We start from the raw sequence: 57,671 nt of genomic DNA on the forward strand, positions 1-57,671 counted from the left end.
GCGGCAGGCCGCCCCAGCACGGGTTGGCGTCGACGTCTTCATAGGCGATGCCCAGGCCGAGGGTGGTGTCGGGGCTCAGGTCGAAGTCGAGCGCGCCGTAATACACCTGGTCCTTGCGACTGGCGTCGTCGATGAAGTAACGCCGGCTCTGCTCGGCCACCACCGCGCGGCCACGCAGGGTGCCGGACTGGTTGAGCGGGCCGCCGGTGTCGACCTGGCCACGGTAGTTGTCCCAGCTGCCGCCGGACAAGGTGACTTCGGTCTGCGGCGTGCTCTGGCCGCGCTTGCGCACGAAGTTCACCCCGCCGGCGGTGCCGCCCGCACCTTTCATCATCCCGGCGGCGCCACGGAGGATTTCCACCCGGTCGTAATAGGCCATGTCGCCGCTGAAGCTGTCGGCCTGGACATACTGGTTGCCCATGTCCAGCGGCACGCCGTCGTACTGATACTGGCCCGACATGCGAAAGCCGCGGGAGTAGAAATACTTGCCGCCCATGGTCGAGTCGTAGACGGTGATGCCCGGAGTCTTTTCCATGACCTGGTCGATGCTGTGCAGGTTCTGGTCGTCGAGCATCTTGCGGGTCATCACCGTCACCGATTGCGGGGTCTCGCGCAGCGAGTGCTGGCCCTTGCCGATGGTCACCGCCCCGGTGGTGTAGGAGCCGCTGCCCTCGGTGGTTGCCCCCAGCAATTGGCCGTCGATGTTGGTGGCGCCCAGTTCCAGCGCCGAGCCGAGCACCGGCACCGCGCGCAGCACATAGCTGCCGTTGGCCTGGGGCTCGGCGCGCAGGCCGCTGCCGCGCAGAATCCGCGCAAAACCTTCGTCGACCCCGAACTGGCCCTTGAGCCCGGGCGATTGCCGACCCTGGGTTTGCTGCGCATCAAAGGAAATCGCCGCCCCGGCGGCGCTGGAAAAACGGGTCAGCACATCCACCAGGCTGCCGGCGCCGATGTCGTAGGCGCGGACCTGGCTCTGCTGCGCCGCGGCCCCTGTGGCCGGGTCGGCATTCGCCGAACAGGCGCTGCCCATGGTGGTTGCCAGCAAAGCGACTTTCACTGCGTTCGCCAGACGACCTGGCGCGTTCACCCGAGACATGCTCCCTCCCCCAAAACAGTCAATAACAACTCACTGAGGGATGAGCCGAACGGTGCGCTCGAAAAGTGCAGGCGCCGCAGAATTTTTTATCCAAGGCGCCTATTCAGCGCGAATCGGCCCGGGCGACCTGGACCCAGAAACGGCTGTAGCGGGTCACGCGCAAGGCAAACCCACTCTCCAGCGCCGCCAGGGCGAGGTCGGTATCGTCGATGGGAAAGACCCCGGAGACTTTCAGGTCGCCGATGGCCGGGTCCCAACGCAGCACCCCGGGGCGATAGCGCGACAGGTCGTTGAGCAGCGCCGCCAACGGCCGGTCGATGGCGATGATGCTGCCCTGCTGCCAGGCGCCCACCGAGACATCGTTGCCCCGTGGCGTGCCCAGGCTGCGCTCGTCGAACGCCAGCCGCTTGCCGGCCTCGACCCGCATCGCCGGACTGCCGCCCGGCACACTAACCTCCACCGCCTTTTCCAGCACCGCCACCTCGCCGCCCCCGGGCTGGCTGCGCACGATAAAACGCGTGCCCAGCGCCAGCACCTCGGCGTGGCGGGTGACCACCTTGAAGGGCCGCTGCAATGGATCAGGCGCGGTGCTCACCAGGATCTCGCCCCACAGCAGCTCCAGCACCCGCTGGCGCCCATCGAAGCGCAGGTTGACCGAGGTGTCGGTGTTGAGCAGCAGGCTGCTGCCGTCCGCCAGGCGCAATTCGCGGCGCTCGCCCACCCGAGTGCGGTAGTCGCACATCAGGTTCTGCGCGGCCTGGCTGCGCCAGCCCAGCCAGCCCAGGGAACCGGCGCAGGTCAGCAGCAAGGCGCTGCGCAGCACCTGGCGGCGGGAACTATTGCCGGCCTGGCTCAAGGTCGGCGCCGCCAGGGCGCCCGGCACGCTGGCCATCTGCTCGGCCACCGCGGCCATTCTCTGCCAGGCCTGGCGATTCAGTGGATCGGCCGCCAGCCAGCTGTCCCAGGCGGCCCGGTCGGCGTCGGTTGCGGTGCCGGAATGCAGGCGGGCATACCAGCGCGCGGCGACGCCGATGGCTTTCATTTCTTCGGCGGGCAGGCTCATGGGAGTTGCAACTGGATCTGCATCAGACAGCAATGCTCCATGGCCTTGGCCATGTGGTTGTTCACCGTGCGCACGCTGACGCCCAGCTGCTCGGCGATTTGCGGGTAGGTCAGGCCACTGAACTGCGACAGGATAAAGGTCTGCTTGACCCGCGGCCCCAACCCTTGCAGCAGACGGTCGATCTCCATCAGCGCCTGGAACAGGATCGCCTGTTCCTCCGGCGACGGCTGCAGGGCCTCGGGCATGGCGGCCAGCACGTCGAGGTAGGCCTGCTCCAGCGAACGCCGACGAAACAGGTCGATCAGCAGGCCCTTGGCAATCATCGACAGGTACGAGCGCGGCTCACAGATGTCCAGCGCGGAGCGGGCCTTGATCACCCGGACGAAGGTGTCCTGGGCCAGGTCCGCGGCATCGAAGGCGTTGCCCAGGCGCTTGCGCAGCCAGCCCTGGAGCCAACCGTGATGGTCACAATACAGATCGTTGACAGCACTGCGTAAGGACAAGTCGTTGGCGGGCATGACGATGGAATAATTCGCGACTGATAATGACTCGCATTGTCATGTACACCATCGCGGCTTGCAACAAATACCTGTGGCCGCGGCTCCAGGCGCGTTGGAGCGACAACCCTCCCCTTCGACCTTGGGGCTGGCTGTCCTTGATCGCGACGCGGAACCGCCCTGACGGCTAACCCGTGCAATCGCTCGCCTAGGCAAAAAACCGGTTCGCCGGACGTGGCAGCCCAAGGTTTTCGCGCAAGGTGGCGCCCTCGTATTCGTGACGGAAAATCCCCCGCCCCTGCAATTCGGGAACGACCTTGGCGACGAAGTCGTCGAGGCCGCCCGGCAGCCAGGAAAACATGATGTTGAAACCGTCGCTGCCGCGCGTCTCCAGCCATTGCTGCATGTCGTCGGCGATGCTCCGGGCGGTGCCGACAAACGACAGGCCGGCGTATCCACCAAGGCGCTGGGCCAGTTGGCGGACCGTCAGCGGTTCGCGATCGGCCAGGGCCAATACGCGCTCGCGGGCGCTCTGGCTGGCATTGGTCTCGGGAATCGGCGGCAGGAAAGCGTCCGGATCGAATTGCGTTGCGTCCGTGCCCAGGGCGATGGACAGCGAGGCAATCGCGCTCTCGTAGTGCACCAGGCTGTCGAGGTGCGCGCGGATCCGCCGCGCCTCCTCGAGGGTGTCGCCGACCACCACAAAGGCCCCGGGCAGGATCTTCAGGTGTTCGGGGTCGCGGCCGACGGCGAGCATGCGCCGCTTGATATCGGCATAGAACGCCCGGCCCTCCTCCAGCGTGCCGGGGGCGACAAAAATCACCTCCGCCGTTTCCGCGGCCAGCTGGCGCCCGGGCTCCGACGCGCCGGCCTGCACAATCACCGGCCAGCCCTGCACCGGGCGCGCGATGTGCAGCGGTCCGCGCACGCTCAGGTGGCGGCCGGCATGGTCGAGGCGGTGCAGCTTGTCCGGGTCGAAATACACCCCGCTGTCGGCATCGCGCACGAAAGCATCGTCCGCCCAGCTGTCCCAGAGCCCGGTGACCACCTCATAGAACTCCCGCGCCCGGGCATAACGCTGGTCGTGGGCAAAGGCCTGCTCCAGGCCGAAGTTCAGCGCGGCGTCGGGGTTGGCGGTGGTGACGATGTTCCAGCCGGCGCGACCGTTGCTCAAATGATCGAGGGAGGCAAAGCGCCGGGCGATATGAAACGGCTCGTCATAGGTGGTCGAGGCCGTCGCCACCAGGCCGATGCGTTCGGTCGCCTGGCTGAGGGCGGACAACAGGGTGAAGGGTTCGAACGAGGTGGCGGTATGGCTGCGCTTCAAGGCGTCAATGGGCATGTTGAGCAAGGCCAGGTGATCGGCCATGAAAAACGCATCGAAGCGCGCCCGCTCCAGGGTCTGGGCGAAACGCTTGAGGTGGGCGAAGTTGAAGTTGGCGTCGCGATAGGCGCCCGGGTAGCGCCAGGCGCCGGTGTGGATGCTGACCGGACGCATGAAGGCGCCCAGCTTGAGTTGGCGTTGCGCAGGCATGGCAAGCTCCTTGTGACGGCTCCTGGGTCAAGCGGCCCCGCAGCATCGACCGGGCGAACTTGGCCTGTCCAATAATCAAAGGTGCTGGCTTATGCCGTTATAGCGCAGCGCGCTGTCCGGCCCTGGACAGCCCCGCCGCCGCGGACGCCTGGAGGGCGGCAAGCATTCGCGGCGGGTTGAGGATGGCTCGGCACGCAGGAACCGCAATCGGCAGCCCAGCCTTCAAAGGTAGCTGAGGACGAAGGTCAGCGTGCCGTCGGCCTTGCCACTGGAAACCTGATTGGCAACCTGGATGTACCGGGCCGCCAGCTTCAACGAATTGATCCCGCCGCTGGCCAGCCCCATCATCTGCGGCTGCCCCAGGAGCATTGGCGTGTGGTTTGCCGTGGAAGCATTGAGTACCTGGATGCCGACCCCTGTCGCCGACTGCGCCGAAGAGGCCAACCTGATGGTCCCCGGGTAGCCACCGACCTGATAGGTATTATCCAGGGTCAGGTTGACCCTGGCTCCCGCATCGCAGCGCAGGTTGATGGAGAAGTTCTTTTCCTGCGTCATGCTGCCCGGGCCGCGAAAGCTGTTCGCATCCACCCTGCCCATCTTCACCAGGATGCTGTTCTCCATCACGAAGCAGGACGACACCGCCACATTGACCAGGGGAAAAGTGAAGGTGTTGAGCTTCTTGTCATACAGGCCACCCAGGACAGAGTCAGGGCTGCTCATCACGGAGAAGTCTGGAAATCGAAAACTCCCCCCCGCCACATCCCCCAGCTTGATCAACTCGAAGGTGTGTTGGAGCGAGTAATATTTGTCCCCTCCCAGATAGGGAAAGGCGACGCCAGTCATGGGACTGGTGCTGTTGAGATCGGTACTGCTGAACGCATAGTTTCCCAGGGGCGACGACAGGTTCCACCTCAATCCGATCCCACTGTTGCTCGTCCTGAATGCCCCACGACTGACCCCAACCGCCGCATTGGAAGACGACTTGAAGTATTGGGCATAGCTCCCGGTTGGAAAGAAGCGGTTATTACATCGAATAGGGGTCTTGACCTCCACGGACGCCAGTACGCCGCCAACCGGGACGTCCCGTTGCACAACCAGCGAGCTGGAAAAAGGAACACTGATAACAGCGGAACCTAAAGGAAGGCAGACATCGGAAAGGGCGGCGACCGAGTACGGGGAGAACATGCTGCCGGCCGCCGTAAGCCCTACAGTCCAGGCACTGAGCCCACGAATGCGGAACAAGAAATACTCCTCAGGAATTGAACGACTTGTGCGGCAACGCTACATAGAAGCTTCGACAGTCGATATAAGATATTTCCTAAAAATCAGCTTCATTCTCCATGATCAATTAGTGAATCTTGCACATGGAAATAATGAAGTCTCCGCGCGACCGCCGGGGTCAGCAATCTGCCCGGAACTGCTGAGGCTATCGCCGAAGACTATAAAGCTGGAACAGGGAGAGGAAGTTGCGATCGCTTGAGCGCGGACCCAGGACCAAGACTGCTGGCAAACGATAGGAACAACGCCTTTTTGATCATGGGCAAGTCCATTTCTTTGTTGTTTTAGAGAACGAAACGACAGCACCGAAACTTTCGCGTTTCCAACTATGGTTATGAGCCACATCGCCTGAAGGGGGCAGTCCCTCGATGCGGCGGATCTTGTCAGTGCCCATTACTGGGCCCTTTGCATCTCATTTTTCTTTTTCGGCTGGATGACCATGTCGGTCCGAGGGCGCGACTCGGTGATCTTGCTACCGGTGGCGCGACCAACACTGGCAATCTGCTTGACGGTGTCATAGACAATTTTCTCACCCAAGGTGGTATTGCCTGCGCTGATTACTTTGGCTCTGTCGATCAGAATGATGCGATTCTGCTGGGTCAGATATTGAATGGTCACGGCATATGCCTGGACCGGTTCAGGGTCTGTAGCTTTTTGCAATTGTTCGAAATAGGCCAGGTTGCCCACGGAGGTAACGACATCGACCTCGTTGTGGCTGCCCTTTTTCATGGTGACAGTCACAGTGTCGCCGGTGATCTTCATCGAACCCTGGGTAATGATGACGTTGCCGGTATAAGTAGCAAAACCTTGCCTGTTATCAATTTGACTGCGGTCGGCCTGAACTCGAATGAGTTGCTCACTGTCGTTCGGCAGCCCCCAGGCGTTCATGCTTCCCAGTGCCATGCCCAAGCCAAGCAAAACAGGAAAAGATTTAACGAACTTCATGCCATCCACTCAATCACCCCTTGAAAGCGCCACTGATTCGAGCTGCCACAATGCACGATCTTGGTCTTGCAAAAAACGTGGGAATGGAGATTCAGATTGTTCTGAAGAACGCTGGACAGCAACAGCTAGCAACCGACGCCTGCTTCTATACCGAATGGGCCGAAAGCGACTTGAACAAGGCGGCGGGCGCTCACTGAGGCAAAGGCCCACCGAGCTGGGCCCGATTTTCCCCTGCCCCCCTCCGGTCACCACAACGTCGGGCTGGAGTGACCTTTTTTTGCTGACCGAATGAACCTCGCGGGAGAACCTTCAGCGACACTTCGTAAATAACGAACCATGGGTGAGGAATAATCGATTTTTCTTCACCGCGATCTCCCCACTAGCATGAACCGTGGCTTCAGCACACGCCCGGACCGGGAGAACGGCATGCAGTCCCTGCACATCGGCGAACCCTGGATGTGGTTCGCCTTCATCATCTTCGTTCTGGCCATGCTGGCCCTGGACCTGTTTGTCCTCGGCGGGCGCAAGGCCCATCGCGTATCGGTACGCGAAGCGTCGTGCTGGGTGATTGCCTGGTCCACGCTGGCGCTGGCCTTCGCGGGATTGCTCTGGTGGTATCTGCAGGGCGAGTTCGGGCCTGAGATCGCCCAACGCAAGACCCTGGAATTCCTTACCGGCTATCTGATCGAGCAGTCGCTGTCGATCGACAACATGTTCATCTTCGTGATGATCTTCGGCTACTTTGCCGTGCCCCCGGAGTTGCAGCGCCGGGTGTTGCTGTACGGTGTGCTCGGGGCGATCGCGATGCGCGGGGCGATGATTTTCGCCGGCGTGTGGCTGGTGTCGCAGTTCGCGTGGCTGCTGTATGCGTTCGGTGTGTTCCTGATCATCACCGGGATCAAGATGCTGCTGTTCGCCCATCGGCAGCCCGACCTCGCCAGGAACCCCCTGTTGCGCTGGATACAGGACCATCTGCGGATCACCAGCGGCTTTCATGACGAGCGTTTTTTCGTCAAGCAGGACGGTCGGCGCTGGGCCACGCCGATGTTCCTGGTGCTGGTGCTGATCGAGGCCAGCGACCTGATGTTCGCGGTCGACAGCATCCCGGCGATCTTCGCCATCACCACCGACCCGTTCATTGTGTTCACCTCGAACATCTTCGCGATCATGGGCCTGCGTGCCCTGTACTTCCTGCTGGCCGACATGGCCGAGCGCTTCCACCTGCTCAAGTACGGCCTGGCGATCGTGCTGGTGTTCATCGGCAGCAAGATGACGCTGATGCCCTGGCTGCACATGCCGGTGGAATGGTCGCTGGCCACTGTCGGCGGGATCATTCTGGCTTCGGTGCTGCTGAGCCTGATCACCAGTCGCAACAAGTCGCCTGACGAGGACCGGATGCACATCCTCTAGAAAGCGCCTGAGCGGCGAACGACGTATTGGACCCGGGCGCCCCGCCTGCTAACGTCAGCGCTAGCGACTCCGTAGCCCCCCACCACTGACGCTGGACACCGACATGCCCACTGCCGAATCCACCCTGCTGCACAGCTGGCAGCACAACGCCCAGGCCTGGATCGACGCCATTCGCGGCGGCGCCATTCAAAGCCGCGTCGAGGTCACCGACCAGGCGATCCTGCTGGCGGTGCTGGGCCGTCAGCCCGAGCGCGTGCTCGACCTGGGGTGCGGCGAAGGCTGGCTGTTGCGCGCCCTGGCGCAACGGGGCATCGAGGCGGTCGGGGTGGATGGCGATGCGGCCCTGGTGGAGGCGGCGCGGGCGGCGGGCTCGGCAACGGTGCATGTGGCCAGCTATGCAGCACTGGCGGAAGCGCAAGTAGACATCGGCCGCGACTACGAGCTGATCTGCGCCAACTTCGCCCTGCTGCACCAGGACATCATCCCGCTGCTGGCCGCCATGCACGCCCTGCTCGCCCCGGGCGGCGCGCTGGCGATCCAGACCCTGCATCCCTGGAGTGCCGCGGCCGGCGACTACCAGGATGGCTGGCGCGAAGAGACCTTCGCCGGCTTCAAGGGTCAGTGGCAACCCATGCCCTGGTACTTCCGCACCCTGTCCAGCTGGCTCAACGCCCTGGACATGGCCGGCTTCCAGCTCGCCAGCCTGCAGGAACCGCAACACCCACAAAGCCCGGTGCCACAGTCATTGCTGTTGGTGGCCGAGCGGCGCGGGTAAGCGCTATCCGGCTGACTGACACGACGTAGCGGTTACAGGCCAGCAGTCAGAGTCGCGAGTGCGGTAAAGGGCCACAACCCTTATCTAGATCGGGAGAACGAACCGGCGCTCGGCTCCCGCCTTGCTGTCTTCTGCGGGCTGCTCCGGCAAGAACCCGCAGCGTTCCACGACCTTGGTCGAGCCGAGATTTTCCGGGTAGACATAAGCCACCAGCTGCGTCAGTTGCCAGCGCGTCCGCGCTTGCTCGATCAGTTGCCGCAGCGCCTGTGTCGCAAGCCCCTGGCCGCAGGCGCTCTGGGCAATCCGATAGCCGACTTCGGCGGAGCGCTGCGCGGTATCGATGTTTTTCAGGTTGGCGCGACCGATGATGTTTGCGCTGCAGTCCTCGATCACCAAGGGGTGCCAGGTGCCGGCCGCGAAAGCGGCCAGATAGCCCTCGATATGCTCGGCGACGCCCTGCAACGAATAAAAGGCCGGGGCACGCGCCTCGATATGGGATTCGAACCACTCACGGTTCAGGGTTTCGAAGGCCAGCAGCGCTTGCGTATCGGTACGGCTTAGCTCGCGCATTTTGAATGGCGGCATACACACCTCTGCTTTTCTCGGGCCGGAAGCGAACTGTATCGGTATGTCGGTGTTTAGGCGGTGGCCGTTGAGCGACAGAACTGTCGTCCATGATCCTATGCCAAATGCCACAGTCAGCCAACTGAACGCACGGCGCGTCGGCATCAAGAAGAGCCTTCATGATCGGCAGGCCGCTACCCATGCCGTCGGTGGCGACAGGCAGAAACCGGCCAGCAATATGCACTCAGGACTTACGCTCTTACCCTGAGCCCCGCCGCTGCCCCAAAAGGCACTCAACTTAGGCATAACGATGCCGGAAAGAGCAGCATCAACAGCCATCCCGCCACAAAAAGCCCCAGCCCGAACGTCAGATGCGCAGTGACGCTTCTGCGCCTTGCCACGTTCGGTGCCGCTGTTTTCGAAGCGGCAACGCCGAAACCGAACGCGGGCTGCAGGATGAAGAAAGGCGCAATCACACTGACCAACCCCATCACCAGCGCAGGCGCCAGCGTGGGGTTGCAGATCCAGACAAGCCCTTTCGCACCGATCAGCATCATCGCGAAGACAATACCCGTGACGTAATGGAACACCCACCCCATCAGGCGTTCATTCCTGACAGGAGCCGCCGTCATGATCGGGGAATGACGAAACCGCCCCTGGAACATGTGGCCCAGCCAACGACCGACCAGGCCATAGTCAAGCGACGCCAGGCCAAACACTCGTGCTTGAATAAAAGCCGATACGTCCATGATCAGCGTGGCCCCCATTCCAACAAACAGAATGCGCAGTGCTGTCTCGGCTGTTCCCATGGTATTGCTCCTTGCCTTGAACCTGTTTTGGCGGTTTGATCCGAGCAGTCTGCAGGTTCAAGTCGACTTGAGGTCAAGCATGAAAGAGCTGGATATTGGTGAAGTGGCACGGCGTTCCGGCCTACCGGCTTCAACGCTGCGCTACTACGAAGAGAAAGGTCTTATCAGTTCGATAGGTCGTCGTGGCCTGAGTCGCGTGTTTCGTGCCGATGTACTCCAGCGATTGTCCTTGATCGCGCTCGGGCAGTCGGCAGAGTTTTCACTGGACGATCTCGTCGCCATGCTGGACGCGGAGGGTCAGCCTGAGATTGATCGCCAGCGGCTTAACGACAAGGCTGACGAACTGGACCGTACCATCGAGCGACTCAGCGCCATACGCGACGAGCTTCGTCGAGTCGCGTCCTGCCCCGCTGCTCGTCACATTGAATGCTCAAAGTTTCAGAAAATGCTCAATGCCGTCAGGACGGGGGATATCCAGAGAAAAACCAGAAAAGGCGACCTGCGCAGACGAAAAAAGCCTTAGTCACGGTCGCGCACCTTTTTCAATTCAAGCGCCCCTTAAACCCTAATACTCTTACTCCCCCCTCCTACCTCCCCCCCGCAACTGCGCAATATCCCGCCTGGGCGCTGCGCCGAACAGGCGGCTGTATTCGCGGCTGAACTGCGAGGGGCTTTCGTAGCCGACCTTGAAGGCGGCGCTGGAGACGTCCAGGTGTTCGTTCATCATCAGGCGCCTGGCTTCGGTCAGGCGTAGCCATTTCTGGTATTGCAACGGGCTCATGGCGGTGAGTTGGCGGAAGTGGTGGTGAAAGGTCGGCGTGCTCATCTGCACCCGGGCGGCGAGTTCGTCGACCCGCAGTTGCGCGGTGTAATTCAGTTTCAGCCAGTCGATGGCCCTGGCGATGCGGTGGCCCTGGCCGTCGACGGAGGCAATCTGCCGCAGCCGCGCCGACTGGTCGCTCAGCAGCAAGCGGTAGTGGATCTCGCGCTGGATCAGCGGCGCCAGCACCGGGATGGCTTCGGGCTCGTCCAGCAACTCCAGCAGGCGCACGAACGAGGCCAACATGGCCGGGGTCGCGGTGCCGATGCCCACGCCCTTGCCTGTGCCTCGATCGCGAGGTTGCAGCAGCCCACCCTGGGCGGCCAGCTCCGCCAGCATGCGCGGGTCGAGCTTGAAGCCCAGCCCGAGGCAGGGTTGCTCCAGGCTGGCCGTCGTCACCTGCGAATTGGCCGGCAGGTCCAGTGAGGTCACGAGGAAGCGCGAAGGGTCGTACGGGTAGGCTTCGCCGCCGACCCACAGCTGTTTCGCTCCCTGGGCGACGAGAACGATGCTCGGCTCTGCCATGCACACGGCGGGCGGCGAAGGGATCTCGCGGCGAAACAAACCCAGACCGGGGATTGCTGTCGGGCAGTCCCCCGAGTGTTTGATCCAGGCGCCAATGAGACGCGTGAGGGTTTCCTGGGGCGCCTGGGCGCGGGTGTCGTGTGGGCGTGTCATGTCGGTATGGACCCTCCTTGCCAGACGTTAACCCGGCCCCGGTGCCGCTCCTACCGAAAAAACCAAAGTCCAGAGAATCAGGCAAGAATTCCAGCGAAATGCACTACTGGCCGCCTGCACCTGCCCGGGAAAATGGCCATCCAACGTAACGCAGGATGGAGTGTGCAATGTTAGTCAACGCCTATGGCGCCCATGCGGGCGACCAACTTCTGGAACCACTGCAGATCACCCGCCGCGCCCCCGGCGCCCATGACGTGCAGATCGACATCGCCTTCTGCGGCATCTGCCACTCGGACCTGCACCAGGTGCGCGCCGAGTGGCAAGGCACGCAGTTTCCCTGCGTGCCCGGCCACGAGATCGTCGGCCGGGTCGCGGCGGTCGGCGCCCATGTGCACGGCTTCCGCCCGGGCGACCTGGTGGGCATCGGCTGCATCGTCGACAGCTGCAAGCACTGCGCCGACTGCGAGGACGGCCTGGAGAACTACTGCGACGGCCTGATCGGCACCTACAACTTCCCGACGCCGGACGCCCCGGGCTGGACCCTGGGCGGCTACTCGCAACAGATCGTGGTCCACGAACGCTACGTGCTGCGCATCCGCCACCCCGAGGAGCAATTGGCCGCCGTTGCGCCGCTGCTGTGCGCGGGCATCACCACCTATTCGCCGCTGCGCCACTGGAAGGTCGGCCCTGGCAAGAAAGTCGGCGTGGTCGGCATCGGTGGCCTGGGCCACATGGGCATCAAGCTGGCCCATGCCCTGGGCGCGCACGTGGTGGCATTCACCACCTCTGACTCCAAGCGCGAGGCCGCTCGCCAGCTGGGCGCCGACGAAGTGGTGGTGTCGCGCAATGCCGAGGAAATGGCCGCCCACGCCAAGAGCTTCGACCTGATCCTCAACACCGTGGCCGCGCCCCACGATCTCGACGCCTTCCTGGTGCTGCTCAAGCGCGACGGCGGCATGACCCTGGTGGGCGCCCCGGCGACTCCGCATGCCTCGCCCAATGTGTTCAACCTGATCATGAAACGCCGGACCCTCGCCGGCTCGATGATCGGCGGCATTGCCGAGACCCAGGAGATGCTCGATTTCTGTGCCGAGCACGGCATCGTCGCCGACATCGAGCTGGTGCGCGCGGACCAGATCAATGAATCCTACGAACGCATGCTCAAGGGCGACGTCAAGTACCGCTTCGTCATCGACAACGCCACCCTGTCGGGCTGAGCGCGGCAAGCGCCTGATCCCGCTCATGCAGAACAACCTCTGGTAGTCCGTTGGGTGCCCGGCTTGGGCACCCTTCGCTTCGCGGCACCGAATCCGGTGTCGCGTTTTCCTTCTGCCGCGACCGGAGCCGCTCCAGCACCGGGCCGGCCCCGATCGCCATTCACGCGCCTGCCCGGTCTTCCACCGGCGGCGTGCACCCATTTATGCATCGAAGCGTCCGCAAGACCCGGCCGGCAACGCCCGGCGGTCAGCACGGACGCTTCCAGCCACACAGGAAACCTGTCGCCATGACCGCTACTTCTCACGCCGAATCGCCCGACCCCCGACACACCTGGGGCGCCGTGCTGGCGGTACTGGCCGCCCGCGCCGCCACGCGCAAGCCTTTCATGGCAGCGAACATGGCGGCGTGAGCGGTGGTGGGCGCGACAGCACAGGGCCGGGTGTCAGCGCGCGCTGTCGATAATCTGGCCGCCGTCAGGCGCTGAATAAGGCTTTCCACCAGAAAGACATCTGTAAAAAATACGGACTGCCCGTACTTCCTCCAGACGAAATGGTCGCCATCGCGATTGCCACTCTGGGCAAGTCACCTATTTATGGCGCACGCATTTCGCTGCCGGAGGGGGGAATATCAGTTGGTTTATTCACTGCGGAGAACATTCGAACGCTGATGATTTTTATCAAGCGGTTCACACTGAACATCTCAGTGAAATGCTGCCACAGGTGATGAATTACCTTTGCCTGCCCGCTGGCGCCAAGTTCATCATCGACAACCAAGGCTACGAAGATGTCTGGATGGAAGGCTGACAAGCGTTTGCCCTCGATTCAGGCTGATTGACACGACAAGGACGTATGGAAAATGAAAGTAAAGGTATTGCTCATCGCTTCGCTAGGCGTTCTATCGCTCACTCAAACATCACTGTCCTTCGCGGATAACAATGGGAAAAACCTCTATTCGCAGCGATGTGCCGTGTGCCACGGAGCAGATATCAAAGGAAGCGGACCACTGGCCAATAAAAGCAACCCTCCAACACCTGACCTTACAACACCCACTTTCAAGAAACGGCTCAACGATTATCCGGGCGTTATCGTGTCATCGATAATACTTCGCCCAAATGGCGACTTGATTCCAAGAACCTTGCGAGAGAATGGCGTAAAGATACCGCCGCACGCCTGGAGCATTAAGGACCTGCGCGATTTGAATCAATACATGAACGGTGTGATTTCAAAAAATCGATGACTCAGCGAAAAGCTGATGAAATATGAGATGGGCGACATGCCCCCCTCATTTGGCTGCCGGGTAAATCGCCCGCGATCATTTCACCAGGCGCTTTTCCTTCGACGGCCGATAGCCGAAATACGAGCTGTAGCACTTGCTGAAATGGCTCGGCGAGACGAAGCCGCAGGCCACCAGCACCTCGACCTGGGACAGTTCGGTGTGCTGCAGCAATCGACGCGCTTCGGTGATGCGCAATTCCAGGTAGTAGCGCTGCGGGGTGGTGCCCAGTTGCTCCTTGAACAAGCGCTCGATCTGCCGCCGGGAACGCCCGGCATACTCCGCCAGCTGGTCCATTTGCAGCGGTTCCTCGAGGTTGGCGTCCATCAGGTTGACCACCTCACGCAAGGGCGCGCTCAACGACACATGCATCGTCGGCTTGATGCGCCGGTAGCGGGATTCCTCGAACGACAGGATGTCCTCGATGCCCTCGACCAGCGCCTTGCCGTGCAGCCCCTTGATCCATTCCAGGGCCATATGGAAGGCGCCGGCGGGACTGGACGCCGTGAGCCGGTCGCGGTCCACCACAAAGGCCTCGCTGGTGACATGGGTGACCTTGGAAATCTCCGCCAGCGCGGGACGATGCTCCGGGTGGATCGCACAACGGTAGCCTTCAAGCAGCCCCGCAACGCCGAGGAACCAGGCCCCGTTCCACAACCCGGCCAGGGTGATGCCCAGCTCGGCGGCGGTTTTCAGCAGGCTGCTCAGCCGGGGATCGGCCTTGAGCTCCGTGCGATAGCCGCCGCAGATCACCAGCAGGTCGAGGTCCTTGAGCGCCACCGGGGTCAGGCGCGCATCGGGGCGGATCACCAGCCCGAGGTCGCTGGTGACCTCGCCGTCCTGCAAGCCGAAGGTCGTTGAGGAGAACAAGGCGGGACGCAGCAGGTTGGCAGTGACGATGGTATCCAGGGCCTGGGTGAAGGCCGGCAACGAGAAGTGCTCGAGCAGCAGGAAGCCCGCCCGCACATGGGCCGCGGGCGCCACCCGCGCCTCTTCCAGGTAACGCAGGTTCTTGCCCTTCATGCCGCCACTGAAATCCCGTCGCTCAACCGCCATACACCCTCGCCTGTCTTACCCGACCCTATGCGGTTTCAGTGTAAATCACCGGAGAAACCCGGCACTGCCCACACCAAGAAACCTGCCCGGACGCCAGCGCCAACGCCGCCGCCGTGGCCTGCCGTGTCAACCTCGCAGGCGTTACCGGGCGACGGGATTCTACTGCCCCGCAGGCCCACAGGGACAGAAAATATCGGCCAGGACGCAGCCTGGAAAAACGGCCGCCAAGCCTCGAGTTTGAGCCTTGCGTGCCGGCTAAAAAGCAGCCGATCTGCCAGGCGCCCCAGGGCCGTTTTTTTTTCGTTTCTGCGCCGCTTTTGCATTTCTGTGCGACAGATCCCACTTCGGGGGCTCCCGTACCCTTCCCTTGTGGTGTTAGGTTGGGAGGTCAGATATTTCCTAACAATCTGCAAGGAACGCCTCCCGCAATGGATTTCTCCCTCAAGCAACTGGCCGCGGCCACCCTGGTGCTGGCCAGCCTGTCAGCCTTCACCACCGCCGCCCACGCCAACACCACCCCGCAGCAGAACGCGGCGATTCTCAAGAGCTTCGCCGATGCCTCGGTCACGGATTTCCGCCAGTTCCTCGGCACCTTGAGCAAAAATGAGGCGGCCAAGAGCGAGGTGGTCAAAGAAGCCAACCTCGGCCCGGCCATCAATGCCTTCCTCGACAACAAGGCGCTTTCCGCCGAGCAGCAGAACGAGATCCATCGCCTGCTGGGCCTGTATGCGCGGGTGAAGTACGGCAAGGCCGCCACTGAGACCCTGCGCGAGCTGGTGGCGATCCCCACCGTGCACGTCGATGGCGTGCCGCAGCACGAGAACCCCGAGTTCCTCAAGATCGCCGACAAAATCAAGGACCTGGCCCAGGCCTTCGACCTGAACTTTCGCAACATCGACAACCGCGTCTACGAGATCTCCCTGCAAGGCAGCGGCAAAGAAGTGGTGGGCATCCACGCCCATGCCGACGTGGTGCCGGTGACGCCGGAGAACTGGGTGCTGCAGGACGGCACCAAGCTCGACCCGTTCAAGGTCACCCTGGTCGGCGACCGCATGTACGGCCGCGGCACCGAGGACGACAAGAACGGCATAGTCGTGGCCCTGTACGCCATGAAGATCATCAAGGAAGAGAAGCTGCCCCTGGCGCGCAACTTCACGCTGTTGGTGGACACCACCGAGGAAACCAGCGGCGACGCGATTCCCTACTACTTCGAACGCAACCCGACGCCCAACTACAACCTGGCGCTGGACGGCGGCTACCCGGTGGTGATCGCCGAGAAAGGCTACGGCACCGTCATGGCCAGCTTCCCGCGGCGTGCCGCCGAGGGCAAAGGCGCGGAGATCGTCTCGATGACCGGCGGCCTGGCCACCAACCAGATCCCGGGCGCCTCGGTCGCCACCCTGGTGACCGACCAACCCGCGGAACTGGCGGCCAGCCTGCAGAAGGCCGGCAGCGAATACGCCAAGGCCCACGGCGGCGACTTCAGCGTGGCCGCCAAGGTCGCAGGCAAGGACGTCAAGCTGACGGTCACCGGCGTGTCCGCCCACTCCTCCGAGCCCGAGTCCGGGGTCAACCCGGTGGCGCGCATGCTCGACTTCATCAACGGCCTCGACGGCAAGGTCGCGCTCAAGCACAACCCGATCACCGACGCGGCGCGTTATGCCGCCGACAACTGGGGCCTGGACTACCTGGGCAACACGCTGGGGGTCGGTTTCGCCGATGACTTCATGGGCCCGCTGACCACCTCCCTGACCTATGTCGGCCAGGACGAAAAAGCCTTCAAGCTGGCGGTCAACCTGCGCGTGTCCAAGGGCAAGACCCCGGAGGTGTTGAAAAAGGAAATTGCCGACAAGCTGGCCGCCTGGAGCAAGCAGAACCAGGTCGCGGTGAACTTCGACTATTCGATCGCCGAGCCGATGTACCGCAACCCCGAGGGTGAATGGGTCAAGGCGCTGCTGGCGGTGGCCAGCGAAAACCTCGGCATGAAGCACGAGTTCGGCACCTCCGCCGGCGCCACCTCGGTGCATGAACTGCCCAACGGCGTGCAATTCGGCCTGGCCCGTCCCGAGGTCAAGTACACCGGCCACAACGACAACGAGTTCAAGACCGTCGAGCAGTTCCAGCTGGACCTGCAGATCGTCACCGAGATGTTCGGTCGCATCGGCCAGTTGCCGACACTCTGAGCCCTTGCGGACCCGCCGCCCTGGCGGGTCCACTCGTGCTGATCGGGTCGCGCCGCCATGGGCGACCTTCGCACGCCCTCCCCCGACCTGATCCATCCGGCGTTGGCGCAGCGCGCGCCCTGACAACCGCGCGCCGCCCCGGCCACGACACCGGTCATCGCGCCGCCATGGCGAGGTTCTTGTTAAGGCAAAAGAGCCGATCTATACCTCAACAGGCTATTTGCAACGGCGCAAACAACCCGGGCTTCGCCGCCTGCATGGCAAGCCAGGTATTCAACCAACCGGACAACTGGACAGTGGCATCACCAAGGAGCGGTCATGAGCGGAAAACTATTAGTCAAATGGGTCAACAGAACCGACCGGCACCCCAAGGGTGTCTGCGAGGCGGCCGTGATGAAGTGGCTGGCGGCGATCGACAACAACGGCCTGGTCCAGGCCATGAAGCTGACACCACAGCAATGCGACGACCTGCAGGATCAGGTGGAAGACGGCGAGACGTTCGTTTTTCTGCTGCCTCCCCTGCTGCTTCCCACCTCGAGCTTCTCCCCCTTCAACCCGGTGCCGACCACCGTGGATTCGCTGAAGGCCCTGAAGGCCGGGAACTTCCTCTTCGTTTCCGCCCAGGGCCAGAGTGTGACCGCCGGCGGGCATGCGATGGGCATCTACAAGAACACCACCAACCTGTTCTTCTTCGACCCCGAGTTCGGGATCTATGCCTATGACTTCAACAGCCAGGCGGACCTGGCTGAAGTCGTCAAGCGAACCCAGGGCTATGGGGAGGCGGCCTATTGCCCAGGCACCTTTACCCCACCGCCAAAACCTTGAGCCGAGGCTTCGAGCGTCCTGCGGCAAGGCTGTTTGGCTGCAGGGTCAGGTCTTGGGCATAAAAAAGGCCACTCTAGCGAGTGGCTTTTTTGTGCCCCCTGAGGCAGCAAATGGGTAGCCTACCTGGACCTGCGGCAAACGCATCGCATCTGGGAAATAAAGGAGAGCCCCTTGAAATTAAAGTTCAGCCACGTCGATGTGCTCGTCAAAGACCTCGAGCAAGCCTGTGGGTATTACGCCCGGGTCTTCAGCGCAAGGATTTCAAAGACCCTGGATTGGCAGCGCGACGGTCTGCAGGTGCGTTATGCGATCGTCAGGTTTGGCACGGAACGCCTGATGCTGGTGCAACCCTTTGCCGGCAATCTCAAGGCGCTGATGGACGCCAACGGCGAAGGCACGATCTACCGTCACTGCTATAGCACTCCGGACATCGAGGCCGCCTACGACGAGTTGCTGGCCGCGGGGGTGCAGCCGGAAGACGAGAACGGCACCCCCCTGTCGCGCGACAACCTCCAGTCCCCCAGCGGCACACGCATCCTCTGGCTACCGAAACGCTTCGGGCATTTCTCCATCGAGCTGCTTGAAGAGGCGGAGCTGGAGGCCTTCATCGAGGAAGCATTCGCCGAGGACAGGTAAGGCGACAGGCGCCAGCGCTCTCGCGTTTCTCCTGCCGTATAGGCTGAAACTCCCAGGCCGCCTGGGAGTATCGGCCAATGCGCAACCTCCTGCGCATCCCCATAGTTGTGACATCTGCCAGCAGAGGGGCCCAAGTGCGGCCCCAACGACTGGAACTGCCTAGGAGCATGTCATGACCACACCCCAATCCCCCACCACCGACCTGACCGCTGATACCTCTCCCGATCTGTACCCCGTCTTCCCCAGCGACGACACACTGACCCTCACCGCCCTGACGGATGGTGCTCCGCTCGTGGGAGCGACCGGCACCAACGTTGCCCTGGACGAAACCAGCGGGTTGCAGAACGCCACGGCCACGGCCAGCCCAACGGGGGATGCCGACGACAATGACATCCTGCTGACCTCCCTGCCCTCGACCTTCGCCACCCGCTTGACCGCCCTCGGGGCCGGTACCGCAACGGACGCGGCCTTGAGTGGCTACACCGGTGCCGTGGGCGACACCGGCAGCAATGCCTTCACCCTCAACCTGGCGCCCGGCGCGATCAATGTCGATATCAGCTTCACCGACAGCCTGGGCGCGGCGCTCAATGGCCTGGACAGCGGGCTGGATACCCTCGATGGCATCGACATCCTGCTGTATACCGATACCAACAACAACATCCTGCTGGGCCGGGCCGGAGGCCCTGCCGGCGCGATCGTGTTCGCCGCCTATATCGAGGAAACCGGGTCGCCGCTGTCGGGCGGCAAGATCTGGACCGTGGAATACCAGCCGCTCAAGCATCCGGACGCCAACAACCCGGACGATGCCCTCAACCTGCTGAACAAGGTGTTTATCGGCGCCAGCCAGGACCTGACGTTCAACCTGGCCAATGCGCCGTCCGGGCAGAACCTGTTCCTGATGTTCACCAAGGCCAGCCCGACGGTGGTCAACGACGGCGGCGTATTGCGGATCAGCGACCCGACGATCATCGCCACCGGCAAGGACCCCGCCGACCAGTCATCGGGCGTCAACATCAGCACCGGCGATACCATCAACACCAGCCAGGCCGGTGGCCCGACCACCTTCGGCACCAACAGCCAGATGATCACGGAACAGGAAGGCATCCGTTTTACCTTCGTCACCGGCGCCCGGCAGGACATGACCATTCCCAACCTGGATCAGAACGAAGCCGATGTCGAAGCCAACATCGACTTCACCGCGATGTTTAATGCCAAGGCGGCCAATTTCGATATCGTGCAGCTGCAAAGCGGCAAGAGTGCGGTAGTCAAGATCAGTGCCTTCAACACCGCGGTTGAAAGTGGCGCGAGTTTCGTCAATGGCTATGCGAACGATACGTCGGTGGCCATTACCAATGTTCGTGTGATCAACAACGCCACGGGACAAGTGATCGAAAACTCGGACGGCTCGGTGAATGACACGAGCATCCTCATCAGCTTTGCCAGCGGCGTGGCCACCGTCACCGGCATCAAGGCCGGCTACAAGATCGAATACACCACCACCTCGGACCACAACCGCGTACTGATCGAGAACGGCGCCGCCCTGGACGCCAAGGGCAATACCCACGCCGACTTCGATATCGGTGGCTTCACCCTGCGCCAAGCCTCCACCACGACCGCCGAAATCGGCTCGCATATGCTCTTCGAGGACGATGGTCCGGCAGCGGCCGGAACCGCCGTGGCGGGCACCGTCGACGAGGACGGCCTGGCCAGCGGTGTGGCCGGCGGTGTCGGTGACGTGGCCGGCGAGGCCACCGTGGCCAGCGGCAGCGTCGCCGGGATCTTCCAGCCCGGCGTCGATGTGCCACTGAGCTATTCCTTATCCACCGACACCAGCGGCCTGCCGGCCCTGACGTCCGGCGGGGTGGCGCTGGTCTACAGCGTGGTCGGCAATACCCTGACCGCCAAGGCCGGCGCCGTCGATGTGTTCACCTTCAGCCTCAGCACGGCAGGCGCCTACAGCTTTACCCTGCTCAAGCCGCTGGATCACGCCGCCGGCAACGACGAGAACGACATCACGATCAACCTGGGCTCGTTGTTGCGGGCCACCGACAAGGACGGCGATACGGTCACCGCGGCGGCCGAGAAACTGGTGATCACCGTCGATGACGATACCCCCACAGCGACCGGGACCGCCGTGACCGGCACCGTCGACGAGGACGGCCTGGCCAATGGCATCGCCGGCGGGGTCGGGGATGTGGCGGGGCAGGCCACCAATGCCAGCGGCAGCGTCACCGGTATCTTCCAGTCCGGGGCCGACGTGCCGCTGAGTTATACCCTGTTGAGCGATACCAGCGGTCTGCCAGCCCTGACGTCTGGCGGAGTGGCGCTGGTGTATAGCGTTGCCGGGGACACCCTCACCGCCAAGGCCGGCGCCGTCGATGTGTTCACCTTCAGCCTCAGCGCCGCCGGTGCCTACAGCTTCACCCTGCTCAAGCCTCTGGATCACGCGGCCGGCAATAACGAGAACGACATCACGATCAACCTGGGCTCGTTGTTGCGGGCCACCGACAAGGACGGTGACGCGGTAACGGCCGCGGCCGAGAAGCTGGTGATCATCGTCGATGACGATACGCCCACCGCAACCGGGACCGCCGTGACCGGCACCGTCGACGAGGACGGCCTGGCCAATGGCATCGCCGGTGGTGTCGGGGATGTGGCGGGTCAGGCCACCAATGCCAGCGGCAGCGTCACCGGTATCTTCCAGTCCGGGGCCGACGTGCCACTGACCTATTCCCTGTCGAGTAATACCAGCGGCCTGCCGGCCCTGACTTCCGGCGCAGTGGCATTGGTCTATAGCGTCGTCGGCGACACCCTGACCGCCAAGGCCGGCGCCGTCGATGTATTCACCTTCAGCCTCAGCACAGCGGGTGCCTACAGCTTCACCCTGCTCAAGCCGCTGGATCACCCCGCAGGCAATAACGAAAACGACATCACCCTCAACCTCGGCACGCTGTTGCAAGCCACGGATAAAGATGGCGACACGGTGACGGCCGCGGCCGAGAAGCTGGTGATTACCGTCGATGACGACACACCCACAGCGACCGGGACCGCCGCGGCCGGCACCGTCGACGAGGACGGCCTGGCCAATGGCATCGCCGGTGGGGTCGGGGATGTGGCGGGTCAGGCAACTGTCGCCAGCGGCAGCGTGAGCGGGATCTTCCAGTCGGGGGCCGACGTGCCGCTGAGCTATTCCCTGTCGAGCAACACCAGCGGCTTGCCAGCCCTGAGCTCCGGCGGGGTGGCACTGACCTACAGCGTCCTGGGCAATACCCTGACCGCCAAGGCCGGCGTGACGGATGTGTTCACCCTCAGCCTGACGGTAGCGGGTGCCTACACCTTCACCCTGCTCAAGCCTCTGGATCACGCGGCCGGCAATGACGAGAACGACCTTACCCTCAACCTCGGCACACTATTACAGGCCACCGACAAGGATGGCGACACAGTGACCGCCGCGGCCGACAAACTGGTGATCACCGTCGATGACGACACCCCGACCCTGGCCTTCGGCAACCTGATCGGCACGGGTACCGACCATGCGCAACAAGGTTACTGGAGCATCGGATCCGGTGCCGACGGACTAGGGGCGGCCGGCCTGGATATTTCCCTGGTGAACGGCCAGTTCACCCTGGTCCGGCCGGACGATACGACCACCACCGGCACCGGTACGCTGGTCGAGCAGTCGCCTTCGCCGGATGGCAATGGCGCCTACCAGTTCGCCGGCACCCTGACCGGTGACTTCGACAACAACGCGGCCACGGCCAACACCACCGTCCACTACACCCTGACCGCCAACGCCAACGGCACCTATGCCCTGGACCTGCAGGAAGGCTTCCGCTCGACCGTGATCCTCAGCAGTGCCGACGGCTCGCTGGATGCCGGTGGTCCGGACCCGGTACGCACGCTGACCATCGGCACCGAGCATGTGGTGTTCTTCGGTGCCAACCCGCTGGCGCCGCAGACCGGTCCGAACAGCATCCTCACCGGCATCGGGCTTGGCGCGCCCGACCCTACCGAAGCGCAGTTGCAGACCAATCCCCTGCCGTCCTACATCGGCTCGGCGGCCATGAACGTCAGCACCTCCGGCATCGGTATCGCCAACAACAACCTGGAGGGCAACACCACGGCGGGCATCAACGCCGGTGACGAGAGTTTCGTGATCAACCCCGAGACGCTGCTGACGGCCATGAAGGTCTTTATCGACAACTCGGTACAAGGCTACGACCCGGCCACCGAAGAGCTGTACTACACGATCTACTACGACAACGGCACGACCTCGGGCGCGCCCATCAAGGTGCTGGCCGCCGACCTGCACGCGGAGGCGGGAGGACAGAAGTCCTTCCTCGTGGAGTGGGACGATTCCCACCTGATCGATGCGGTCCAGCTCACCATGGGCAAGGGTACGATCAAGATCCCGGTGATCCAGTTCATTCAGGAGACCCAGAACCTGGCCAGCGATATCCAGCTGTCGTTCAACGCCACGACGACGGACAAGGATGGGGATACGGCCACCAGCGCGTTCGACGCCAACCTGTTCGCCAACGACCCGAGCGACCAGGCCTTCGACTTCAGGCTGGTGGGTACCACGGGTGAGCGGGATGCCTTCAACATCGACCTGTCGGTGGCCGAGAACCTGTACCAGGTCACAGGCTTCGATGCCGGAGCCGGCCAGCGCGATGCGGTGGTGCTCATTGGTGACGCGGGCGCCACTGTGCAGTCGATCAACAATGCCGGCGCCGACAGCATCGTGACGATTGCCGAGACCGGCGGACAGATAACCACCATTACCCTGGTCGGGGTCGATCTGCTCAATACCGACATTGTGATGGGCAGCGTCTGAAACCTCGCGCGTGCGAATGAAAGCGAGGGTGGCCTGGAAACCACCCTCGCTTTTTTTGCCGCGCCTAACGCTCAAGCGGCCCAAGGTTTGAAGAGCACCTCATGGACCGGCGCCTTCGCCTCCCCCGTTTCCCTCCCAGATAGGCTGAAACTCCCAGACCGCCTGGGAGTATCGGCCAATGCGCAACCTCCTGTGCATCCCCATAGTTGTGACATCTGCCAGCAGAGGGGCCCAGGTGCGGCCCCAACGACTGGAACTGCCTAGGAGCCTGTCATGACCACACCCCAATCCCCCACCACCGACCTGACCGCTGATACCTCTACCGATCTGTACCCCGTCTTCCCCAGCGACGACACACTGACCCTCACCGCCCTGGCGGATGGCGCTCCGCTCGTGGGAGCGACCGGCACCAACGTTGCCCTGGACGAAACCAGCGGATTGCAGAACGCCACGGCCACGGCCAGCCCAACGGGGGATGCCGACGACAATGACATCCTGCTGACCTCCCTGCCCTCGACCTTCGCCACCCGCTTGACCGCCCTCGGGGCCGGTACCGCAACGGACGCGGCCTTGAGTGGCTACACCGGTGCCGTGGGCGACACCGGCAGCAATGCCTTCACCCTCAACCTGGCGCCCGGCGCGATCAATGTCGATATCAGCTTCACCGACAGCCTGGGCGCGGCGCTCAATGGCCTGGACAGCGGGCTGGATACCCTCGATGGCATCGACATCCTGCTGTATACCGATACCAATAACAACATCCTGCTGGGCCGGGCCGGAGGCCCTGCCGGCGCGATCGTGTTCGCCGCCTATATCGAGGAAACCGGGTCGCCGCTGTCGGGCGGCAAGATCTGGACCGTGGAATACCAGCCGCTCAAGCATCCGGACGCCAACAATCCGGACGATGCCCTCAACCTGCTGAACAAGGTGTTTATCGGCGCCAGCCAGGACCTGACGTTCAACCTGGCCAATGCGCCGTCCGGGCAGAACCTGTTCCTGATGTTCACCAAGGCCAGCCCGACGGTGGTCAACGACGGCGGCGTATTGCGGATCAGCGACCCGACGATCATCGCCACCGGCAAAGACCCCGCCGACCAGTCATCGGGCGTCAACATCAGCACCGGCGACACCATCAACACCAGCCAGGCCGGTGGCCCGACCACCTTCGGCACCAACAGCCAGATGATCACGGAACAGGAAGGCATCCGTTTTACCTTCGTCACCGGCGCCCGGCAGGACATGACCATTCCCAACCTGGATCAGAACGAAGCCGATGTCGAAGCCAACATCGACTTCACCGCGATGTTTAATGCCAAGGCGGCCAATTTCGATATCGTGCAGCTGCAAAGCGGCAAGAGTGCGGTGGTCAAGATCAGTGCCTTCAACACCGCAGTTGAAAGTGGTGCGAGTTTCGTCAATGGCTATGCGAACGATACGTCGGTGGCCATCACCAATGTTCGCGTGATCAACATCGCCACGGGACAAGTGATCGAAAACTCGGACGGCTCGGTGAATGACACGAGCATCCTCATCAGCTTTGCCAGCGGCGTGGCCACGGTCACCGGCATCAAGGCCGGCTACCAGATCGAATACACCACGGCCGCGGACCACAACCGCGTCCTGATCGAGAACGGCGCCGCCCTGGACGCCAAGGGCAATACCCACGCCGACTTCGATATCGGTGGCTTCACCCTGCGCCAAGCCTCCACCACGACCGCCGAAATCGGCTCGCATATGATCTTCGAGGACGATGGGCCGACCCTCGCCTTCGGCAACCTGATCGGCACCGGGACCCAATTGGCGCAACAAGGCTACTGGAACATGGGGGCTGGCGCCGACGGGCTGGATGCCAATGGCCTGGATATCTCGCTGGTGAACGACCAGTTCACCCTGGTCCGGCCGGATAACACCACCACCACCGGCACCGGTACGCTGGTCGAGCAGTCGCCTTCGCCGGATGGCAATGGCGCCTATCAGTTCGCCGGCACCCTGACCGGTGACTTCGACAACAACGCGGCCACCGCCGATACCACCGTCCACTACACCCTGAGCGCCTATGCCAACGGCACCTATGCCCTGGACCTGGAAGAGGGTTTCCGTTCGACCGTGGTCCTCAGCAGTGCCGACGGCTCGCTGGCTGCCGGCGGTCCGGACCCGGTGCGCACGCTAATGATAGGCAGCGAGGATGTAGTGTTCTTCGCCGCCAATCCGCTGGCACCGCAGACCGGCGATAACAGCATCCTGACCGGTATCGGGCTCGGCGCGCCCGACCCTACCGAAGCGCAGTTGCAGACCAACCCCCTGCCGTCGTTCATCGGCTCGTCGACCATGAACGTCAGCACCTCGGGCATCGGTGTCGCCAACAACAACCTGGAGGGCAACACCACCGCGGGTATCAATGCCGGCGACGAAAGTTTCGTGATCAACCCCGAGACCTTGTTGACCAGCATGAAGATCTTTATCGACAACTCGGTGCAGGGCTACAACCCGGCCACCGAAGAGCTGTACTACACGATCTACTACGACAACGGCACGACCTCGGGCACGCCCATCAAGGTGCAAGCCGCCGACCTGCACGTAGAGGCGGGTGGCCAGAAATCCTTCACCGTCCAGTGGGACGGCAGCCATCTGATCGACGCCGTCCAGCTGACGATGGGACTGGGCACGGTCAAGATCCCGGTAATCCAGTTCATCAAGGAGACCCAGAGCCTGGCCAACGATATCCAGCTGTCGTTCAACGCCACGACGACGGACAAGGATGGGGATACGGCCACCAGCGCGTTCGACGCCAACCTGTTCGCCAACGACCCGAGCGACCAGGCCTTCGATTTCAGGCTGGTGGGCACCGCCGGTGAACGGGATGCCTTCAACATCGATCTGTCGGTGGCCGAAAACCAGTACCAGGTCACAGGCTTCGATGCGGGCGCAGGCCAGCGCGATGCGGTGGTGCTCATTGGTGACGCGGGCGCCACTGTGCAGTCGATCGACAATGCCGGCGCCGACAGCATCGTGACGATTGCCGAGACCGGCGGACAACTGACGACCATCACCCTGCTTGGGGTCGACCTGCTCAATACCGATATTGTAATGGCCAGCGTCTGAAACCTGGCGCATCAAACCCGTGCGAGGGTGGCCTGGAAACCGCCCTCGCTTTTTTCTGCCGCGCCGCACGCTCAAGCGGCCCAAGGTTTGAAGTGCACCTCATGGACCGGCGCCTTCGCCTCCCCCGCTTCCCTCCCAGATAGGCTGAAACTCCCAGGCTGCCTGGGAGTATCGGCCAATGCGCAACCTCCTGTGCGTCCCCATAGTTGTGACATCTGCCAGCAGAGGGCCCGGGTGCGGCCCCAGCGACTGGAACTGCCTAGGAGAATGTCATGACCACCCTGCAAGAAAACCTATCCCTCACGAGCGACCCGCTCGTGGTAGCGACCGGCGTCAACGTTGCGCTGGACGAAACCACCGGGCTGCAGAACGCCACCGCCACGCCAGCCCCTGCGGGAGACGCCGACGACAATGACATCCTGCTGGCCGCCCTGCCCTCGGCCTTCGCCACCCGGCTGACCGCCCTCGGCGCGGGTACCGCGACGGACGCCGCCTTGAGCGGCTATACCGGCGCCGTGGGCGACACCGGCAGCAATGCCTTCACCCTCAACCTGGCGCCCGATGCAATCAACGTCGACATCAGCTTCACCGATAGCCTGGGCGCTCCGCTCGATGGCCTGGACAGCGGCCTGGACACCCTCGATGGCATCGACATACTTCTGTATACCGATACCGACAACAACATCCTGCTGGGCCGGGCCGGAGGCCCTGACGGGGCGATCGTGTTCGCCGCCTATATCGAGGAAACCGGGTCGCCGCTGTCGGGCGGCAAGATCTGGACCGTGGAATACCAGCCGCTCAAGCACCCGGATGCCAGTAACCCGGACGATGCCCTCAACCTGCTGGACAAGGTGTTTATCGGCGCCAGCCAGGATCTGAAGTTCAGCCTGGCCAATGCCCCCTCCGGGCAGAACCTGTTCCTGATGTTCACCAAGGCCAACCCGACGGTGGTCGACGACGGCGGTGTACTGCGGATCAGCGACCCGACGATCATCGCCACCGGCAAGGACCCCGCCGACCAGTCGACGGGGGTCAACATCAATACCGGTGACACCATCAACACCAGCCAGGCCGGTGGCCCGACCACCTTCGGCACCAACAACCAGATGATCGTGGAACAGGAAGGCATTCGATTTACCTTTGTCACCGGCGCCCGGCAGGACGTGACCGTGCCCAACCTGGATCAGAACGAAGCGGACGTAGAAGCCAATATCGACTACACCGCGGTGTTTAATGCGACGACGGCCAGTTTCGATGTCGTGCAGCTGCAAAGCGGCAAGAGTGCGGTGGTCAAGATCAGTGCCTTCAGCACTGCGGTTGAAACCGGCGCGGACTTCGTCAACGGCTATGCGAACGATACGTCGGTGGCCATTACCAATGTTCGCGTGATCAACAACAGCACCGGGCTGGTGATCGAGAACTCCGACGGCTCGGTGAATGATCCGAGCATTGCCATCAGCTTCGATGGTGGAGTGGCCACCGTTACCGGCGTCAAGGCCGGCTACCAGATCGAATACACCACCAGCGCGGACCACAACCGCGTACTGGTCGAGAACGGCGCAGCGCTCGACGCCAGGGGCAATACCCATGCTGACTTCGACATCGGTGGTTTCACCCTGCGCCAAGCCTCCACCGCGACTGCCGAAATCGGCTCGAAAATGATCTTCGAGGACGATGGGCCGGCCGCAGCCGGAACCGCTGAGGCCGGCACCGTCGACGAAGACGGCCTGGCCAGTGGCATCGCCGGCGGTGTCGGCGACGTACCTGGCGAATCCACCAATGCCAGCGGCAGCGTGACGGGCATCTTCCAGTCCGGCGTCGATGTGCCGCTGAGCTATGCCTTGTCCACCGACACCAGCGGCCTGCCGGCGCTGACCTCCGGTGGTGTGGCGCTGGTGTACAGCGTGGTCGGCGACACCCTGACCGCCAAGGCCGGCGCGGTCGATGTGTTCACCTTCAGCCTCAGCGCCGCGGGCGCCTACAGCTTCACCCTGCTGCAGCCGCTGGATCATCCAGCCGGCAACGATGAGAACGACATCACGATCAATCTGGGTAGCCTGCTGCAGGCCACCGACAAGGATGGCGACACCGTGACTGCCGCGGCCGAGAAACTGGTGATCACCGTCGATGACGATACGCCAACCGCCACCGGGACCGCCGCGACCGGCACCGTCGATGAAGACGGCCTGGCCAACGGCATCGCCGGGGGTGTCGGTGATGTGGCGGGTGAATCCACCACGGCCAGCGGCAGCGTCACCGGTATCTTCCAGTCCGGGGCCGACGTACCGCTGAGCTATGCCCTGTCGAGCGATACCAGCGGCCTGCCGGCGCTGAGCTCCGGCGGGGTGGCGCTGGTGTACAGCGTGGTCGGCGACACCCTGACCGCCAAGGCGGGCGCCGTCGATGTGTTCACCTTCAGCCTCAGCGCCGCGGGTGCCTACAGCTTTACCTTGCTGCAACCGCTGGATCATCCAGCGGGCAACAACGAGAACGACATCACGATCAACCTCGGCACCTTGCTGCAAGCCACGGACAAGGACGGCGACACGGTAACGGCCGCCGCCGAGAAACTGGTGATTACCGTCGATGACGACACACCCACCGCAACCGGAACCGCCGAGGCCGGAACCGTCGATGAAGACGGATTGGCCAATGGTATTGCCGGTGGGGTCGGTGATGTGCCTGGCGAGATCACCACCGCTAGCGGCAGCGTCAGCGGGATCTTCCAGCCCGGTGCCGATGGACTGCTGAATTACGCCTTGTCGAGTGACACCAGCGGCCTGCCGGCCCTCAGTTCGGGCGGGGTGGCGCTGGTCTATAGCGTCGCCGGCGATACCCTGACGGCCAAGGCGGGTGCCGTCGATGTATTCACCTTCAGCCTCAGCGCCGCGGGTGCCTATAGCTTCAGCCTGCTGCAACCGCTGGATCATCCGGCCGGCAATGATGAAAACGACATCACCCTCAACCTCGGCACGCTGTTGCAAGCCACGGATAAAGATGGCGACACAGTGACGGCCGCGCCCGAGAAGCTGGTGATTACCGTCGATGACGACACACCCACCGCCAATGGCAGCGCCGAGACCGGCACCGTCGATGAGGACGGCCTGGCCAATGGTATCGCCGGAGGTGTCGGTGATGTGGCGGGCGAGTCCACCACCGCCAATGGCAGCGTGACCGGGATCTTCCAGTCCGGTGCCGATGTGCCGCTGAGCTATGCCCTGTCGAGCGATACCAGCGGCCTGCCGGCCCTGAGCTCGGGCGGGGTGGCGCTGACCTACAGCGTCCTGGGCGACACCCTGACGGCCAAGGCTGGCGCGGTCAATGTGTTCACCTTCAGCCTCAATGCCGTGGGGGCCTATGCCTTCACCCTGCTCCAGCCCCTGGATCACGCGGCAGGCAACGACGAGAACGACATCACCCTCAACCTGGGTACCTTGCTGCAAGCCACCGATAGGGACGGCGATACGGTGACCGCCGCGGCCGACAAGCTGGTGATCACCGTCGATGACGACACCCCGACCCTGGCCTTCGGCAACCTGATCGGCACCGGTACCCAGCTGGCGCAACAAGGCTACTGGGACATGGGGTCTGGTGCCGACGGGCTGGATGCCAACGGCCTGGACATTTCGCTGGTGAACGGCCAGTTCACCCTGGTCCGGCCGGACGACACGACCACCACCGGTACCGGTACGCTGGTCGAGCAGTCGCCGTCACCGGACGCCAATGGCGCGTATCAGTTCGCAGGCACCTTGACCGGTGACTTCGACAACAATGCGGCCACGGCGAATACCACCATCCACTACACCCTGAGCGCCTATGCCAACGGCACCTATGCCCTGGACCTGGAAGAAGGCTTCCGCTCGACCGTGGTCCTCAGCAGTGCCGATGGCTCGCTGGATGCCGGTGGCCCGGACCCGGTACGCACCCTGACCATCGGCAGCGAGCATGTGGTGTTCTTCGGCGCCAACCCGCTGGCGCCGCAAACCGGCGCGAACAGCATCCTCACCGGTATCGGGCTCGGGGCGCCCGACCCTACCGAAGCCCAGTTGCAGACCAACCCGCTGCCATCGTTCATCGGCTCCTCGGCCATGAACGTCAGCACCTCCGGCATCGGCATCGCCAACAACAACCTGGAGGGCAACAATACGGCGGGCATCAACGCCGGTGACGAAAGTTTCGTGGTCAACCCCGAGACGCTGCTGACGGCCATGAAGGTCTATATCGACAACTCGGTGCAAGGCTACAACCCGGCCACGGAAGAGCTGTACTACACGATCTACTACGACAACGGCACGACCTCGGGCGCGCCCATCAAGGTCCAGGCCGCCGACCTGCAGGCGGAAGCGGGAGGCCAGACCTCCTTCACCGTAGAGTGGGACGGCACCCACCTGATCGACGCCGTCCAGCTCACCATGGGCAAAGGTACGATCAAGGTTCCGACCATCGAGTTCATTCATGAGGTCCAGAGCCTGGCCAGCGATATCCAGCTGGCGTTCAACGCGACAGTGACGGACAAGGATGGCGACACGGCCACCAGCGCGTTCGACGCCAACCTGTTCGCCAACGACCCGGCCAACGCGCTTTTCGACTTCAGGCTGGTGGGCACCACGGGTGAGCGGGATGCCTTCAACATCGACCTGTCGGCCGCCGAGAACCAGTACCAGGTCACAGGCTTCGATGCGGGCGCCGGCCAGCGCGATGCCGTGGTGCTCATTGGCGACGCCGGGGCCGTTGTGCAGTCGGTCGACAATGCCGGCAGCGACAGCATCGTGACGGTGGCCGAAACGGGCGGACAGATCACCACCATTACCCTGGTCGGGGTCGACCTGCTCAATACCGACATTGTGATGGGCAGCGTCTGAAACCTCGCGCAGGCGAATGAAAGCGAGGGTGGCCTGGAAACCACCCGCGCTTTTTTTTGCGCGCCCATATGAGAACCGCGGCGAGCGCTCGAGCAGCCCGTCGAGCCGCTCGACGACGGCCTGTGGCCGCCATCGCGGGCTACCCCTGAAGCCCCCCTCAGGGTCCTGTTTGCGAGCACTGCTGCGCCTTATCCCGCGTCACTTCCTGAATAGGCTGAAACTCCCATCCTGCCTGGGAGTATCGGCCAATGCGCAACCTGCGCGACATCCCCATAGTGGTTGTATCTGCTAACAGAGGGCCGAGGTGCGGCCTCAACGACTGGAATTGCCCGGGAGAATGTCATGACTATTTCTAAAAAAACCCCATCCCCCACGAACGACCTGAGCGCTGACACCAGTACCGCTCTCTACCCCGTGTTCCCCAGCGCCGACACGCTGGCCGTCAGCACTGCCCAGGCGAGCAGCGCCTCGTCCATCCTGGTGACCGGTGCGAGCGTGACCCTGGACGAAACCAGCGGATTGCAGAACGCCACCGCCACGCCAAGCCCCGCGGGAGACGCTAACGACAATGACATCCTGTTGTCCGCCCTGCCCTCGACCTTCGCCACCCGCCTGAGCGCCCTTGGCGTCGGTACCGCCATGGACGCCGCCTTGAGTGGCTACACCGGTGCCGTGGGCAACACCGGCAGCAATGCCTTCACCCTCAACCTGACGCCCGGTACCAACATCCTCGATATCAAGTTCACCGACAGCCTGGGCGCGGCGCTCAACGGCCTGGACAGCGGGCTGGATACCCTCGATGGCACCAGCATCCTGCTGTATACCGATACCAACAACAACATCCTGCTGGGCCGGGCCGGAGGCCCTGCCGGCGCAATCGTGTTCGCCGCCTATATCGAGGAAACCGGATCGCCAGTCAGCGGCGGCAAGATCTGGACCGTGGAATATCAACCGCTCAAGCACCCGGACGCGAGTAACCCGGACGATGCCCTCAGCCTGCTGGACAAGGTGTTCGTCAGCACCCTCAAGGACGGATTCGACCTGACCAACGCCCCCTCCGGGCAGAACCTGTTCCTGATGTTCACGGGGTCGAACCCGACGGTGGTCAACGACGGCGGTGTGTTGCGGGTCAGCGATCCGACGATCATCGCCACCGGTAAAGACCCTGCGGACCAGTCATCGGGCGCCAACATCAACACCGGTGACACCGTCAATACCAGCCAGGGCGGTGGCCCGACCACCATTGGTACCAACAACCAGATGATCGTGGAACAGGAAGGCATCCGCCTGACCTTTGTCACCGGCGCCCGGCTGGATGTGACCGTTCCCAACCTGAGCCAGAACGAAGCCGACGTCGAAGCCAATATCGACTACACCGCGATGTTTAATGCGACGACGGCCAGTTTCGATGTCGTGCAGCTGCAAGGCGGCAAGACCGCGATGGTCAAGATCAGTGCCTACAGCACTGCGGTTGAAAGCGGCGTGAACTTCGTCAACGGCTATGCGAACGATACGTCGGTGGCCATCACCAATGTGCGCATCTTCGATAAAAGCACCGGGCTGGTGATCGAGAACTCCGACGGCTCGGTGAACGATCCGAACATTGCCATCAGCTTTACCGGCGGCGTGGCCACCATCACCGGCGTCAAGGCCGGCTACCAGATCGAATACACCACCAGCGCGAATCACAACCGCGTGCTGATCGAGAACGGGGCCGCCGTCAACGCCAGGGGCGATAACCACGCCGACTTCGATATCGGTGGTTTCTCGCTGCGCCACCCCTCCACGATCACCACCGAAATCGGCTCGAAGATGATCTTCGAGGACGATGGACCGACCGCGGCCGGGACCGCGGCGGCCGGCACCGTCGATGAGGACGGCCTGGCCAATGGCATCCCAGGCGGTGTCGGCGACGTGCCTGGCGAGGTCACCAGCGTCAGCGGCAGCGTGACCGCCATCTTCCAGTCCGGCGTCGATGTGCCACTGACTTACTCCTTGTCGAGCGACACCAGCGGCCTGCCGGCCCTGACTTCCGGCGGCGTCGCACTGGTGTACAGCGTGGTGGGCGACACCCTGACCGCCAAGGCGGGCACCGTCGATGTGTTCACCTTCAGCCTCAGCGCCGCCGGTGCCTATAGCTTTACCCTGCTGCAACCGCTGGATCATCCAGCGGGCAACGATGAAAACGACATCACCCTCAACCTGGGCACCCTGCTGAAGGCCACGGATAAGGACGGTGATACGGTGACGGCCGCGGCCGAGAAACTGGTGATCACCGTCGATGACGACACCCCCACCGCGACCGGCGTCGCCGCGACCGGAACCGTCGATGAGGATGGCCTGGCCAATGGCATTGCCGGCGGTGTCGGCGACGTGCCTGGCGAGGTCACCACGGCCAGCGGCACCGTCACCGGGATCTTCCAGTCCGGGGCCGATGTACCGCTGACTTACTCCCTGTCGAGCGACACCAGCGGCCTGCCAGCCCTGACCTCCGGTGGAGTGGCGCTGGTGTATAGCGTGGTCGGCGACACCCTCACCGCCAAGGCCGGCGCAACCGATGTATTCACCTTCAGCCTCAATGCTGCAGGTGACTACAGCTTTACCCTGCTGCAACCGCTGGACCATCCAGCCGGTAACGATGAAAACGACATTACCCTCAGCCTGGGCACCTTGCTGAAGGCCACGGATAAGGACGGTGATACGGTGACGGCCGCCGCCGAGAAACTGGTGATCACCGTCGATGACGATACGCCCACCGCCGCCGGAACCACCGAGGCTGGAACCGTCGATGAGGACGGCCTGGCCAACGGCATCGCTGGTGGTGTCGGTGACGTGGCGGGCGAAGCAACGACGGCCAGCGGCAATGTCACGGGCATCTTCCAGTCCGGGGCCGATGTACCGCTGAGCTATGCCCTGTCGAGCGATACCAGCGGCCTGCCAGCCCTGAGTTCGGGCGGAGTGGCCCTGGTGTACAGCGTCGCAGGTGACACCCTGACCGCCAAGGCCGGCGCGGTCGATGTATTCACCTTCAGCCTCAGCGCGGCGGGCGCCTACAGCTTCACCCTGCTACAACCGCTGGATCACCCGGCGGGCGACGATGAAAACGACATCACGATCAACCTGGGCGCGATGTTGCAAGCCACCGACAAGGATGGCGACACGGTAACCGCCGCGGCCGACAAACTGGTGATCACCGTCGATGACGACACCCCCACCGCGAATGGCACCGCTGGAGCCGGCACCGTCGATGAAGATGGCCTGGCCAACGGTATTGCCGGTGGTGTGGACGACGTACCTGGCGAAGCGACAACGGCCAGCGGCAGCGTCACGGCGATCTTCCAGTCCGGAGCCGACGTACCGCTGACTTACTCCCTGTCGAGTGATACCAGCGGTCTGCCAGCCTTGAGTTCAGGCGGAGTGGCGCTGGTCTACAGCGTTGCCGGTGACACCCTGACGGCCAAGGCCGGCGCGGTCGATGTATTCACCTTCAGCCTCAGCGCCGCCGGTGACTACAGCTTCAGCCTGCTGCAGCCGCTGGACCATCCAGCGGGCAACGATGAAAACGATATCACCCTCAACCTGGGCACCTTGCTGCAAGCCACGGACAAGGACGGCGATACGGTAACGGCCGCGGCCGAGAAACTGGTGATCACCGTCGATGACGACACGCCAACCGCCACCGGAACCGCCGAAGCTGGAACCGTCGATGAAGACGGCCTGGCCAATGGCATCGCCGGTGGTGTCGGCGATGTGCCCGGCGAAGCCACCACGGCCAGCGGCAATGTGACTGCAATCTTCCAGTCCGGTGCCGACGTGCCGCTGACTTACTCCCTGTCGAGCGATACCAGTGGCCTGCCAGCCCTGACGTCCGGCGGAGTGGCGCTGGTGTACAGCGTCGCCGGTGACACCCTCACCGCCAATGCAGGCGTGGGTGGCGCCGAGGTATTCACCTTCAGCTTCAGTGCCGCAGGTGCCTACAGCTTTACCCTCCTGCAGCCGCTGGATCACCCGGCGGGCGACGATGAAAACGACATCAGTCTCAACCTGGGCACCTTGCTGCAAGCGACGGACAAGGACGGCGATACGGTAACGGCTGCCGCCGAGAAACTGGTGATCACCATCGATGACGACACCCCAACCGCCACCGGCACCGCCGAAGCGGGCACTGTCGATGAAGACGGCCTGGCCAATGGCATCGCTGGTGGCGTCGGCGACGTGGCTGGCGAGGCCACCACCGCCAGCGGCGACGTCACGGGTATCTTCCAGTCGGGTGCCGATGTACCGCTGACTTACGCCTTGGCGAGCGATACCAGCGGTCTGCCAGCCCTGAGCTCGGGCGGAGTGGCGCTGGTGTACAGCGTCGCGGGTGACACCCTGACCGCCAATGCGGGCGTGGGTGGGGCCGAGGTATTCACCTTCAGCCTCAGTGCAGCGGGCGCCTACAGCTTCACCCTGCTGCAGCCACTGGACCACCCAGCGGGCAACGATGAAAACGACATCACCCTCAACCTGGGCACCTTGCTGCAAGCCACCGACAAGGACGGCGACACGGTGACGGCTGCCGCCGAGAAACTGGTGATTACCGTCGATGACGACACCCCAACCGCCACCGGCACCGCCGAAGCGGGCACTGTCGATGAAGACGGCCTGGCCAATGGTATTGCCGGTGGTGTCGGTGACGTGGCTGGCGAAGCCACGACGGCCAGCGGCAGTGTGACTGGCATCTTCCAGTCCGGTGCCGACGTGCCGCTGACTTACGCCTTGTCGAGCGACACCAGTGGCCTGCCAGCCCTGACGTCCGGCGGAGTGGCGCTGGTCTATAGCGTCGCGGGCGACACCCTGACCGCGAATGCGGGCGTGGGTGGGGCCGAGGTATTCACCTTCAGCCTCAGTGCCGCAGGCGCCTATAGCTTTACCCTGCTGCAACCGCTGGATCATCCAGCGGGCAACGATGAAAACGACATCAGTCTCAACCTGGGAACCCTGCTCCAGGCCACGGATAAAGATGGCGACACCGTGACGGCCGCGGCCGACAAGCTGGTGATCACCGTCGATGACGACACGCCAACGGCGAATGGCGCCGCTGGGGCCGGAACCGTCGACGAGGATGGCCTGGCCAATGGCATCGCCGGTGGCGTCGGCGACGTGGCGGGTGAAGCGACGACGGCCAACGGCAGCGTCACGGGCATCTTCCAGTCCGGGGCGGACGTACCGCTGACTTACGCCTTGTCGAGTGATACCAGCGGCCTGCCAGCGCTGAGTTCGGGCGGAGTCGCCCTTGTCTATAGCGTTGCCGGCGACACCCTGACGGCCAAGGCGGGCGTAACCGATGTATTCACCTTCAGCCTCAGTGCCGCCGGTGACTACAGCTTTACCCTGCTGCAACCGCTGGATCATCCGGCCGGTAACGATGAAAACGACATCACCCTCAACCTCGGCACACTACTGCAAGCCACGGACAAGGATGGCGACACCGTGACGGCCGCGGCCGAGAAACTGGTGATCACCGTCGATGACGACACACCTACAGCCGCCGGAACCGCGGAGGCCGGCACTGTCGACGAAGACGGCCTGGCCAACGGTATTGCCGGTGGTGTGGGTGACGTAGCCGGTGAAGCCACCAATGCCAGCGGCAGTGTGACCGGTATCTTCCAGTCCGGCGCCGACGTACCGCTGACTTACGCCTTGTCGAATGATACCAGCGGTCTGCCAGCCCTGACCTCCGGTGGAGTGGCGCTGGTGTACAGCGTCGCCGGCGACACGCTGACGGCCAAGGCCGGCGCAACCGATGTATTCACCTTCAGCCTCAGTGCCGCCGGTGACTACAGCTTCACCCTGCTGCAGCCTCTGGACCATCCAGCGGGCAACGATGAAAACGACATCACCCTCAACCTGGGTGCGATGCTGCAAGCCACCGACAAGGATGGCGATACGGTGACCGCCACTGCCGACAAGCTGGTGATTACTGTCGATGACGACACGCCAACCGCAAGCGGAACTGCCGCGGCCGGCACTGTCGATGAAGACGGCCTGGCCAATGGCATCGCCGGTGGTGTGGGTGACGTGGCTGGCGAAGCCACCAATGCCAGCGGCAGCGTGACGGCTATCTTCCAGTCCGGGGCCGACGTGCCATTGAGCTATGCCCTGTCGAGCGATACCAGTGGCCTGCCGGCCCTGAGTTCGGGTGGAGTGGCACTGGTCTACAGCATCGCTGGCGACACCCTGACGGCCAAGGCTGGCGCGGTCGATGTGTTCACCTTCAGCCTTAGCGCCGCCGGTGACTACAGCTTCACCTTGCTACAACCGCTGGATCATCCAGCCGGCAACGATGAAAACGACATCACCCTCAACCTGGGAACCCTGCTGCAGGCCACGGACAAGGATGGCGACACCGTGACCGCCGCGGCCGAGAAACTGGTGATTACCGTCGATGACGACACGCCAACCGCCGCCGGGACCGCCGCGGCCGGCACCGTCGATGAGGACGGCCTGGCCAACGGTATTGCCGGTGGCGTCGGTGACGTGGCCGGTGAGGCCACCGTGGCCAATGGCAGCGTCAGCGGTATCTTCCAGTCGGGTGCCGACGTACCGCTGACTTACGCCTTGTCGAGTGATACCAGCGGTCTGCCAGCCCTGACGTCTGGCGCAGTGGCACTGGTGTACAGCGTGGCGGGCGATACCCTGACGGCCAAGGCCGGCGCCGTCGATGTGTTCACCTTCAGCCTCAGCGCCGCGGGCGCCTACAGCTTCACCTTGCTGCAACCGCTGGATCATCCAGCCGGCAATGACGAAAACGACATCACCCTCAACCTGGGCACCTTGCTGCAAGCCGCCGACAAGGACGGCGACACGGTAACGGCCGCCGCCGAGAAACTGGTGATTACCGTCGATGACGACACGCCAACGGCGAATGGCACCGCCGCGGCCGGCACTGTCGACGAGGACGGCCTGGCCAACGGTATTGCCGGTGGCGTCGGTGACGTGCCTGGCGAAGCCACCACGACCAGCGGCAGCATCAGCGGTATCTTCCAGTCGGGTGCCGACGTACCGCTGACTTACGCCTTGTCGAGCGATACCAGCGGTCTGCCAGCCCTGACGTCTGGCGCAGTGGCGCTGGTGTACAGCGTGGCGGGCGATACCCTGACGGCCAAGGCAGGTGCCGTCGATGTGTTCACCTTCAGCCTCAGCGCCGCCGGTGACTACAGCTTCACCCTGCTGCAGCCGCTGGATCACCCAGCCGGCAACGATGAAAACGACATCACCCTCAACCTGGGCACCTTGCTGCAAGCCACGGATAAGGATGGCGATACGGTCACCGCGGCGCCCGGCAAGCTGGTGATCACCGTCGATGACGACACGCCAACGGCGAATGGCACCGCCGCGGCCGGCACCGTCGACGAGGACGGCCTGGCCAATGGCATCGCCGGGGGTATCGGCGACGTACCGGGCGAGATCACCACGGTCAGCGGCAACGTCAGCGGCATCTTCCAGTCCGGGGCCGACGTACCGCTGAGCTACTCCTTGTCGAGTAACACCAGCGGCTTGCCAGCCCTGAGCTCCGGCGGAGTGGCACTGACCTACAGCGTCCTGGGCAGCACCCTGACCGCCAAGGCCGGCGCGACTGACGTGTTCACCCTCAGCCTGACGGTAGCGGGTGCCTACACCTTCAGCCTGCTCCAGCCCCTGGATCACGCGGCCGGCAACGACGAGAACGACCTGACGATCAACCTGGGAACCCTGCTGCAAGCCACCGACAAGGACGGCGACACGGTGACCGCCGCGGCCGACAAGCTGGTGATCACCGTCGATGACGACACCCCGACCCTGGCCTTCGGCAACCTGATCGGCACCGGTACCGACCACGCGCAACAAGGCTACTGGGATATGGCGGCCGGCGCCGACGGGCTGGGTGCGACCGGCCTGGACATCTCGCTGGTGAACGGCCAGTTCACCCTGGTCCGGCCGGACGACACGACCACCACCGGCACCGGTACGCTGGTCGAGCAGTCGCCGTCACCGGACGCCAATGGCGCGTATCAGTTCGCGGGCACCTTGACCGGTGACTTCGACAACAACGCGGCAACGGCCAACACCACCGTCCACTACACGCTGACCGCCAACGCCAATGGCACCTATGCCCTGGATCTGGAGGAAGGCTTCCGTTCGACCATCGTCCTCAGCAGTGCCGACGGCTCGCTGGATGCCGGTGGCCCGGATCCGGTGCGTACGCTGACCATCGGCAGCGAGCATATCGTGTTCTTCGGCGCCAACCCGCTGGCTCCGGCAAGCGGAGCGAACAGCATCCTCACCGGTATCGGGCTTGGAGCGTCCGACCCTACCGAAGCACAGTTGCAGACCAACCCGCTACCGTCCTACATCGGCTCGGCGGCCTTGAACGTCAGCACGGCTGGCATCGGCATCGCCAACAACCTGCTCCAGGGCGACAACCAGGCGGCAATCGGCGCGGCCGATGAAAGCTTCGTGGTCAACCCGGAAAGTCTGCTGACAAGCATGAAGGTGTTTATCGACAACTCCGTGGGCGGGTACAACACGGCCACCGAGGACCTGTACTACAGGGTCTTCTACGAAGATGGCACCTTCTCCAACCTCATCGAGGTCAATACCCTGACGCCAGAGGCTGGTGGACAGGTGTCCTTCACCGTCGAGCAATCGGCTACATCGTTGATCGATGCGGTCCAGCTGACGATGGCCCGGGGCGAGATCAAGATCCCGACGATCGAGTTCACCCACGAGACCGAGAGCCTGGCCAGCGACGTCAAGCTGGCGTTCAACGCGACGGTGACGGACAAGGATGGCGACACGGCGACCAGCGCGTTCGACGCCAACCTGTTCGCCAACGACACGACCGACGTGCTCTTCGACTTCAGGCTGGTGGGCACCACGGGTGAACGGGATGCCTTCAACATCGACCTGTCGGCCGCCGAGAACCAGTACCAGGTCACAGGCTTCGATGCCGGAGCCGGCCAGCGCGATGCAGTGGTGCTCATTGGTGACGCGGGGGCCGTTGTGCAGTCGATCAACAATGCCGGCGCCGACAGCATCGTGACGGTGGCCGAGACGGGCGGACAGATAACGACCATTACCCTGGTCGGAGTCGATCTGCTCAATACCGACATTGTGATGGGCAGCGTCTGAAACCTCGCACAGGCGAATGAAAGCGAGGGTGGCCTGGAAACCACCCTCGCTTTTTTTTGCCGCTACCGTCCGAAACGCTCTCACTCGCCTCCACGCCAAACGCCCAGGCAGCCCAAGGCTCACAGAACACGGCGACATGCCTGCGCATTCATGGGGCAGGAAACGACAAGAACGGCATCACCCTCGATCCGGGCAGCCTGGACAGCGACAAGGACAGCCACAGGGCTGGCTTGTCTTGATCAGCTCATTTCAGTTCCACCCACGTGGAGTCGGGCGGTTCTTCATTATCGGTGAGCCCGTGCTTGAGCGCGTACATCAGCAAGTCGATGCGGTTGATCAGGTTGAGCTTCTGATAAATGTTGCTGAGGTGGTTGTGTACGGTGTGCTCACTGATGCCCAGGCGCTCGGCGATGCTCATGTATTTGGCGGACGGGTCGCCGACGATGGCGCGAATCAGTTCCCGCTCGCGCAATGTCAGCCGCGCCTGCTTCGCCTGTTCCAGGTTGCATCGCACGGGTACATGCCGGGTCGCGGCATAGCCGGAAAGCCCGCCGGACCAGGCACGGTCCAGCCCGACGTCGTAATGGTGGACCTTGATGATGGCCCGGACGATCGACTCCGTCGGGTCTTCCGCCAGCACAATGCCGCGCGCGCCCGCCTCGATCACCTGGGCAACCGGAACGGATTCGTACAGGCCCTTGAGCACCAGCAGTTTGATTTCCGGGCTGCGGGTCAGCCCTGCGACGACCTCCAGGGGGTTCAGCGCATCCGGAAAGAAACTGAAAAAGATCACATTGGGACGCAGCTGATCGGCAAGGTCCAGCGCATTGGTGTAGGTGGTGGCCTGGCCACTCACCTCCATCCGGGGCCTCCTCGCATTGATCAAATCATGGAGCCCCATAAGCACGAGGGGGCGGCAATCGATCAGCATCACGCGTATCGTTTTTGTATGGTCTGGCATGATCTTCCTGCCTCCCCTTGAAAAACGATGACCTTCATACGCGTTGGCCTTCCTTGATCGGCCACTCGCTCTTGAAGGACGGATGCGAGCGCCGAAAGGCTCTGAAACGTGCCCGCCCGGGTCTTGGCGACCCGGGGTGCAGGCAGAAATTGCGGAGGTTTCCCACAGCCGGGCAAAGCTATCGAAACGGCATAAATAAGAATAACTATCAATAGTTTGCACGTGTCGCAGGGCGTCCGCGAGCCCTCAATTGAGTCTAGGCCAGCCCACTGCGCTGCCTGCCAACCCATCCGTCGGTCTTCGACCCAAGCCTGGTGCGGGCTGCTGGGCCGAGGTTCCCCTGGGGCGCCCTATCCCCCGCAAATCAAGCTCTTAGGCTCGCCACGAGCGAGCCGCGGGCAAAGTCGGATCCAACCAGGCTCGTCAAGTAACAGACGAATGGCGCGCAGATAAGCCTGTACGTAATGAGAGCGTCAATTTATCGACGGATCCGGCAGCACCATGGATCGCTGGCTCAAGCCGATCCTCTGCGCAAGCGACTCTTCAGCCGGGGCAGAAATGCCCCGGCGTTTTACTCCTGGTCCTCGATGCCAACGCCCATGGCCTGGCCGGCGCTACCGGGACTCAGCCAGGCATTCACATTCTCGACACTTTCGACCGGTGGTTTTCCCGCCCAGCGATTGAGGGTGAAGACGTTGCTGAGGAACTCGTATTGCGTCTTGAGCAGGTCGCGCCGGGCGCGGAACTCGTTGCGCACGCTGGTCAGTACATCGACGGCGTTGACCATGCCGTAGCTCAGCCCCTTCTCCGCCGCCACCCTGGACAGCTGTGCCGAGGCCAGGGCCGAACGACTGGCGTCGATCTTTTCGCCGTTCGAATTGGCGGTCAGGTAGGCGCTGGTGATCTCCTTGACCACCCGGCGCCGGATCGCTTCCAGCTGCTGCTCGGCGACCAGTTGGTCCTGGTAGAGCCCACGGACCCGCGCCGAGGTCGAGCCACCGCTGTACAGCGGCACCTGAACGCCGATACCGGCGACATAGCTGTCGGTGCGGGGCGCCAGGGTATTGTTGTAGCCCTCGTTGGTCTGTTGCGCGCTGAGGTTCAGGCTCACCGTCGGATAGTGCCCGCCCTTGCCACTGCGCAACGCTGCGTTCGCAGCTTCGGCGCCGCTTTCGCTGGCCTTGAGCGTCGGGTTCAGCTCCATGCCATCGCGCACCCAGGACTCCAGGCTCTGCGCCGAAACCCGCAGTTGCGCGCCATCGCGAATCCGGTTGAGCTTCTCCTTGACCGGCCGGCCGACGAGCTCCGCCAGCGCCTCGCGACTGATGCGGGCCTGGTTGCGGGCATCCAGTTCCTGGGCCGCGAGCAGGTCCACCCGGGCCTTGAGGTCGAGCTGGTCGGTAATCATCGCCATCTGCTTTTCGTACAACGCGTTGACCCGGTCCAGGCTCTTTTGCGTGGTCCGGCGCTCGGCCCTCACCAGCTCCAGCTCATCCTCGGCCGCCAGCGCGGTGAAGTAACGCCGCGCCAGCTCCACCGCGGCCTCGGCCTGGGCGTCCAGCGCTTCGGACTCGGACTGCTTGGCCAGGCTCTTGAACTTCTGGTAGTTCTCCCACGCGGCCTTGTTGTAGAGGTACTGGCGCAGCACCAGGCTGTAGCTTTCGCTATCGAAGCTGCGCTGCTGTATCAGGTCGTTTTCCTGGTGGATCCGGTTCGCCCCGGCATTCAGCGACAGTTGCGGCAACAGCGACCCCAGCGCCTCGCGTTGATGTTCCTTGCCGGCCTGCGCTTGCGCAAAAGAGGCCAGGACCTGTGGATCTTCCAGCCGCGCCTCGCGGTACAGCTGCATGAGGTCGGTGGAATAGGTCGAGGCATTGACCCCGGTTGATGTTCCTGCAGCGGTTTGCGCCAAGGCGGCCCCCGCTGCCAGCATGAATGCACTCCCTAGCAGAATTGACGACGCTCCCACGGATCACTCCTCGATCATTGATTGAGACATCACATCCCTGGCCGGCTGCATCAGGTACTGCAACAGCGTGCGCTGCCCAGTGACGATCAACACGTCCGCCGGCATCCCCGGCAACAACTTGCGCTCCCCCAAGGTGCGCACGCCGTGCTCGGTGACCCGGACCCGCGCCAGGTAATAGGCGGTCCCGGTCTTTTCGTTGGTCAGCCGGTCGGCCGAGACGCTGCTGACCTCGCCTTCGATCACCGGCGTGGTCGAGCTCTTGAACGCGCCGAAACGGATATCGGCGCGCTTGCCGATGGCGACACGGTCGATGTCCACCGGCGCCACCTGGGCCTCGATGACCAGTTCCGACACCGAGGGCACGATGTCCAGCAAGGGCGTCGCCGAACGCACGACACCGCCAATGGTGTGCACCGTCATGCCAATCACCATGCCCGCGTCGGGGGCGCGGATGACGATACGGCTGAGGCGGTCTTCCAGGGCCGAGTTCTTCTCTTGCAGGTCGTAGATCTTGGTCTGCACCTCGGCCAGTTGCTTGGCCACGTCGGAATCGAAATCCTTGTCGACCTGGAGGATCTGCAACTGGGTTTCGTTGATCTGCAGACGGATCCTGTCGATGGTGGAACGGTGATCGGCCACCTCCGACCTGAGCATCCCCAGCTTGCGGTCCTGCTCGAGCAGGCGTTGCTTGTCGACGAACCCCTGCTTGAGCAGGTCGGACAATTCACCGATTTCGCCGCTGTAGGATTTCTCAAGGCGCACCTTGACCGCGATCATCGACTCCAGGCCCTTGATCTGCTGGTGCAATTGGCCGATGCGCTCGCGCAGCACCGCGATCTGGCCCAGCCGCGAGCCCCGCCGTGCGTTGAATACCTGGGTCTCACCCTGGCGCGCCTCCTCTCCCCGCACGCTGGCGGGATCGCTCATCGGCCCGAAGTCGATCGCCGGCAACCCATCGCGCTCGGCAATCAGCCTCGACTCCATGGCCCTGGCCGCGATCAGCAGGCTTTGGGTCGCCTCGTACTCGGAGCGCAGCTGGGCATCGTCGAGGATGATCAGCGGATCGTCACGCTTGACGATGTCGCCATCATGGGCCAACACCGATTTGACGATGCCGCCTTCCAGGTGCTGGACCGTCTTGCGGTAAGTCTGCACGGTGACCACCCCCGGCGCGTAGGCGGCACCGTCCAGGGGCGCGAGTGCCGCCCAGGTGCCGAACAGGCCGAAGGTCACGCCGACAATGCCCATGCCCAGGCGGTGGGCCTTGCGATCGGACACCGGTAGGTCGGAAAAGCTTTCGATTTGACGACTAGGCATAGGATTCACCGCCATCGTCCTTGCGAGCATCGATCGACGCCACGTTGGTCATCACCGGTACTGGCCCGGCATGTTTGGGTACCGGCGGTTGCTGCCCGCTGAGTTCGGCCAGGACTTCCTCACGCGGCCCGTAAAGGCCGACCATCCCGGCTTTCATCACCAGCAGCCGGTCGAGTTGCGACACGATGTTGGTGCGGTGGGTAATCACGAACAGGGTCGCGCCGGTGTGCTTGATCTGCCCGATGGCGGCCGCCAGGGCACGATCGCCGACCTCGTCGAGATTGGAATTGGGTTCGTCGAGAATGATCAGCCGCGGGTTGCCGTACAGCGCGCGGGCCAGCCCGATGCGCTGGCGCTGCCCTGCCGAGAGCATGAAGCCCTCGCTGCCGATGACGGTGTCGTAGCCATCGGGCAACAGCAGGATCATTTCGTGGACGCCAGCGGTCCTGGCGGCCTGGATGACCTTCGCCGAATCGATCTCGGCGAAGCGGGCGATATTCTCGCCGATGCTGCCCTCGAACAATTCGATGTCCTGGGGCAGGTAACCGATATACGGGCCAAGCTCATGCTTGTCCCAGGTGCTGATGTCCGCGCCATCCAGCCGGACCACCCCATGCTGCGGCGGCCAGACGCCGATCAGCGCCCTGGCCAGGGTCGACTTGCCCGAGGCGCTCGGGCCGATGATGCCCACCACGCAACCGGCCGGTACGCTGAAACTGATGTTCTTGAGGATCGGGGTACTGGAGCCTGGTGCCGTGACAATCAGGTTCTCGACCTGCACCTGGCCCTCAGGCGCGGGCAAGGACAGACGCTCGGGTTGCGCCTGTTGCTTGCCAAGGATGTCATTCAAGCGGTTGTACTGCGAACGGGCCGCGATAAAGCCCTTCCAGCTGCCGATCATCAGGTCGATGGGCGCCAGTGCCCGCCCCAGCAGCACGGCCCCGGCGAACACCAGGCCGGCCCCCACCTGATGGTCCACCGCCAGGTAGGCCCCCAGGCCCAGCACCAGCGATTGCACCAGCAGGCGGAAAGTCCGCGAAAGCGTGGTGACCATGCCGCCCCGGTCGCTCGCCAGGGATTGCAGCAGCAGAACGTTTCTTTGCCGGCGCCCCCAGCGATCCATCAAGGTTTCCAGCATGCCCATGGACTCGATGACTTCGGCGTTGCGCAGGTTCTTGGTGGTATGGAGGGTCGCGCCGATATGCTCCCTGTTGGCCTGGGCCAGTACCGGCCCCGTGAGCTTCTCGTTGACGAAGGCGAGCACTATCAACAGCAACGCGCTGCCCGTCGCGACCCAGCCGAACCAGGGGTGGAACAGGAACATCACGGCGATATAGATCGGCAGCCAGGGTGCGTCGAAAAAGGCGAACAGACCGCTGCTGGAAAGAAACTGGCGCAAGCCCGTCAGGTCGTTGAGCGACTGGGCCGAGGCATCCATGCCGCCGCTGTCCAGGGCCCGTTTGAAACTGGCCTTGTAGACCTGACGACTGAGCAGCACATCCAGCCGGGTACTGACCCGGACCATGATGCGCGAACGAACCCATTCCAGGGAGCCGAGGGTGATCACCAGCAGGGTCATGATCAACGTCAACATGGTCAGGGTGGTCAGGCTGCCGCTGGTCATCACCCGTCCATACACCTGAAGCATGTAGAAGGTCGGGACCAGCATCAGCGCATTGATGAAGAAACTGAAAAAGCCGACGAAAACAAAGCTGTCTCTACAGACCTTCAACGCATTTTTCAGACTGTTTTCTGGTGTGCTTTGCATTGAAACCTCTGCTCGAAAGGCCAGCCTTTGTGGAGCTTAGATCACCCCGGACAGCTGCGCGCAGCCATTGGCCGGATCGCCTCGGGCACCCGCAATGCCCCCGGCAACGGCCAGACGGGCAAGCACGCGCAAGCGCCCCGCAGTTTGGAAACCAGAGGGCTCTGGCACGGGCTTTTGGCGCCATAGTGGGCAGATTGTAGGAGGCTGCTGCAGGGGCGCCGCGGGATGCCGGGACAGGCCTTCCAGGCGCGCGACAAGTTCGCCGCACACCTGCTCCGTCCTGGAGAATCCGATTGTCGGTAGCGACAGCTGCAATGCGCGCAGCGCCTGGGTATCCCGATGAGTCTAGTTACTGGATTGGCCGGCCGGCCTTGCGATGACCAGCGGTGTGCTCGTAGCGGATAACAGGTACGCGGGAGGAGGAGCTTCTATCTGCAAGCGGCTGATTTCGATCGGAGGGCTGCGGGCCAGAGATTGGTTATCTGCGCCATCCGCGAAGCCGTTCTACCGGCAATTTGGTGATGGCAAAGCCTGCCAGCAGCAGCATCGAATAGAGGATCAACTGTCGAGAGATGGGCGTGCCTTCGTACCAGGCGCCGATAAGGACGGCGAATACTGGAAAGATGATGAATACGAACGACAGAATGACCGGGCTCAAGCGCTTGAGCAGGAAAAAATAGACAATGAAGCCGCCCACGGAAGCCACCAGACCGAGATAGGTCAATGCCAGCCAGGAGCGCTGCGTCACGCTGGCAAGATCGGGATGCTCCAGCACCAAGCCAGTCATGAACAGCCCCAGCCCGGCAATGCCGATCGGTAGAGTATTGAATGTAATGACCCCTATCTCGGCACCTCTCTGCTTGGTAATGACATAGCAAAGAGCGTGCATCACCGCCGCGATCAGGATAGCGATCACTCCGAAAAGCTCCGAGTAATCGAGATGCAGTCCCTGTGTCTTGATAATCATGAACAAGCTGCCGAAGCCAATGGCTATGCCGACAACTTGCGAAAAAAATATCTTTTCTCTCAAGAAGATGGACGAAAAGATCAGGATGAAGACCGGCATGCTGCTGAACAAAAGTGCCGTCAGCCCGGAAGCAACATACTGCTCGCCGTAATTCAGCAGGTAATACGGCAAGCTGAAGTAACACAGGGTGACGAAGATGAAAAACCCGAAGTTCTTGCGGGGGAAAAATATCGATTCGCGCCGTACCCACGCAAACCCGAGGAACAGCGGAAAGGCGATCAAAAAACGCAAACCTGCAGATGTCAGTGGTGGCACGCTCTCCACCGCTATCTTGATGCCAAGCCATGTGGTCCCCCAACTGAGACAAACCACAAGAAAGAGCAATGTGGTGACCAAGCCCGCCATCCATCTCCCTGCTGCAGGTTGATCCTGCACACCTACGCTAATTGACATGTTTTTATTTGGCTCTTAAGGTAAGTTCTTTAAGATTGATCTGATTTATTCGCAAGAATATTCTTATCAACTCAACTCATTGACTCGATATCAGGTTAATTTGAGGAAAATATGTCTGTCAAACCCGTTATTGACACCGATTCAATCTTCAAGAATGCCCTACGAGATGGCCCTGGGCCTAAGTACATGCGGCTTGCTCAGGGCATAGAGCAGGCCATCAACAACGGCGCTATCGGACAAGGCCTCAAACTTCCGCCACATCGCATCCTTGCCGACAAGATTGGCGTTACTGCCGGAACAGTCAGTCGAGCCTATTCAGAATTGGAGCGCATGGGGCTGGTCATGGCGCGGGTGGGCGATGGCACCTTTGTTCGTGCATGCGAGCAGGAACGTTCTCGCGATGTCGGCTTCCGCAATTTCATCGAGGCGCCGGATGAATGCCACGATATGAGTCGCAACATGCACATCCCCGGAATGGAAGCCACGCTGCTGGCGCGCACGATGGCGCAGTTGTCAGGAGATGTGGAGCGGCTGCAGGAATTGATGCTCTACACGCCAGATACGGGTATTCAGCGCCACCGGCAAGCGGGCGCCCAATGGCTGGCGCATGGCAACTTCAGGTCATCGGCCGAGCAGATCCTCTGCGTTAATGGCAGCCAGCACGGCCTGCTGACCGTCCTCATTGCAATGCTGCGTGCTGGAGACACGCTGGTCACAGAACACCTCACCTATCCAGGCCTCATCAGCGTCGCTCGATTTCTGGGTATCAAGGTCCTGGGTATAGAAATGGATGAGGAAGGGTTGATCCCTGCATCGCTTGCTGAGATTTGCAGCATCAATCGAGTCTCCGCCTTGTACTGCACGCCGACGATACAGAATCCGACGACAGCGATTCTCAGCCCCGAACGCCGTAAAGAAATTGCGCAGATATGCCGCGAACACAATGTGCTGATCATCGAGGACGAAACCCATGGCGTGCTGATGCAGGACAGGCCAATACCAATCAGCATGTACGCACCTGAGCGCGGGATCATCATCAGCAGCTTGAGCAAAGGAGTAGCCGCGGGGCTTCGGGCTGGATATGTCCATGTACCGCAGGCATTGGTAGGGCGCCACGCCGCAGCGATTCGCAACAGCTGCTGGATGGCCTCGCCACTGCCCCATGAGATCGCCTGCCTCTGGATTGAAGATGGCACTGCACGCTCACTGTTGCATCAGCAGATAGCGGAAATGGAGCGCCGTAAGCAGGCGGTCGAAAAACTACTGCAAGGACTGACCTACCGAACCCATCAATACAGCCCTCACTTCTGGATCGAGGTACCGGCTCCCTGGCGCGCATCGGAAATCGAGCACTCACTACGCCAGCGCAATCACCTGATCTCGATCGCCGATGCATTCAGCATCGGTAAAGGCACAGTTCCACAATTCGTCCGCGCGAGCGTCAGTAACGCCTCTGGCGGTGATCAGGCACTCCACGATGGGTTCGCAATGCTCGCCCAGGTGCTGCGCCACGGCGTCAATCAAGAGTCGCCAATGCTCCTATAGTGTGATGCCTAGTTCGATGAGCAAGGACTCCAAAAACAGACAGAATTTGACTTAAAACCACTGTTGGACAGAGGCCCGTCACTTCCTGACCAGAGCCCTCGACCAGGCGATCAACGTGACGAGCCAGATACCTGCCGGCGATGGCCATAGACAGGATCCCGCTGCCCCTTCCCGCATCAGGCTTTCGAGCAGGCAGGCGGTGCCCAGTCACCCATGTCGGGGTTGCTGCACACGTCGTTGACCATGGTCTGGCCACGAGCAGCGATTTTCTGGCCTTCCGCACGCTTGGCCGTGGCTTGCTGCAAGGTGCGCTCGGTGGTGACGGCTTCCTTGGGCACATTCGTCTTCGTCGCTGGCTTGGCGCTGGCCTTCTTGCGGGTCGACGCCTTCTTGTCGGTGGCGGCCGGCGGCTTCACGGCGGCTACCTGAGCGACGTCCTGGCGTTGCACACCGACCGTCTGCAAGTCTTTCTCATAGGCTTGGGTGTAGACATCGATGCTCTCGCCGGCACGCCCATCCACGGCGGCCATCAGCTCGTTGGTTTCCTTCAGGCCGCTGACGATCTCGGCCAAGCGCAGGCGCCCTTCGCTGTCGCCGATCTTCTTCGCCTTGCGCGCATTGAGCAGTGAGGTGAACTCACGCTGGTAGCAGTTCTGTGCGGTACGGGTGTAGCTGATGCTGCGGTCGATTTCGCCGGTACTCTGGTCGAAGTCGCTGGCGTAGGAAGCAATGCGCGCACGGTCGTCGCTGATCTGCTTCTGGCGTTCGCTGTAGTAGCCGGTCGCGCCCCCGACCAGAGCCCCGGCGGCAGCGCCTATCAGGGCATTGCGACCGGCATCGCCGCTATTGCCGACCAGGGCCCCGGTCAGGCCGCCGAGCAGGCCACCGGCGATGGCGCCAGTGGCCACCGACTTGGTCATCGACTTGTCGGAACTGCGCAGCTGGCTGACCGGCTCATAGCATTGCGGGTAGTACTCGACCTTGGTTTGGGCCGCGACCTTCGAGCTTGGAGCCCCGAAGCCCGCGCATCCGCTCAGCAGCAGGGCGCAGCAGGCCACGCCAGGCAACGGCAGGGTACGAGCCAGGATCGAAACGCAGTTCTTGAGTGAAGTATCCATGGTCGTGTCTCTCCTTGTTTTGTGGGTCAATTCCGTTTCGGCTTCGCGCAGAGCGGGCTGCGTCCAGCGTGAGCGAAGCCTGCCGACGCTACATCCAGCCTAGCTGGTCTTCGCCGCCACCGACGACCGTTCCGACACCCTGCTCAGGGTGCAAGAAGCTCCTTCAGGATCGTCTCCGGATCGGCTCGGTGCTGCTGGCGAAACTGCCCCACATGCCTGACGAAAAGCGTGGCACGGGCCATGAGGCTTTTTCCCAGCACCGGTTTGTGATTGAGCTCTTCCCGGGTCCGCTGGAACTGCGTCTGGATCACCTCGTCGGTGTAGCGCGTTCCGGTCGCCAGGTTGTCGATGTAGATCGCCAGGGCCCCCTCGAGCGCACTGCGCCCATTGGCGATGGCCGTTTCATAGAGCTTGGCGGTGGCTTCGTCCTGGGAGGCCCGCGCCTGATCGCGATCCTTCTTCAGGTTGGTCAGGCGAATGTTGTAGTTGTTGACGGTCTCGGCCACCAGGGCCGCCGACTGGATCAGGTTGCCTGCGGCCTCCTCGCGCTGCCGGGCGATCAGCGACACATTGCGCTTGAGCTCTTCGTTCACCCGCGCCAGGCGGGCCTGCAGGTTCGGGTCGGTGCTGCTGGCGATGAGACTATCGAGTAATTGGGTCGGGTCTTCGGCAGCCTCGATTTCATCGGTCAGGCCTGCCAGGCGGCCCTCCTTCTGCCACTGCTCGAACAGCTCATCAAAGCGTGAGCGCGGTGCCGACAACGCGCCCAGGGCCACCCGGAAACCGGTGGTGGCGTTGCGCTGTTCGCTGCCGTCGGCGGCGAACAGCGGGTATTCGCGGCGCATGCCGGTGAACAGCGTCAGCTCGCCTTCCAGGTAGTTGCCGCCCTTGACCACAAAACCGCCGTAACTGCCCTGGCGGCGGCCGGCGTGGACCAGTTGGAAGGACTCCTGGACCATCTCCGCGGCATTGCCGATCACGTCGAACAGTCCCAATGGATTGGGCTTTTTCAGCCCGACCGGCAATAGCCGCGCGCCCTGCCCCGTGCCCCCGGCGACCTGGCTGAACACCGCCCAGTCCCCTAGCGGGCCATCGCTGTCGCTGCCTTGCACCTTGCGCGGAAACAAGCGCGCCTCCAGCGCCTGGCGGCTGACCGCATGGCCACCGCGGGCGGCGAATTCCCACTCCACTTCGGTCGGCAGACGGACGAAGCCCATCCCGCCGTCCTCGGCCGCTTTGCCGCGACCGCTGACCGGCAACCGGTCGCGGTGGTGCTTGAGCAACCAGGCGCTGTACACCGCGGCAAAGCGCTCGGCCTCGAGGCGCGACAGCTTGACCTTGGGCAAGCGCGCGGACATGTCGCTCATGGGGGCGCAGGCCGGTGCCTCGCCCTGTCCCGCCAAGGCCGCCTCCTGGGCCATGACCAGGGCGTATTGGCGCTCGGTGACCTCGTATTTGCCGACAAAATAGAACATCGGCTTGAGCAGGCTGTCGGCCTCGCTCTTGGGCAGGGTCGGGGCGATTCTGGCTTGCCAGTCGGCCGGCAGGTCGTCGAGGACGAACTGACCGTTGATGTAGTCGCGCCGGTAACCGGAGATGAAGGATTGCCGGTAGCCCGGATCGTCATCGCTGAAGGGGTAGCCGAGATTGACCTCACGGTCGTCCAGGGTGCCCTTGGCGAGGACATAGACATAGCGGAACACCAATTCGCCTTCGCAGGGCAGCGGCAGGCTGAGGTCATCGGGCAGCGGTTTCGGGTTATCCGCAGGGGCGTCCTGCGCCTGCGCCGCGCCGGCCAGCGCCAGCATGACCAGAGCCCTCAGCCAGACTAAGCCCCTCAGCCAGACCAGGCCCTTCAGACAGACCAGGCCCCTCAGCCAGTTACACATCGCGCAGCCCTTCCGATGCTTCGATCCGCGCCGCGCGCCAGCCACCGGAGGCCGCCGCCAGCAGGCAGCAGAGCAGCGTCAGCAGCAGGGCCAGCAGGTAGTGGACCGGCAGCAGCCGGCAGGCGAACTCCCCCGTCGCCGGTGCGAACAGCCGGTTCAGCCCGGTTTCGGCCATGCCGTACAAGCCCCAGGCCAGCAGCAGGCCGAACACCCCGGTGTACAGCGCCTGCAGTACGACGAAGGCGATCAGGGCGCCGGTCGAAAAACCCAGCAGGCGCAACACCGACAAGGCCCTGCGCTTGCGCTCGACGGTGGCCAGGGCGCTGGCGGTCATGGCCGCGAAGGCCCCGGCCAGGGCCAGGCTGGCGATGACCCAGAACACCAGGGTCAGGTTGTGGCTGAGGGAGCGCACCTGGGCGATGACGCCGGCCTGGGTCGCGACTTCCAGCTGGCGCTCGGCGAAATACCGGCGCAGGCGCTCCACGCCGTCCAGGTCCGCGGCGTAGAGACGGAACCCCGGATACACCCGCGCCGTGTTCGCTTGTGGCTCGTACCCAGGCCAGGCCTGACCGTCGCGGTAGTCTTCGGCGGCCTCCAGCAGGGCCAGGGGCGCGAACAGCGCATCACGCGGGAAGGCCGCGAGTGGCAAGACCCCCTGCACCCGCAGGCGGGTGCGCTGGTATTCCTGGCGCCCGCCGACCTGACGGCCGAACGCGGCGCTCAGCACGTCGCCGCCCTGGACCCCGAGTTTCTCCGCCGCCCGCTGGCTGAGCAGTACCTGGTCCGGCGCCTGGGGCAGCAGCGCGGGCGCCACCAGCGGGTCGCCCGCGGCGGTGGGGATCATCTCGACCGTCAACGCCTGGCCGGCCGAGTCCGGGTAGAGGTCAGCGGTTGCGGCGATCTGTCGGGTACGCGGCACGACGAAGGCAACCTCGGGACGCGCGGCCAGTTCGGCGATGGCCTGGGCGCTGAAGCGCCCGCCGCCCATGGGCACCACTTCCCGCACCGCGGGGTCGCGCTCCAGGCGTTCGGTCAGGGTGGTGACCAGGCCGAACTTGAGGCCGAACAGCACCAGCAAGGGCGCGAGCACGGCGACCAGGGCCAAAACCGCGCAAACCGACAGGCGCACCTCGGCGCGGTAGTCGTGCCAGGCCAGCAGGGCCATCAGGGCAAGCCGCATCAGCCACCTCCCGCCAGGGTCGCGGTGACCCCGCCATCCGCGCCGCGCTGCACCTGCAAGGGATGCAGCTGCAGCCCGACGCGCCGGGCCAGCGCCTCGTCATGGGTGGCGACCAGGATGCACACGCCGCGCTCCTCGGCCTGGGCCACCAGCAGTTGCATGACCCGTTCGGCGTTCAGCGGGTCCAGCGAGGCGGTGGGCTCGTCCGCCAGCACGATGCTCGGCCCATGGGCCAGGGCCCGGGCGATGCTCACCCGCTGGCGCTGGCCCACGGACAGTGCCGCCGGCAGCTTGTGCAACTGGTCGGCAATTTCCAGCTGTTCGGCCAGGCGCCAGACCGTGGCATCGGCCGGCAGGCCGAGCAGCGCCCGTGACAAGCCGATGTTGCGCTGCACGTCGAGAAACCCCAGCAACCCGCCCGTCTGCAGCACATAGCCCATGACCCGGCTGCGCAGCCCGGCCAGCACATCCTGGCGGCCGCTGCGCCAGAGCCCGGCGACATCCAGCGTACGGTCGTCGGCGCGGCATTCGAAAACGCCGCCCGGGTCCGGGGACAGCACCAGGGCCAGCAGGTCCAGCAGGGTGCTCTTGCCGCTGCCGCTGGGACCTACCAGGGCCAGGCGCTGGCCCGGCCGCAGGTCGAGTTGGGGCACCACCAGGCTGTAGCGCTGTGGTCCCTCGCCGCGGGTCTTGCGGATATCCCTGAGCTTGAGCATCAGGGCAGCGTCGCCAGGGGCACGCGATACAGGGCATCGCCCGGCTGGGCCTCGCCGAAGCGGACCCAGTTGGCGCTGTCGTTGTGGAAGGTCTCGTACAGGCGGATCTTCGACTCCAGTTCGTCGATGAAGTCCTGCTGCTCGGCCACGCTCAGGGACAGCCAGAGGTCCTGGGTCATGGTCAGCGATTTGCTGCGATACGGCAGGCCGTCCAGGTACTCGCCGAGGATGCCGCCTTCGACCAGGTTGCCGCCCTGCTTCAACCGCGTCGGGTCGCGGCTCATGTGGGCGCTGGCGCTGGCGATTTCCTGGAAGAAATCCTTGGGCGAGGTCTGGGTACGGCGGGCCGCGTCGACGATCAGTTTCAGCGACTGCTGCAGGTCGTTGAGTTGCAGCTTGGTCAGCAGCACGCAGACCTGGAAGGCCGGCAGCGAGGGGTTGGTCAGGTCATGGTCGGAGGTCCAGGCGGTGATCAGCTGCGGTGCACGGACCGCCGACTGGCGACCGAGAAAGTCCATTTGCATGGCGTAGCCGATGGCCGTGGCCTTGCTCGCGACGCTCGGTGCCCCCTGTGGCGGCGGCAGGCTCGGCAGCTGGTTGTTGCGCGCCTGATGCACCTGTTCGGCGAATACCGAGCCGATCTCGGCGACCGTATCGCCGAAGCGACCGACATCGCCGCCCGCCACCGGAATGTACAGGTCGCCGATCTGCGGGTTGGCGTCGGCCGTCAGGCTGCGGTACTGCTGCTCGGCGAAGTCATGGTTTTTCCGACCGGCCTCGGTGCGCAAGTGCAGCGCATAGAGCTTGATCCGTTTACTGAGGGCGGCTTCGCGCACCTCGGCTTCGTTCATCTGGGTGTGCCCCAGCGGATCGTTCTTGCGCAGGGCGCCAGCATCGGTGACCAGCAGGATCAGCCGCCCGGCATAGGGACTCCAGTCCATGCCCTCGACCGCCGCCATCACACCGGCGAAGGCATCCTCATTGAAGGCGTGGCTGGACACCTGGGCGGCCTTGACCTGGCCAGCCAGCTCGAGGAAGCGCTGTGGATCGCGGCCCTGCTCCAGGCTCACCAGGGTTTGCGCCACATATTCCAGGCCCGGGGTTTTCTCGACATTGCTGCGAAACCCCACCAGGCCGAAGCTGACGCTGTCCAGGTCGCCACGGCTGGCGATCTGCCGATGCAACGCCTGCACCACCTGGCGCACCCGGTCGATGTAGGGCTGCATCGACACCGAGGTGTCGACCACCAGCACGATCGCCGTGCGGAAGGCATCGCTGGCGGCCTTGGCCGCTCCCCCGGCCTTGCCCAGGGACGTATTGCCGGGGTCGATGGAGGCCACGTTGAGCAGTTGCACCGGCTGACCGTCGGCATCGAAACTCTCGCGGGCCTCGAAAATCGGCAGCAGGTAGAACTGGTCCTGGGGAATGGCGCTGGCCACAGGCTCCAGCGCGACGATCTGCGGGTCCACGCTGCCTTCGTTCTGCGCCTTGTGCAGGGCCGCGCGGGCCTGGGCCGTGTCCGCCAGGAACCGTTCGAGGGTGCTTGCTTCGCGCAGGAACATGACCGGCGAACGACCGGAGCGCTCGGTGAATTTCAGCACCAGGCTCTGCTTCCAGTCGCTGACCTGCTCGGCCAGCAACCAGCCATCGCGCTGGCCATCGCTGGCGGCACCGACCTCCAGCCAGGTGCCACCCGCCACCGCCTGGCGCTTATAGACATACAGCACCGAGAACGCCGGCAGCGCGGCACCGCTGGGCGCCGCTCCCGGCTGGCTGGATACCTGTGCGCCGGGCTTGCTCAGCACGCGCTGGAACAGGGTTTTCTTGCCCGGCATCAGCAGCGGCCGGTCGCCGCCGTCGGCGTTCGTCGTCAGCGGCGGTTGCGCTGCGCTGGCCGTCTTGGCGGGCGAGTCCTGCACCCCGCCGCCAGCCGGCGTTTTCTTGGCCTCGACCTGACCGTTTTCCGGTTCCGCCGGCGGCGCCGAGCGCAGCCACCAGTAGCCCCCGCCAGCCAGGGCCAGTGCGCCGACCACCGCCACACCGAGCAGCGCCAGCAACGGCCCGCGCGACCCGGCCGGCGGCTCCGCACCGAGGCTTGCGGCCTGTTCGGATCTGGCCGTGGCGGCTGGCTCAGGCTCTGGCGCAGCGAGCGGCGGCATGTCCAGGGAAACCGGCGTCATCCCGCCCAGGCCGGTCGTCGCGGATTGGCCGGCGGCCGCCGCGGCGGGCAACGGCAATGGGCGGATCTGCGTCGCCTCGGCATCGGCCGGCCCGGCGGGCGGCAGGTTGTCCAGCGCGGCGATCAGGGCATCGGCATCGGCAAAACGCTCGGCCGGGTCCTTGGCCAGCAGCTTGCGCAGAATCCCCTGGTAACGGCCGTGGGTCATGGGCAGTTCGGGCAGCGGCTCGGTCAAGTGGGCCAGGGCCGTGGACAGCGAGTCGCTGCCGGTATAGGGCAGCTTGCCGGTGAGTATCTCGTAGAGCACCACCCCCAGGGCGTAGAGATCGGTGCGCCCGTCGATCTGCTGGCCGCGGGCCTGTTCAGGACTCATGTAGCTGGGTGTGCCCACGGCGAAACCGGCCTGGGTGAACTGGGTGCTGTCCTCCAGGGACTTGGCGATGCCGAAGTCCGAGAGCACCGCCGAACCGTTGGCGCGGAACAGGATATTGGCCGGCTTGACGTCCCGGTGCACCAGCCCCTGGGCATGGGCATACCCCAGGGCCAGGGCGATCTGGCGCAGGTAGACCAGGCCCTGCTGCGGGCTGAGCCCCTCGGCGATCCGTTCCTTCAGCGTCCCGTTCGGCAGGTACTCCATGGCCATGTAATAGAAGTGGCCGGCATTGCCGATGTCGTAAATGGTCACGGTGTGCGGGTGGGAGAGCCGCGCCAGGGTCTTGCCCTCGCGCAGGAAGCGCTCGCAGAAGCTGCGGTCGGCGGCCAGCGCGGCGGCCATGACCTTGAGCGCCACCTTGCGCTCCAGCGAGCGCTGGGTCGCCAGGTAGACCGTGGCCATGGCGCCCTCGCCCAGCTCGCGCTCGATCCCATAGCCGGGAATGTCCATGTCCATGCTCGAGCGTTCTTCGGCTGATGCGTTTTCAGTGGGCATTGACGACTACCGCCGTGATGTTGTCGGGAGCGCCCCGGGTCAGCCCCAGGTGCACCAGGCTGCGG

The 57,671-nt window shown here is 63.5% G+C and carries 35 protein-coding genes and 1 pseudogene (2 of these 36 only partly in view); 15 read left to right on the forward strand and 21 right to left on the reverse strand.

Annotated elements, in window-relative coordinates; genetic code table 11:
* The 6 genes from AC07PQ_RS01920 to lptA form a co-directional block, all read right to left on the reverse strand.
* On the reverse strand, positions 1-1,096 hold the 5' portion of the coding sequence (locus AC07PQ_RS01920; protein ID WP_493184617.1) for a TonB-dependent siderophore receptor. 1,385 nt of this gene lie to the left of the window's left edge; the window shows 1,096 of its 2,481 coding nt (coding positions 1-1,096); it begins with the start codon at positions 1,094-1,096; its stop codon lies beyond the left edge, outside the window.
* 103 nt (positions 1,097-1,199) lie between these two features.
* On the reverse strand, positions 1,200-2,159 hold the full coding sequence (locus AC07PQ_RS01925) for a FecR domain-containing protein (RefSeq protein ID WP_493184616.1): 960 nt from the start codon (positions 2,157-2,159) through the stop codon (positions 1,200-1,202).
* Positions 2,156-2,677: a sigma-70 family RNA polymerase sigma factor gene (locus AC07PQ_RS01930; RefSeq protein ID WP_493184615.1), complete on the reverse strand. Its 522-nt coding sequence runs from the start codon at positions 2,675-2,677 to the stop codon at positions 2,156-2,158. The genes AC07PQ_RS01925 and AC07PQ_RS01930 overlap by 4 nt, the downstream gene beginning before the upstream one ends.
* A 187-nt stretch (positions 2,678-2,864) precedes the next feature.
* Positions 2,865-4,190, reverse strand: coding sequence for an LLM class flavin-dependent oxidoreductase (locus tag AC07PQ_RS01935; RefSeq protein ID WP_493184614.1), 1,326 nt, complete (start codon positions 4,188-4,190; stop codon positions 2,865-2,867).
* A gap of 222 nt (positions 4,191-4,412) precedes the next feature.
* The gene (locus tag AC07PQ_RS01940) at positions 4,413-5,432 is read right to left on the reverse strand and encodes a fimbrial protein (protein WP_493184613.1); all 1,020 of its coding nucleotides are present in this window, start codon (positions 5,430-5,432) and stop codon (positions 4,413-4,415) included.
* Between the two features lie 429 nt (positions 5,433-5,861).
* Complete coding sequence (gene lptA / locus AC07PQ_RS01945) at positions 5,862-6,413, reverse strand: lipopolysaccharide transport periplasmic protein LptA (protein ID WP_101338284.1); 552 nt, start codon at positions 6,411-6,413, stop codon at positions 5,862-5,864.
* 426 nt (positions 6,414-6,839) lie between these two features.
* On the opposite strand from lptA, the gene AC07PQ_RS01950 reads away from it, so the two are divergent.
* Both AC07PQ_RS01950 and AC07PQ_RS01955 read left to right on the forward strand, forming a co-directional pair.
* The gene (locus tag AC07PQ_RS01950) at positions 6,840-7,823 is read left to right on the forward strand and encodes a TerC family protein (RefSeq protein ID WP_493184612.1); all 984 of its coding nucleotides are present in this window, start codon (positions 6,840-6,842) and stop codon (positions 7,821-7,823) included.
* Between the two features lie 103 nt (positions 7,824-7,926).
* Positions 7,927-8,598, forward strand: coding sequence for a class I SAM-dependent methyltransferase (locus AC07PQ_RS01955; RefSeq protein ID WP_493184611.1), 672 nt, complete (start codon positions 7,927-7,929; stop codon positions 8,596-8,598).
* An 84-nt stretch (positions 8,599-8,682) separates the two neighbouring features.
* Here AC07PQ_RS01955 and AC07PQ_RS01960 read toward each other — a convergent pair whose 3' ends face one another.
* Positions 8,683-9,183 carry a GNAT family N-acetyltransferase gene (locus AC07PQ_RS01960; protein WP_007923425.1) on the reverse strand — a complete coding sequence of 167 codons (501 nt, stop codon included), beginning with the start codon at positions 9,181-9,183 and terminating at the stop codon, positions 8,683-8,685.
* A gap of 272 nt (positions 9,184-9,455) precedes the next feature.
* A complete protein-coding gene (locus tag AC07PQ_RS01965; protein ID WP_101338288.1) occupies positions 9,456-9,971 on the reverse strand; it encodes a DUF2938 domain-containing protein in 516 nt (171 codons plus the stop codon).
* A gap of 79 nt (positions 9,972-10,050) precedes the next feature.
* Between AC07PQ_RS01965 and AC07PQ_RS01970 the strand changes: the two genes are divergently transcribed.
* Positions 10,051-10,494: a helix-turn-helix domain-containing protein gene (locus AC07PQ_RS01970; protein WP_101339446.1), complete on the forward strand. Its 444-nt coding sequence runs from the start codon at positions 10,051-10,053 to the stop codon at positions 10,492-10,494.
* Between the two features lie 51 nt (positions 10,495-10,545).
* On the opposite strand, the gene AC07PQ_RS01975 is transcribed toward AC07PQ_RS01970, so the two are convergent.
* Entirely contained in the window at positions 10,546-11,469 is a 924-nt protein-coding gene (locus tag AC07PQ_RS01975) for an AraC family transcriptional regulator (RefSeq protein ID WP_493184610.1), read from the reverse strand.
* Between the two features lie 167 nt (positions 11,470-11,636).
* On the opposite strand from AC07PQ_RS01975, the gene AC07PQ_RS01980 reads away from it, so the two are divergent.
* The 4 genes and pseudogenes from AC07PQ_RS01980 (at position 11,637) to AC07PQ_RS01995 (ending at position 13,923) form a co-directional block, all read left to right on the forward strand.
* On the forward strand, positions 11,637-12,686 hold the full coding sequence (locus AC07PQ_RS01980) for an NAD(P)-dependent alcohol dehydrogenase (protein WP_493184609.1): 1,050 nt from the start codon (positions 11,637-11,639) through the stop codon (positions 12,684-12,686).
* A gap of 287 nt (positions 12,687-12,973) precedes the next feature.
* The gene (locus AC07PQ_RS01985; RefSeq protein WP_493184608.1) at positions 12,974-13,096 is read left to right on the forward strand and encodes a hypothetical protein; all 123 of its coding nucleotides are present in this window, start codon (positions 12,974-12,976) and stop codon (positions 13,094-13,096) included.
* 140 nt (positions 13,097-13,236) lie between these two features.
* Positions 13,237-13,490 (forward strand): annotated as a pseudogene (locus AC07PQ_RS01990) (immunity protein Imm33 domain-containing protein).
* Positions 13,491-13,542: 52 nt separating this feature from the next.
* Positions 13,543-13,923: a c-type cytochrome gene (locus AC07PQ_RS01995; protein WP_493184607.1), complete on the forward strand. Its 381-nt coding sequence runs from the start codon at positions 13,543-13,545 to the stop codon at positions 13,921-13,923.
* Between the two features lie 75 nt (positions 13,924-13,998).
* On the opposite strand, the gene AC07PQ_RS02000 is transcribed toward AC07PQ_RS01995, so the two are convergent.
* Positions 13,999-15,015: a GlxA family transcriptional regulator gene (locus AC07PQ_RS02000; RefSeq protein ID WP_493184606.1), complete on the reverse strand. Its 1,017-nt coding sequence runs from the start codon at positions 15,013-15,015 to the stop codon at positions 13,999-14,001.
* A gap of 428 nt (positions 15,016-15,443) precedes the next feature.
* Here AC07PQ_RS02000 and AC07PQ_RS02005 point away from each other — a divergent pair, with 428 nt between their 5' ends.
* From AC07PQ_RS02005 to AC07PQ_RS02035, 7 genes are all read left to right on the forward strand, one after another.
* A complete protein-coding gene (locus AC07PQ_RS02005) occupies positions 15,444-17,198 on the forward strand; it encodes a dipeptidase (RefSeq protein ID WP_493184605.1) in 1,755 nt (584 codons plus the stop codon).
* A gap of 318 nt (positions 17,199-17,516) precedes the next feature.
* Positions 17,517-18,023 (forward strand): hypothetical protein, encoded by a 507-nt coding sequence (locus AC07PQ_RS02010; protein ID WP_007923402.1) that lies wholly within the window; start codon positions 17,517-17,519, stop codon positions 18,021-18,023.
* 171 nt (positions 18,024-18,194) lie between these two features.
* Complete coding sequence (locus AC07PQ_RS02015; RefSeq protein WP_493184604.1) at positions 18,195-18,659, forward strand: VOC family protein; 465 nt, start codon at positions 18,195-18,197, stop codon at positions 18,657-18,659.
* 172 nt (positions 18,660-18,831) lie between these two features.
* Positions 18,832-23,496 (forward strand): T1SS-143 repeat domain-containing protein, encoded by a 4,665-nt coding sequence (locus AC07PQ_RS02020; RefSeq protein ID WP_493184603.1) that lies wholly within the window; start codon positions 18,832-18,834, stop codon positions 23,494-23,496.
* Positions 23,497-23,769: 273 nt separating this feature from the next.
* The gene (locus AC07PQ_RS02025; protein ID WP_493184602.1) at positions 23,770-26,598 is read left to right on the forward strand and encodes a DUF5801 repeats-in-toxin domain-containing protein; all 2,829 of its coding nucleotides are present in this window, start codon (positions 23,770-23,772) and stop codon (positions 26,596-26,598) included.
* Positions 26,599-26,870: 272 nt separating this feature from the next.
* Entirely contained in the window at positions 26,871-31,460 is a 4,590-nt protein-coding gene (locus tag AC07PQ_RS02030) for a T1SS-143 repeat domain-containing protein (RefSeq protein ID WP_493184601.1), read from the forward strand.
* Positions 31,461-31,802: 342 nt separating this feature from the next.
* Positions 31,803-40,616: a T1SS-143 repeat domain-containing protein gene (locus AC07PQ_RS02035; protein ID WP_493184600.1), complete on the forward strand. Its 8,814-nt coding sequence runs from the start codon at positions 31,803-31,805 to the stop codon at positions 40,614-40,616.
* A 244-nt stretch (positions 40,617-40,860) separates the two neighbouring features.
* Here the strand turns inward: AC07PQ_RS02035 and AC07PQ_RS02040 are convergent, their stop codons facing one another.
* From AC07PQ_RS02040 to AC07PQ_RS02060, 5 genes are all read right to left on the reverse strand, one after another.
* Positions 40,861-41,577 (reverse strand): response regulator transcription factor, encoded by a 717-nt coding sequence (locus AC07PQ_RS02040; RefSeq protein ID WP_037035655.1) that lies wholly within the window; start codon positions 41,575-41,577, stop codon positions 40,861-40,863.
* A 571-nt stretch (positions 41,578-42,148) separates the two neighbouring features.
* Positions 42,149-43,546 carry a TolC family outer membrane protein gene (locus AC07PQ_RS02045; RefSeq protein WP_037035653.1) on the reverse strand — a complete coding sequence of 466 codons (1,398 nt, stop codon included), beginning with the start codon at positions 43,544-43,546 and terminating at the stop codon, positions 42,149-42,151.
* Between the two features lie 3 nt (positions 43,547-43,549).
* The gene (locus AC07PQ_RS02050; RefSeq protein ID WP_037035651.1) at positions 43,550-44,863 is read right to left on the reverse strand and encodes an HlyD family type I secretion periplasmic adaptor subunit; all 1,314 of its coding nucleotides are present in this window, start codon (positions 44,861-44,863) and stop codon (positions 43,550-43,552) included.
* Positions 44,856-46,631: a type I secretion system permease/ATPase gene (locus AC07PQ_RS02055; RefSeq protein WP_493184599.1), complete on the reverse strand. Its 1,776-nt coding sequence runs from the start codon at positions 46,629-46,631 to the stop codon at positions 44,856-44,858. Before AC07PQ_RS02055 ends, AC07PQ_RS02050 begins: the two co-directional genes overlap by 8 nt.
* 478 nt (positions 46,632-47,109) lie before the next feature.
* Positions 47,110-48,003 carry a DMT family transporter gene (locus tag AC07PQ_RS02060; protein WP_101338305.1) on the reverse strand — a complete coding sequence of 298 codons (894 nt, stop codon included), beginning with the start codon at positions 48,001-48,003 and terminating at the stop codon, positions 47,110-47,112.
* A gap of 159 nt (positions 48,004-48,162) precedes the next feature.
* Here AC07PQ_RS02060 and AC07PQ_RS02065 point away from each other — a divergent pair, with 159 nt between their 5' ends.
* Complete coding sequence (locus AC07PQ_RS02065; protein ID WP_274303651.1) at positions 48,163-49,596, forward strand: aminotransferase-like domain-containing protein; 1,434 nt, start codon at positions 48,163-48,165, stop codon at positions 49,594-49,596.
* Positions 49,597-49,772: 176 nt separating this feature from the next.
* Here the strand turns inward: AC07PQ_RS02065 and tagQ are convergent, their stop codons facing one another.
* From tagQ to AC07PQ_RS02095, 6 genes are all read right to left on the reverse strand, one after another.
* Positions 49,773-50,714 carry a type VI secretion system-associated lipoprotein TagQ gene (gene tagQ, locus AC07PQ_RS02070; RefSeq protein WP_493184598.1) on the reverse strand — a complete coding sequence of 314 codons (942 nt, stop codon included), beginning with the start codon at positions 50,712-50,714 and terminating at the stop codon, positions 49,773-49,775.
* 143 nt (positions 50,715-50,857) lie between these two features.
* Complete coding sequence (locus tag AC07PQ_RS02075) at positions 50,858-52,522, reverse strand: formylglycine-generating enzyme family protein (protein WP_037035649.1); 1,665 nt, start codon at positions 52,520-52,522, stop codon at positions 50,858-50,860.
* A 73-nt stretch (positions 52,523-52,595) separates the two neighbouring features.
* Positions 52,596-53,783: an ABC transporter permease gene (locus AC07PQ_RS02080; RefSeq protein ID WP_493184597.1), complete on the reverse strand. Its 1,188-nt coding sequence runs from the start codon at positions 53,781-53,783 to the stop codon at positions 52,596-52,598.
* Positions 53,783-54,499 carry an ABC transporter ATP-binding protein gene (locus AC07PQ_RS02085; protein WP_493184596.1) on the reverse strand — a complete coding sequence of 239 codons (717 nt, stop codon included), beginning with the start codon at positions 54,497-54,499 and terminating at the stop codon, positions 53,783-53,785. Before AC07PQ_RS02085 ends, AC07PQ_RS02080 begins: the two co-directional genes overlap by 1 nt.
* Positions 54,499-57,567 (reverse strand): serine/threonine-protein kinase, encoded by a 3,069-nt coding sequence (locus AC07PQ_RS02090; protein WP_493184864.1) that lies wholly within the window; start codon positions 57,565-57,567, stop codon positions 54,499-54,501. Before AC07PQ_RS02090 ends, AC07PQ_RS02085 begins: the two co-directional genes overlap by 1 nt.
* Before the next feature lie 28 nt (positions 57,568-57,595).
* A protein-coding gene (locus tag AC07PQ_RS02095; protein WP_007930444.1) for a PP2C family protein-serine/threonine phosphatase crosses the window boundary here: on the reverse strand, positions 57,596-57,671 show its final stretch. 650 nt of this gene lie beyond the right edge of the window; only the last 76 of its 726 coding nucleotides appear in the window; the start codon falls outside the window, past its right edge; the stop codon is at positions 57,596-57,598.

This window comes from Pseudomonas sp. GW821-FHT09E12 (assembly GCF_059416085.1).

Coding starts and splice junctions, on each gene's coding strand:
- AC07PQ_RS02065 (WP_274303651.1), top strand. CDS start 48,163: ATGTCTGTCAAACCCGTTATTGACACCGATTCAATCTTCAAGAATGCC.
- tagQ (WP_493184598.1), bottom strand. CDS start 50,714: ATGGATACTTCACTCAAGAACTGCGTTTCGATCCTGGCTCGTACCCTG.
- AC07PQ_RS01995 (WP_493184607.1), top strand. CDS start 13,543: ATGAAAGTAAAGGTATTGCTCATCGCTTCGCTAGGCGTTCTATCGCTC.
- AC07PQ_RS01960 (WP_007923425.1), bottom strand. CDS start 9,183: ATGCCGCCATTCAAAATGCGCGAGCTAAGCCGTACCGATACGCAAGCG.
- AC07PQ_RS02020 (WP_493184603.1), top strand. CDS start 18,832: ATGACCACACCCCAATCCCCCACCACCGACCTGACCGCTGATACCTCT.
- AC07PQ_RS01965 (WP_101338288.1), bottom strand. CDS start 9,971: ATGGGAACAGCCGAGACAGCACTGCGCATTCTGTTTGTTGGAATGGGG.
- AC07PQ_RS02025 (WP_493184602.1), top strand. CDS start 23,770: ATGACCACACCCCAATCCCCCACCACCGACCTGACCGCTGATACCTCT.
- AC07PQ_RS01980 (WP_493184609.1), top strand. CDS start 11,637: ATGTTAGTCAACGCCTATGGCGCCCATGCGGGCGACCAACTTCTGGAA.
- AC07PQ_RS02090 (WP_493184864.1), bottom strand. CDS start 57,567: ATGGACATGGACATTCCCGGCTATGGGATCGAGCGCGAGCTGGGCGAG.
- AC07PQ_RS02010 (WP_007923402.1), top strand. CDS start 17,517: ATGAGCGGAAAACTATTAGTCAAATGGGTCAACAGAACCGACCGGCAC.
- AC07PQ_RS01975 (WP_493184610.1), bottom strand. CDS start 11,469: ATGACACGCCCACACGACACCCGCGCCCAGGCGCCCCAGGAAACCCTC.
- AC07PQ_RS01970 (WP_101339446.1), top strand. CDS start 10,051: ATGAAAGAGCTGGATATTGGTGAAGTGGCACGGCGTTCCGGCCTACCG.
- AC07PQ_RS01925 (WP_493184616.1), bottom strand. CDS start 2,159: ATGAGCCTGCCCGCCGAAGAAATGAAAGCCATCGGCGTCGCCGCGCGC.
- AC07PQ_RS02035 (WP_493184600.1), top strand. CDS start 31,803: ATGACTATTTCTAAAAAAACCCCATCCCCCACGAACGACCTGAGCGCT.
- AC07PQ_RS01950 (WP_493184612.1), top strand. CDS start 6,840: ATGCAGTCCCTGCACATCGGCGAACCCTGGATGTGGTTCGCCTTCATC.
- AC07PQ_RS02000 (WP_493184606.1), bottom strand. CDS start 15,015: ATGGCGGTTGAGCGACGGGATTTCAGTGGCGGCATGAAGGGCAAGAAC.
- AC07PQ_RS02050 (WP_037035651.1), bottom strand. CDS start 44,863: ATGCCTAGTCGTCAAATCGAAAGCTTTTCCGACCTACCGGTGTCCGAT.
- AC07PQ_RS01930 (WP_493184615.1), bottom strand. CDS start 2,677: ATGCCCGCCAACGACTTGTCCTTACGCAGTGCTGTCAACGATCTGTAT.
- AC07PQ_RS02060 (WP_101338305.1), bottom strand. CDS start 48,003: ATGGCGGGCTTGGTCACCACATTGCTCTTTCTTGTGGTTTGTCTCAGT.
- AC07PQ_RS02005 (WP_493184605.1), top strand. CDS start 15,444: ATGGATTTCTCCCTCAAGCAACTGGCCGCGGCCACCCTGGTGCTGGCC.
- lptA (WP_101338284.1), bottom strand. CDS start 6,413: ATGAAGTTCGTTAAATCTTTTCCTGTTTTGCTTGGCTTGGGCATGGCA.
- AC07PQ_RS01935 (WP_493184614.1), bottom strand. CDS start 4,190: ATGCCTGCGCAACGCCAACTCAAGCTGGGCGCCTTCATGCGTCCGGTC.
- AC07PQ_RS02030 (WP_493184601.1), top strand. CDS start 26,871: ATGACCACCCTGCAAGAAAACCTATCCCTCACGAGCGACCCGCTCGTG.
- AC07PQ_RS01985 (WP_493184608.1), top strand. CDS start 12,974: ATGACCGCTACTTCTCACGCCGAATCGCCCGACCCCCGACACACCTGG.
- AC07PQ_RS02055 (WP_493184599.1), bottom strand. CDS start 46,631: ATGCAAAGCACACCAGAAAACAGTCTGAAAAATGCGTTGAAGGTCTGT.
- AC07PQ_RS02085 (WP_493184596.1), bottom strand. CDS start 54,499: ATGCTCAAGCTCAGGGATATCCGCAAGACCCGCGGCGAGGGACCACAG.
- AC07PQ_RS02075 (WP_037035649.1), bottom strand. CDS start 52,522: ATGCTGGCGCTGGCCGGCGCGGCGCAGGCGCAGGACGCCCCTGCGGAT.
- AC07PQ_RS02040 (WP_037035655.1), bottom strand. CDS start 41,577: ATGCCAGACCATACAAAAACGATACGCGTGATGCTGATCGATTGCCGC.
- AC07PQ_RS01955 (WP_493184611.1), top strand. CDS start 7,927: ATGCCCACTGCCGAATCCACCCTGCTGCACAGCTGGCAGCACAACGCC.
- AC07PQ_RS02080 (WP_493184597.1), bottom strand. CDS start 53,783: ATGCGGCTTGCCCTGATGGCCCTGCTGGCCTGGCACGACTACCGCGCC.